General features: G+C 68.7%; 63 protein-coding genes and 1 tRNA gene (1 of these 64 running past the window's edge). 41 read left to right on the forward strand and 23 right to left on the reverse strand.

The features are described from left to right. Positions 1–727: the 3' portion of a 1,4-dihydroxy-2-naphthoyl-CoA synthase gene (locus tag ACIBL3_RS05045; RefSeq protein ID WP_396351865.1), read on the forward strand. 176 nt of this gene lie to the left of the window's left edge; 727 of the gene's 903 nt are visible here — the last part of the coding sequence; its start codon lies beyond the left edge, outside the window; the stop codon is at positions 725–727. A gap of 79 nt (positions 728–806) precedes the next feature. Further along, positions 807–1,784 carry a hypothetical protein gene (locus tag ACIBL3_RS05050; protein WP_396351866.1) on the forward strand — a complete coding sequence of 326 codons (978 nt, stop codon included), beginning with the start codon at positions 807–809 and terminating at the stop codon, positions 1,782–1,784. A 48-nt stretch (positions 1,785–1,832) separates the two neighbouring features. On the opposite strand, the gene upp is transcribed toward ACIBL3_RS05050, so the two are convergent. After that, positions 1,833–2,474, reverse strand: coding sequence for a uracil phosphoribosyltransferase (upp, locus tag ACIBL3_RS05055; protein ID WP_396351867.1), 642 nt, complete (start codon positions 2,472–2,474; stop codon positions 1,833–1,835). Positions 2,475–2,578: 104 nt separating this feature from the next. Between upp and ACIBL3_RS05060 the strand changes: the two genes are divergently transcribed. The 5 genes from ACIBL3_RS05060 to ACIBL3_RS05080 all read left to right on the forward strand — a co-directional run bounded on the left by ACIBL3_RS05060 (position 2,579) and on the right by ACIBL3_RS05080 (position 5,525). Further along, positions 2,579–2,749 (forward strand): hypothetical protein, encoded by a 171-nt coding sequence (locus tag ACIBL3_RS05060; protein ID WP_396351868.1) that lies wholly within the window; start codon positions 2,579–2,581, stop codon positions 2,747–2,749. A 108-nt stretch (positions 2,750–2,857) separates the two neighbouring features. Next, positions 2,858–3,355: a tRNA adenosine deaminase-associated protein gene (locus tag ACIBL3_RS05065; protein ID WP_396351869.1), complete on the forward strand. Its 498-nt coding sequence runs from the start codon at positions 2,858–2,860 to the stop codon at positions 3,353–3,355. A 31-nt stretch (positions 3,356–3,386) separates the two neighbouring features. After that, a complete protein-coding gene (locus ACIBL3_RS05070; RefSeq protein ID WP_396352305.1) occupies positions 3,387–3,815 on the forward strand; it encodes a nucleoside deaminase in 429 nt (142 codons plus the stop codon). A 13-nt stretch (positions 3,816–3,828) separates the two neighbouring features. After that, positions 3,829–3,919 (forward strand) — tRNA-Ser (locus tag ACIBL3_RS05075). Between the two features lie 94 nt (positions 3,920–4,013). Then, positions 4,014–5,525, forward strand: a complete 1,512-nt coding sequence (locus ACIBL3_RS05080) for a potassium/proton antiporter (protein WP_396351870.1) — start codon at positions 4,014–4,016, stop codon at positions 5,523–5,525. A 2-nt stretch (positions 5,526–5,527) separates the two neighbouring features. On the opposite strand, the gene ACIBL3_RS05085 is transcribed toward ACIBL3_RS05080, so the two are convergent. Then, positions 5,528–6,091: a LytR C-terminal domain-containing protein gene (locus ACIBL3_RS05085; RefSeq protein WP_396351871.1), complete on the reverse strand. Its 564-nt coding sequence runs from the start codon at positions 6,089–6,091 to the stop codon at positions 5,528–5,530. A 29-nt stretch (positions 6,092–6,120) separates the two neighbouring features. Next, positions 6,121–6,414: a type II toxin-antitoxin system VapB family antitoxin gene (locus ACIBL3_RS05090; RefSeq protein WP_132149481.1), complete on the reverse strand. Its 294-nt coding sequence runs from the start codon at positions 6,412–6,414 to the stop codon at positions 6,121–6,123. A gap of 158 nt (positions 6,415–6,572) precedes the next feature. On the opposite strand from ACIBL3_RS05090, the gene ACIBL3_RS05095 reads away from it, so the two are divergent. From ACIBL3_RS05095 to ACIBL3_RS05120, 6 genes are all read left to right on the forward strand, one after another. Continuing rightward, positions 6,573–7,277 carry a peptidoglycan-binding protein gene (locus tag ACIBL3_RS05095; protein WP_396351872.1) on the forward strand — a complete coding sequence of 235 codons (705 nt, stop codon included), beginning with the start codon at positions 6,573–6,575 and terminating at the stop codon, positions 7,275–7,277. 101 nt (positions 7,278–7,378) lie between these two features. Next, the gene (locus tag ACIBL3_RS05100; protein WP_396351873.1) at positions 7,379–8,920 is read left to right on the forward strand and encodes a helicase HerA-like domain-containing protein; all 1,542 of its coding nucleotides are present in this window, start codon (positions 7,379–7,381) and stop codon (positions 8,918–8,920) included. Between the two features lie 150 nt (positions 8,921–9,070). Continuing rightward, positions 9,071–10,372 (forward strand): diguanylate cyclase, encoded by a 1,302-nt coding sequence (locus ACIBL3_RS05105; protein WP_396351874.1) that lies wholly within the window; start codon positions 9,071–9,073, stop codon positions 10,370–10,372. 63 nt (positions 10,373–10,435) lie between these two features. Next, positions 10,436–10,969 carry a SigE family RNA polymerase sigma factor gene (locus ACIBL3_RS05110; protein WP_396351875.1) on the forward strand — a complete coding sequence of 178 codons (534 nt, stop codon included), beginning with the start codon at positions 10,436–10,438 and terminating at the stop codon, positions 10,967–10,969. Continuing rightward, positions 10,966–11,865: a hypothetical protein gene (locus ACIBL3_RS05115; protein ID WP_396351876.1), complete on the forward strand. Its 900-nt coding sequence runs from the start codon at positions 10,966–10,968 to the stop codon at positions 11,863–11,865. Before ACIBL3_RS05110 ends, ACIBL3_RS05115 begins: the two co-directional genes overlap by 4 nt. 64 nt (positions 11,866–11,929) lie before the next feature. Beyond that, positions 11,930–12,799 carry a hypothetical protein gene (locus tag ACIBL3_RS05120; RefSeq protein ID WP_396351877.1) on the forward strand — a complete coding sequence of 290 codons (870 nt, stop codon included), beginning with the start codon at positions 11,930–11,932 and terminating at the stop codon, positions 12,797–12,799. 102 nt (positions 12,800–12,901) lie between these two features. Here the strand turns inward: ACIBL3_RS05120 and ACIBL3_RS05125 are convergent, their stop codons facing one another. Further along, positions 12,902–14,116, reverse strand: a complete 1,215-nt coding sequence (locus tag ACIBL3_RS05125) for a hypothetical protein (RefSeq protein WP_396351878.1) — start codon at positions 14,114–14,116, stop codon at positions 12,902–12,904. Between the two features lie 177 nt (positions 14,117–14,293). Between ACIBL3_RS05125 and ACIBL3_RS05130 the strand changes: the two genes are divergently transcribed. Both ACIBL3_RS05130 and ACIBL3_RS05135 read left to right on the forward strand, forming a co-directional pair. Next, positions 14,294–14,809, forward strand: a complete 516-nt coding sequence (locus ACIBL3_RS05130; protein ID WP_396351879.1) for a SigE family RNA polymerase sigma factor — start codon at positions 14,294–14,296, stop codon at positions 14,807–14,809. Then, the gene (locus ACIBL3_RS05135; RefSeq protein ID WP_396351880.1) at positions 14,809–15,801 is read left to right on the forward strand and encodes a hypothetical protein; all 993 of its coding nucleotides are present in this window, start codon (positions 14,809–14,811) and stop codon (positions 15,799–15,801) included. The genes ACIBL3_RS05130 and ACIBL3_RS05135 overlap by 1 nt, the downstream gene beginning before the upstream one ends. A 42-nt stretch (positions 15,802–15,843) precedes the next feature. On the opposite strand, the gene ACIBL3_RS05140 is transcribed toward ACIBL3_RS05135, so the two are convergent. Both ACIBL3_RS05140 and ACIBL3_RS05145 read right to left on the reverse strand, forming a co-directional pair. Further along, a complete protein-coding gene (locus ACIBL3_RS05140) occupies positions 15,844–16,350 on the reverse strand; it encodes a DinB family protein (RefSeq protein ID WP_396351881.1) in 507 nt (168 codons plus the stop codon). Beyond that, complete coding sequence (locus ACIBL3_RS05145) at positions 16,347–17,141, reverse strand: helix-turn-helix domain-containing protein (protein WP_396351882.1); 795 nt, start codon at positions 17,139–17,141, stop codon at positions 16,347–16,349. The genes ACIBL3_RS05140 and ACIBL3_RS05145 overlap by 4 nt, the downstream gene beginning before the upstream one ends. Before the next feature lie 117 nt (positions 17,142–17,258). Here ACIBL3_RS05145 and ACIBL3_RS05150 point away from each other — a divergent pair, with 117 nt between their 5' ends. Beyond that, complete coding sequence (locus tag ACIBL3_RS05150) at positions 17,259–17,615, forward strand: nuclear transport factor 2 family protein (RefSeq protein ID WP_396351883.1); 357 nt, start codon at positions 17,259–17,261, stop codon at positions 17,613–17,615. A 3-nt stretch (positions 17,616–17,618) separates the two neighbouring features. Here ACIBL3_RS05150 and ACIBL3_RS05155 read toward each other — a convergent pair whose 3' ends face one another. Next, positions 17,619–18,350: an aminoglycoside phosphotransferase family protein gene (locus ACIBL3_RS05155; RefSeq protein ID WP_396351884.1), complete on the reverse strand. Its 732-nt coding sequence runs from the start codon at positions 18,348–18,350 to the stop codon at positions 17,619–17,621. Positions 18,351–18,551: 201 nt separating this feature from the next. On the opposite strand from ACIBL3_RS05155, the gene ACIBL3_RS05160 reads away from it, so the two are divergent. The 3 genes from ACIBL3_RS05160 to ACIBL3_RS05170 all read left to right on the forward strand — a co-directional run bounded on the left by ACIBL3_RS05160 (position 18,552) and on the right by ACIBL3_RS05170 (position 20,549). Next, positions 18,552–19,340, forward strand: a complete 789-nt coding sequence (locus ACIBL3_RS05160; RefSeq protein WP_396351885.1) for a methyltransferase domain-containing protein — start codon at positions 18,552–18,554, stop codon at positions 19,338–19,340. A gap of 338 nt (positions 19,341–19,678) precedes the next feature. Continuing rightward, positions 19,679–19,804 carry a hypothetical protein gene (locus ACIBL3_RS05165; protein ID WP_396351886.1) on the forward strand — a complete coding sequence of 42 codons (126 nt, stop codon included), beginning with the start codon at positions 19,679–19,681 and terminating at the stop codon, positions 19,802–19,804. Beyond that, positions 19,797–20,549 carry a hypothetical protein gene (locus tag ACIBL3_RS05170; RefSeq protein ID WP_396351887.1) on the forward strand — a complete coding sequence of 251 codons (753 nt, stop codon included), beginning with the start codon at positions 19,797–19,799 and terminating at the stop codon, positions 20,547–20,549. Before ACIBL3_RS05165 ends, ACIBL3_RS05170 begins: the two co-directional genes overlap by 8 nt. A 152-nt stretch (positions 20,550–20,701) precedes the next feature. Here the strand turns inward: ACIBL3_RS05170 and ACIBL3_RS05175 are convergent, their stop codons facing one another. From ACIBL3_RS05175 to ACIBL3_RS05185, 3 genes are all read right to left on the reverse strand, one after another. Next, complete coding sequence (locus ACIBL3_RS05175) at positions 20,702–21,016, reverse strand: hypothetical protein (RefSeq protein ID WP_396351888.1); 315 nt, start codon at positions 21,014–21,016, stop codon at positions 20,702–20,704. After that, positions 21,013–21,207, reverse strand: coding sequence for a hypothetical protein (locus ACIBL3_RS05180; protein WP_396351889.1), 195 nt, complete (start codon positions 21,205–21,207; stop codon positions 21,013–21,015). Before ACIBL3_RS05180 ends, ACIBL3_RS05175 begins: the two co-directional genes overlap by 4 nt. 279 nt (positions 21,208–21,486) lie before the next feature. After that, the gene (locus ACIBL3_RS05185; RefSeq protein ID WP_396351890.1) at positions 21,487–22,863 is read right to left on the reverse strand and encodes an MFS transporter; all 1,377 of its coding nucleotides are present in this window, start codon (positions 22,861–22,863) and stop codon (positions 21,487–21,489) included. 67 nt (positions 22,864–22,930) lie between these two features. Here ACIBL3_RS05185 and ACIBL3_RS05190 point away from each other — a divergent pair, with 67 nt between their 5' ends. Next, the gene (locus tag ACIBL3_RS05190; RefSeq protein ID WP_396351891.1) at positions 22,931–23,347 is read left to right on the forward strand and encodes a winged helix-turn-helix transcriptional regulator; all 417 of its coding nucleotides are present in this window, start codon (positions 22,931–22,933) and stop codon (positions 23,345–23,347) included. On the opposite strand, the gene ACIBL3_RS05195 is transcribed toward ACIBL3_RS05190, so the two are convergent. Next, a complete protein-coding gene (locus tag ACIBL3_RS05195) occupies positions 23,316–24,512 on the reverse strand; it encodes an MFS transporter (RefSeq protein WP_396351892.1) in 1,197 nt (398 codons plus the stop codon). The two genes, ACIBL3_RS05190 and ACIBL3_RS05195, sit on opposite strands and share 32 nt — an antisense overlap. A gap of 67 nt (positions 24,513–24,579) precedes the next feature. Between ACIBL3_RS05195 and ACIBL3_RS05200 the strand changes: the two genes are divergently transcribed. Both ACIBL3_RS05200 and ACIBL3_RS05205 read left to right on the forward strand, forming a co-directional pair. Beyond that, complete coding sequence (locus ACIBL3_RS05200; RefSeq protein WP_396351893.1) at positions 24,580–24,999, forward strand: helix-turn-helix domain-containing protein; 420 nt, start codon at positions 24,580–24,582, stop codon at positions 24,997–24,999. Between the two features lie 40 nt (positions 25,000–25,039). After that, positions 25,040–25,816, forward strand: coding sequence for a GNAT family N-acetyltransferase (locus ACIBL3_RS05205; protein ID WP_396351894.1), 777 nt, complete (start codon positions 25,040–25,042; stop codon positions 25,814–25,816). 62 nt (positions 25,817–25,878) lie between these two features. On the opposite strand, the gene ACIBL3_RS05210 is transcribed toward ACIBL3_RS05205, so the two are convergent. Next, the gene (locus tag ACIBL3_RS05210; RefSeq protein WP_396351895.1) at positions 25,879–26,454 is read right to left on the reverse strand and encodes a TetR/AcrR family transcriptional regulator; all 576 of its coding nucleotides are present in this window, start codon (positions 26,452–26,454) and stop codon (positions 25,879–25,881) included. A 37-nt stretch (positions 26,455–26,491) separates the two neighbouring features. On the opposite strand from ACIBL3_RS05210, the gene ACIBL3_RS05215 reads away from it, so the two are divergent. Then, positions 26,492–26,872, forward strand: coding sequence for a nuclear transport factor 2 family protein (locus tag ACIBL3_RS05215; protein ID WP_396351896.1), 381 nt, complete (start codon positions 26,492–26,494; stop codon positions 26,870–26,872). Further along, the gene (locus ACIBL3_RS05220) at positions 26,869–27,078 is read left to right on the forward strand and encodes a heavy-metal-associated domain-containing protein (RefSeq protein ID WP_396351897.1); all 210 of its coding nucleotides are present in this window, start codon (positions 26,869–26,871) and stop codon (positions 27,076–27,078) included. The genes ACIBL3_RS05215 and ACIBL3_RS05220 overlap by 4 nt, the downstream gene beginning before the upstream one ends. Here ACIBL3_RS05220 and ACIBL3_RS05225 read toward each other — a convergent pair. Both ACIBL3_RS05225 and ACIBL3_RS05230 read right to left on the reverse strand, forming a co-directional pair. Further along, on the reverse strand, positions 27,057–27,599 hold the full coding sequence (locus ACIBL3_RS05225) for a dihydrofolate reductase family protein (protein ID WP_396351898.1): 543 nt from the start codon (positions 27,597–27,599) through the stop codon (positions 27,057–27,059). The two genes, ACIBL3_RS05220 and ACIBL3_RS05225, sit on opposite strands and share 22 nt — an antisense overlap. 40 nt (positions 27,600–27,639) lie before the next feature. Beyond that, the gene (locus ACIBL3_RS05230) at positions 27,640–30,129 is read right to left on the reverse strand and encodes a Tex family protein (protein ID WP_396351899.1); all 2,490 of its coding nucleotides are present in this window, start codon (positions 30,127–30,129) and stop codon (positions 27,640–27,642) included. A gap of 180 nt (positions 30,130–30,309) precedes the next feature. Here ACIBL3_RS05230 and ACIBL3_RS05235 point away from each other — a divergent pair, with 180 nt between their 5' ends. Next, the gene (locus tag ACIBL3_RS05235; RefSeq protein ID WP_396351900.1) at positions 30,310–30,873 is read left to right on the forward strand and encodes a hypothetical protein; all 564 of its coding nucleotides are present in this window, start codon (positions 30,310–30,312) and stop codon (positions 30,871–30,873) included. Between the two features lie 46 nt (positions 30,874–30,919). On the opposite strand, the gene ACIBL3_RS05240 is transcribed toward ACIBL3_RS05235, so the two are convergent. Both ACIBL3_RS05240 and ACIBL3_RS05245 read right to left on the reverse strand, forming a co-directional pair. Next, the gene (locus ACIBL3_RS05240; RefSeq protein WP_396351901.1) at positions 30,920–32,404 is read right to left on the reverse strand and encodes a DHA2 family efflux MFS transporter permease subunit; all 1,485 of its coding nucleotides are present in this window, start codon (positions 32,402–32,404) and stop codon (positions 30,920–30,922) included. Between the two features lie 58 nt (positions 32,405–32,462). Beyond that, positions 32,463–33,077 (reverse strand): DUF624 domain-containing protein, encoded by a 615-nt coding sequence (locus ACIBL3_RS05245; RefSeq protein ID WP_396351902.1) that lies wholly within the window; start codon positions 33,075–33,077, stop codon positions 32,463–32,465. A gap of 76 nt (positions 33,078–33,153) precedes the next feature. Between ACIBL3_RS05245 and ACIBL3_RS05250 the strand changes: the two genes are divergently transcribed. Further along, on the forward strand, positions 33,154–34,239 hold the full coding sequence (locus tag ACIBL3_RS05250; RefSeq protein WP_396351903.1) for a substrate-binding domain-containing protein: 1,086 nt from the start codon (positions 33,154–33,156) through the stop codon (positions 34,237–34,239). Positions 34,240–34,386: 147 nt separating this feature from the next. Here the strand turns inward: ACIBL3_RS05250 and ACIBL3_RS05255 are convergent, their stop codons facing one another. After that, positions 34,387–35,583: an RNA-guided endonuclease InsQ/TnpB family protein gene (locus ACIBL3_RS05255; RefSeq protein ID WP_396351904.1), complete on the reverse strand. Its 1,197-nt coding sequence runs from the start codon at positions 35,581–35,583 to the stop codon at positions 34,387–34,389. A gap of 134 nt (positions 35,584–35,717) precedes the next feature. On the opposite strand from ACIBL3_RS05255, the gene ACIBL3_RS05260 reads away from it, so the two are divergent. The 5 genes from ACIBL3_RS05260 (at position 35,718) to ACIBL3_RS05280 (ending at position 40,501) form a co-directional block, all read left to right on the forward strand. Further along, on the forward strand, positions 35,718–36,962 hold the full coding sequence (locus ACIBL3_RS05260) for an extracellular solute-binding protein (protein ID WP_396351905.1): 1,245 nt from the start codon (positions 35,718–35,720) through the stop codon (positions 36,960–36,962). Next, on the forward strand, positions 36,959–37,897 hold the full coding sequence (locus ACIBL3_RS05265; protein WP_396351906.1) for a carbohydrate ABC transporter permease: 939 nt from the start codon (positions 36,959–36,961) through the stop codon (positions 37,895–37,897). The genes ACIBL3_RS05260 and ACIBL3_RS05265 overlap by 4 nt, the downstream gene beginning before the upstream one ends. Before the next feature lies 1 nt (position 37,898). Then, on the forward strand, positions 37,899–38,807 hold the full coding sequence (locus ACIBL3_RS05270; RefSeq protein ID WP_396351907.1) for a carbohydrate ABC transporter permease: 909 nt from the start codon (positions 37,899–37,901) through the stop codon (positions 38,805–38,807). 297 nt (positions 38,808–39,104) lie between these two features. Beyond that, positions 39,105–39,914, forward strand: coding sequence for an endonuclease/exonuclease/phosphatase family protein (locus ACIBL3_RS05275; RefSeq protein WP_396351908.1), 810 nt, complete (start codon positions 39,105–39,107; stop codon positions 39,912–39,914). 20 nt (positions 39,915–39,934) lie between these two features. After that, the gene (locus ACIBL3_RS05280) at positions 39,935–40,501 is read left to right on the forward strand and encodes a hypothetical protein (RefSeq protein ID WP_396351909.1); all 567 of its coding nucleotides are present in this window, start codon (positions 39,935–39,937) and stop codon (positions 40,499–40,501) included. On the opposite strand, the gene ACIBL3_RS05285 is transcribed toward ACIBL3_RS05280, so the two are convergent. After that, positions 40,494–41,039, reverse strand: coding sequence for a TetR/AcrR family transcriptional regulator (locus ACIBL3_RS05285; protein WP_396351910.1), 546 nt, complete (start codon positions 41,037–41,039; stop codon positions 40,494–40,496). The two genes, ACIBL3_RS05280 and ACIBL3_RS05285, sit on opposite strands and share 8 nt — an antisense overlap. Positions 41,040–41,093: 54 nt before the next feature. Here ACIBL3_RS05285 and ACIBL3_RS05290 point away from each other — a divergent pair, with 54 nt between their 5' ends. The 5 genes from ACIBL3_RS05290 to ACIBL3_RS05310 all read left to right on the forward strand — a co-directional run bounded on the left by ACIBL3_RS05290 (position 41,094) and on the right by ACIBL3_RS05310 (position 44,768). Then, on the forward strand, positions 41,094–41,759 hold the full coding sequence (locus ACIBL3_RS05290) for a lysophospholipid acyltransferase family protein (RefSeq protein WP_396351911.1): 666 nt from the start codon (positions 41,094–41,096) through the stop codon (positions 41,757–41,759). A 129-nt stretch (positions 41,760–41,888) separates the two neighbouring features. Beyond that, positions 41,889–42,722, forward strand: coding sequence for a nitroreductase/quinone reductase family protein (locus tag ACIBL3_RS05295; RefSeq protein ID WP_396351912.1), 834 nt, complete (start codon positions 41,889–41,891; stop codon positions 42,720–42,722). Between the two features lie 24 nt (positions 42,723–42,746). Beyond that, positions 42,747–43,556 carry a hypothetical protein gene (locus ACIBL3_RS05300; RefSeq protein WP_396351913.1) on the forward strand — a complete coding sequence of 270 codons (810 nt, stop codon included), beginning with the start codon at positions 42,747–42,749 and terminating at the stop codon, positions 43,554–43,556. Beyond that, positions 43,499–44,224, forward strand: coding sequence for a LuxR C-terminal-related transcriptional regulator (locus tag ACIBL3_RS05305; RefSeq protein WP_396351914.1), 726 nt, complete (start codon positions 43,499–43,501; stop codon positions 44,222–44,224). Before ACIBL3_RS05300 ends, ACIBL3_RS05305 begins: the two co-directional genes overlap by 58 nt. Continuing rightward, complete coding sequence (locus ACIBL3_RS05310; protein ID WP_396351915.1) at positions 44,205–44,768, forward strand: class I SAM-dependent methyltransferase; 564 nt, start codon at positions 44,205–44,207, stop codon at positions 44,766–44,768. The genes ACIBL3_RS05305 and ACIBL3_RS05310 overlap by 20 nt, the downstream gene beginning before the upstream one ends. Here ACIBL3_RS05310 and ACIBL3_RS05315 read toward each other — a convergent pair. Genes ACIBL3_RS05315 through ACIBL3_RS05325 form a run of 3 tightly spaced genes read right to left on the reverse strand, consistent with a single transcriptional unit; the run spans position 44,741 to position 48,574 of the window. Continuing rightward, positions 44,741–45,493 carry a class I SAM-dependent methyltransferase gene (locus tag ACIBL3_RS05315; RefSeq protein ID WP_396351916.1) on the reverse strand — a complete coding sequence of 251 codons (753 nt, stop codon included), beginning with the start codon at positions 45,491–45,493 and terminating at the stop codon, positions 44,741–44,743. The two genes, ACIBL3_RS05310 and ACIBL3_RS05315, sit on opposite strands and share 28 nt — an antisense overlap. Before the next feature lie 43 nt (positions 45,494–45,536). Continuing rightward, on the reverse strand, positions 45,537–47,870 hold the full coding sequence (locus ACIBL3_RS05320; RefSeq protein WP_396351917.1) for an FtsX-like permease family protein: 2,334 nt from the start codon (positions 47,868–47,870) through the stop codon (positions 45,537–45,539). Then, positions 47,867–48,574, reverse strand: a complete 708-nt coding sequence (locus ACIBL3_RS05325) for an ABC transporter ATP-binding protein (protein ID WP_396351918.1) — start codon at positions 48,572–48,574, stop codon at positions 47,867–47,869. The genes ACIBL3_RS05320 and ACIBL3_RS05325 overlap by 4 nt, the downstream gene beginning before the upstream one ends. A gap of 137 nt (positions 48,575–48,711) precedes the next feature. Between ACIBL3_RS05325 and ACIBL3_RS05330 the strand changes: the two genes are divergently transcribed. From ACIBL3_RS05330 to ACIBL3_RS05345, 4 genes are read left to right on the forward strand one after another with little or no spacing between them, the layout of a single operon-like run. Beyond that, positions 48,712–49,509 carry a sensor histidine kinase gene (locus ACIBL3_RS05330; protein WP_396351919.1) on the forward strand — a complete coding sequence of 266 codons (798 nt, stop codon included), beginning with the start codon at positions 48,712–48,714 and terminating at the stop codon, positions 49,507–49,509. Further along, positions 49,506–50,180 carry a response regulator gene (locus tag ACIBL3_RS05335; RefSeq protein WP_396351920.1) on the forward strand — a complete coding sequence of 225 codons (675 nt, stop codon included), beginning with the start codon at positions 49,506–49,508 and terminating at the stop codon, positions 50,178–50,180. Before ACIBL3_RS05330 ends, ACIBL3_RS05335 begins: the two co-directional genes overlap by 4 nt. A gap of 12 nt (positions 50,181–50,192) precedes the next feature. Further along, positions 50,193–51,077: a class I SAM-dependent methyltransferase gene (locus ACIBL3_RS05340; RefSeq protein ID WP_396351921.1), complete on the forward strand. Its 885-nt coding sequence runs from the start codon at positions 50,193–50,195 to the stop codon at positions 51,075–51,077. Positions 51,078–51,082: 5 nt separating this feature from the next. Beyond that, positions 51,083–51,559, forward strand: a complete 477-nt coding sequence (locus ACIBL3_RS05345; protein WP_396351922.1) for a hypothetical protein — start codon at positions 51,083–51,085, stop codon at positions 51,557–51,559. On the opposite strand, the gene ACIBL3_RS05350 is transcribed toward ACIBL3_RS05345, so the two are convergent. Continuing rightward, positions 51,537–52,034: a hypothetical protein gene (locus ACIBL3_RS05350; protein ID WP_396351923.1), complete on the reverse strand. Its 498-nt coding sequence runs from the start codon at positions 52,032–52,034 to the stop codon at positions 51,537–51,539. The genes ACIBL3_RS05345 and ACIBL3_RS05350 overlap by 23 nt on opposite strands. Before the next feature lie 246 nt (positions 52,035–52,280). On the opposite strand from ACIBL3_RS05350, the gene ACIBL3_RS05355 reads away from it, so the two are divergent. After that, on the forward strand, positions 52,281–52,682 hold the full coding sequence (locus ACIBL3_RS05355; RefSeq protein ID WP_396351924.1) for a VOC family protein: 402 nt from the start codon (positions 52,281–52,283) through the stop codon (positions 52,680–52,682). 214 nt (positions 52,683–52,896) lie between these two features. Here the strand turns inward: ACIBL3_RS05355 and ACIBL3_RS05360 are convergent, their stop codons facing one another. After that, on the reverse strand, positions 52,897–53,283 hold the full coding sequence (locus tag ACIBL3_RS05360; RefSeq protein ID WP_396351925.1) for a hypothetical protein: 387 nt from the start codon (positions 53,281–53,283) through the stop codon (positions 52,897–52,899). Between the last annotated feature and the right edge of the window lie 259 nt (positions 53,284–53,542).

Genomic DNA, 53,542 nt, shown 5'->3' on the forward strand with positions numbered 1-53,542 from the left:
CGACCACGCGCGGATGTCGACCGACGTCGGCTGCGTGCTGCTGACCGGCAACGGGCCGTCGCCGCGGGACGGCGGCTGGGCGTTCTGCTCCGGCGGCGATCAGCGGATCCGCGGCAAGGACGGTTACAAGTACGCCGAGGGGACCACCGCCGAGAGCATCGACCCGGCGAAGGCCGGCCGACTGCACATCCTCGAGGTGCAGCGGCTGATCCGCTTCATGTCGAAGGTCGTGATCTGCGTCGTACCGGGCTGGGCAGCCGGTGGCGGGCACAGCCTGCACGTGGTCGCGGACCTGACCCTGGCGTCGGCGGAGCACGCGCGGTTCAAGCAGACCGACGCGGACGTGGCGTCGTTCGACGGCGGGTTCGGGTCGGCGTACCTGGCCCGGCAGGTCGGGCAGAAGTTCGCCCGGGAGATCTTCTTCCTCGGTGACGAGTACAGCGCCGAGGACGCCTACCGGATGGGCATGGTGAACAAAGTGGTGCCGCACGCCGAACTGGAGGCGACGGCGCTGGAGTGGGGCAAGAAGATCTGCGCCAAGTCGCCAACAGCGCAGCGGATGCTCAAGTACGCCTTCAACCTGATCGACGACGGCTTGGTCGGCCAGCAGTTGTTCGCTGGCGAGGCGACCCGCCTGGCCTACGGCACCGACGAGGCCGCCGAGGGGCGCGACTCCTTCCTCGAGAAGCGCCCGGCCGACTGGTCGCCGTACCCGTACGCGTTCTAACGCTGATCGCTGAGCAGTTATCAGAAAATTCTGTGCGAAGTGGTGACAGTTCGCGGTAAGGCGCTTACGGTCGAGCGCTATGGACAACCTCTCCCGTCGTGGGTTGCTCAGTGGCGCCGGTGCGGTTCTCGCTGCCGGTGCGCTGGGCACATCCACTGCCTCCGCCCGCCCGGTCCGTAGCCTCTCCCTGCCGCCGACGAAGCGCTTCGCGCTGGATGGTCCGGGCGGCGAACTCTTCCGCAGCAAGCCGCTGGCCGACGTCACCGTCATGCAGTCGCTCGCGTTCGACGGTCTGAACCAGCGGCTCTACACCGGCCAGTTGCGGTCGGGTACGCCGGGAACGAGTGGCGACCTCACGCTGACCCAGTTGAGCCTGACCGGCGACGTACTCGGGCGGATGTACCTGCTCGGGTTCGGCCACGCCGTGTCGATCGGAGCCGAGTCCGTCGGGCGTACGACGTACCTGTGGACCGAGACCGACGTGGACACGGCCAACGGGCGCGGGCGACAGATCGCACGCTTCCGCTGGCAGAACGGGCTCACGCTGACCAAGGACTCACCCGGTCTGCGGAAGTGGAAGCCCGTTGAAGCCGGCGCCGTGTTCACGCCCTCGGTGGATCAGCGCTACGGGCGGCTCGGCGTGCGCTACTCGTTGCCGGACGGCATGCACATCAACGTGTACTCGCTGGCCGCGGCTCGCGCCGGCAACTTCTCGAACCCGCTCGTGTCCTTCAAGCAGCCGCCGATGACGGCCGGCATCGACTTCCAGGGCTGGGCGCTGCACGGCTCGTACGCCTACCTCTGGGAGGGCGAGGCGTACGCCGGAACGCCCGATCCGGCCCTGGCGACCTCGAAACTCTGGTGCTACGACATGAACTCCGGCCAGGTCGTCGAATCGGTTCGCGTCCTGGACGCCCCGGAGCTCACGCACCGCGAGGCCGAGGGGATCGGTGTCTACACCGACGCTTTCGGACACTCCCGGCTGTGCTTCGGCTTCGCCTCCGGCGTCGCCGGCGACCGCCGCGCCAACATCTTCTACCGAACCCAACTCGTCTGAGACCGGGTCAGATCCGTTGCTTCCTGCAACGGATCTGACAACTTCCTCTTACTGCGCAACGCCGTAGAGGCGGTCGCCGGCGTCGCCGAGCCCAGGGACGATGTAGCCCTTGTCGTTGAGGTGCGAGTCCATGCCGGCGATGACGAGGTTGCACGGTACGGCGAGCTCGGCCAGCTCACGCTCGATCCGCTCGACGCCCTCGGGCGCGGCGAGCAGGCAGATCGCGGTGATGTGGTCGGCGCCGCGGTCCACCAGGAACTGGATCGCCGCGGCGAGCGTGCCACCGGTCGCCAGCATCGGGTCGAGCACATAGCACTGGCGTCCGGACAGGTCCTCCGGCAGCCGCTCGGCGTACGTCGACGCGGTCAGCGTCTCCTCGTTGCGGATCATCCCGAGGAACCCGACCTCCGCGGTCGGCAGCAGCCGGCTCATCCCCTCCAGCATGCCCAGGCCGGCGCGCAGGATCGGGACCACGAGCGGCTTCGGCGAGGTCAGCTTGACGCCCTCCGCCTCGGCGACCGGGGTCTGGACCGAGACCGGCCCGGTGCGGACGTCCCGGGTCGCCTCGTAGGCGAGCAGCGTGACGAGCTCCTCGGTCAGCCGCCGGAAGGTGGGCGAGTCCGTGCGCTCGTCCCGCAACGCGGTGAGCTTGTGGGCGACGAGCGGGTGGTCCACGACGAGGATCTGCATGGCCGGAACGCTACCGTCGGCGATTCGCGGCGGGAAAGCTCGCTCGCTGTCAGACTGAAAAGTGCACCGGATCCGCCCTGCTCGCCCCAACAGGGAGTACGCCGATGACCGAGAGCGCCGGTAAGTCGCCCGAACAGCTCGACCGCCTGCGCCGGCGTGCGGCCTTCCTGCGTGAGCTGGACGAGGCGAAGGCGCTGAGGGACCGGATCGCACCGCGGCGAGCCCGGGTCAGGCAGCTTCGGGAAGCTATGCGCAGAGCGACGTACCATCACTGATCGTCAGGTCTACTGATGACCGGGGCGGTGGGGTGGGAGTGAGTATCTGATACCGCGTCGAAACCCGAAAACCTCCCGTGCGGGGCGCTTCTCTGCGACGATGAACCGGTGTCTGATGCCACGGCAGGGCCGATGACCACCGACCTCGACTTCGCGGTAGCCGCCTACACCGAGGACGGGGTCTGGACCGTCACACCGCTGGTGCTACGCGGTGAAGCCGACCTGTCCACGCTGGTGTCTGCGCTCCGGCGCTACCCGGGCGAGGCCGGCGTGCTGGGGATGATCTCGGTCGACGAGGACTTCTTCGTCCTGCTCCGGGTGATCGGTGGCCGGGCCCGGCTGCTGATCTCCGACGTCACCGCGGCGACCGAGTGGCCGCTGGCCCGGCAGGTGGTCGACGAGCTCGACATCCCGCTGGCCGATGACGACGACGAGCAGGTCCCGGCCGGTGACCTCGCGATCATCGCCGACCTCGGGATGAGCGCGATGGACCTGGGCGCGTTGTGCGACGACGTCGACCTCTACCCGGAGGAGATGCTCGAGGAGATCGCCGAGACACTTGGGTTCGGCAACCAGTTCCACGAGGCGATCGAAGCCATTGGTTAGCCCGGCGGTGCAGCGCGAGTGGGCGCGGCTGATGACGCTCGCGCTGGCGGAAGGCGAGAAGGCGCTGCCCGACGTACCGATCGGGGCGATCGTGGTCGACGCCGACGGCGAGGTGATCGGCCGCGGTCACAACGAGCGCGAGACCACCGGCGACCCGACCGCGCATGCCGAGGTGGTGGCCATCCGGGAGGCCGCCCGGCACATCGGCGAGTGGCGGCTGACCGGCTGCACTCTGGTGGTGACGCTGGAGCCCTGCACGATGTGCGCGGGTGCGATCGTGCTGTCCCGGCTGGACCGGCTGATCTTCGCGGCGTACGACGAGAAGGCGGGCGCGGTGGGGTCGCTGTGGGACGTCGTCCGGGACCGCCGGCTGAACCACCGGCCGGAGGTGATCGGCGGGGTGATGGCCGACGAGGCGGGTGCGCGGCTGCGCGATTTCTTTATCGGGCACAGACCTTGATAAGGTCACCGGCGGTGGCGTGTCCGAGCGGCCGAAGGAGCGCGCCTCGAAAGCGCGTGACGGGCAACCCCCGTCCGAGGGTTCAAATCCCTCCGCCACCGCCAACCACCCTTTAGGGTGGAGCAAGGCCGAAGACCCTGATGCTGTGTGATGCGTCAGGGTTTTCGTCTCTCGGGACCTGAGCGGGAAGGCCCCAACGTGGACGTTTCGGAGCTGGACCGGATTTTGCTCGCCGGGGCGGCGGTGTTGCTGGTCGCGATCGTCGCGATCCGGCTGACCGGGCGGTTCGGGCTTCCGTCGCTGCTCATCTACCTGCTGATGGGGCTGCTGCTCGGCGAGTCGGGGCCGGGCGGGATCCACTTCGAGGACGCCCAGCTCGCGCACGCTCTCGGGTTCGCCGCGCTGGTGGTGATCCTGACCGAGGGCGGTCTGACCACCCGGTGGAACGAAGTACGGCCGGTGATGCCGCTGGGCGTCGTACTGGCGACGCTTGGGGTCGCGGTCAGCGTGGGGGTCGTCGCCTGTGTCGCGCACTACGTCCTCGGGCTGGACTGGCAGACCGCCGTACTGATCGGAGCGGTCACGTCACCGACCGACGCGGCAGCGGTCTTCTCGGTACTGCGCAGAGTCCCGATCAAACCGCGGTTGCGGGGTGCCCTGGAAGCCGAGTCCGGGCTGAACGATGCTCCGACCGTGCTCCTGGTCACCCTGGTCAGCACCGGCGAGGTCGGCGAGAAGGGGCTCGTGTACTTCTCCGGCCTGGTGATCTACGAGCTCGTGGTCGGCGCCCTATTCGGGTTCGTGATCGGCTGGCTCGGCGTCGCCTCGATCCGCCGGGTCGCGCTGGGCTCGGCCGGTCTGTACCCGCTGGCCGTCCTGTCGGTGGCGATCATCTCGTACGCCGGTGGCTCCGTACTGCTGCACGTGTCGGGGTTCGCCTCCGTCTACGTGACCTCGCTGATCCTCGGGCGGGCCGAGTTGCCGCACCGGATGGCGACCCGGTCGTTCGTGGACGGGATCGCCTGGCTGGCCCAGATCGGGCTGTTCGTGATGCTCGGGCTGCTGGCGTCGCCCGACCGGATCGGGTGGGACGACGTCGTGGTCGCGCTGGTGATCGGGGTCACGGTGACGGTGGTCGCGCGGTTCGCCTCGGTCGCCCTGTCGGCGGTGCCGTTCCGGCTGCCGTGGAACGATCAGGCGTTCATCGCCTGGGCGGGGCTGCGCGGGGCCGTCCCGATCGTCCTGGCGACCATTCCACTGGCCGAGGGGGTGCCGCACGCCGACCGGGTGTTCGACGTGGTCTTCGTGCTGGTGCTGCTGTTCACGCTGCTCCAGGGCCCGTCCCTGCCGTGGGTGGCCAAGCGGCTCAAGGTGCTCGACGAGAACGCGTCGTACGAGGTGGACATCGACGTGGCGCCGCTGGAGTCGCTCGGCGCCGACATGCTCCAGGTGCACGTGCCGAGCGAGTCCCGCCTCGCCGGTGTCGAGATCGGCGAACTGCGGCTGCCGGGCGGGGTCTCGGTCTCCCTGGTCATCCGCGGCGACCGCGCCTTCGTCCCCGACCTGCGGACGGTGCTCCGGGCCGGGGACTCACTCCTCGTCGTCGCGCCCAGCCCGCTCCGGGACCAGGCCGTACGGCGGCTCCGCGCAGTCTCCCGCGCCGGCCGTCTGGCCGGCTGGTTCGGCGAACGCGGCCGCGAACCCCGCTGAGGTCAGTTGGGGTTCTGGCCCGACGGGATCGGCTGCGGGGTGTGGATGACCGGGAGGCAGACGGTGGAGTCCGGGGCGACGGTGACCGAGGGTAGGCCCTTGGGTTTGAGGGCGGTGTAACCGGCGCCGACGACCAGGTCGACGGTGTGGTCGGTGCGGCCGTCGCCGATGATCAGGGCCGTCTGCCGGAGCTGGCCGGCCAGTAGGAGCAGCTCGGGGGAGTCGTCGGCCGCGCCGCGGATGGCGACGACGTCGATCTTGTCGCCCTTCGGCTCGTTCGCGATCTTGGCCACGTGGAACCCGCGCTTCCGCAGCACCTCGGCGACCGAGGCCGCCGTACCCGCCTTGGCGCCGCCGTTGTAGACGTTCACCACGACCTGTTTCGGCACCAGCCGGTTGTTCGGCAGCTTCTGCTCGACGCAGGTCGGCTCGGCGCTGCTGTTGATCAGCGAGTTCCAGCCCCACCAGGCGCCGCCGACCAGCACCGCGAGCAGGATCACCATCGTGATCGGCGTCCGCCAGTGGATCCGTGAGTGCGGCCGCGGTTGCGGATGGATCGCGGTCATTGGCTCAACCCCCCGTGAGCAGCCATGGTTCAGTCCACGACCAGGACCCTGGCGTGTAGTACCGAACGCTGCTGCAGCGCGGCCCGGAGGGCACGGTGCAGCCCGTCCTCGAGGAACATCTCACCTTTCCACTCGACCACGTGGGCGAACAGGTCGCCGTAGAAGGTGGAGTCCTCGTCGAGCAGCGCGTTCAGGTCGAGGGTGCCTTTCGTCGTGACGAGCTCGTCCAGCCGCACCTGCCGTGGCGGCAGCGACGACCAGTCTTTCGGCTTGAGCCCGTGGTCCGGGTACGGCCGTTCCTCCCCGACGCGCTTGAAGATCACCCCTCGAAGTCTAGCGGGGGTACAGGTCTTGCGAGAGGTCGTGAATGTCACCGGAACAGTCCGGACTGGCGACTCAACCTTTTGGGCACGATCAGCGTCACAAGGGGCAGGGACAGGTGGGGCGTGTCCGCGCGACCCACGGATTGGGGAGTAAACGCATGCGAATTCTTTCCAAACTCGGAGTCGCGGCCGCCACGATCGCGCTCGTCGCCGCCGGTACGGCGCTGCCGGCCGACGCGCTGACCGTGACCCAGACGAAAGCCGCACAGACCCGGCTGAACCGGCTCGGCTGTACCGCCGGACCGGTCGACGGCATTGTCGGCATGATGACCAAGGCCGCCACGGTCCGCTTCCAGTCCGCGAACAGGCTCACGCAGACGGGCTACTTGAGTGGGACGACGTACTCCCGGCTGATGGCGAGCACGGCCAAGCGGTGTGACGTCCGGCCGGTGCCGGCCCTGTCCGGGAGCGGTCGCCGGCTCGTCATCAGCCAGTCGCAGAACTGGGTCTGGCTGATCGATGCCAGCGGCAAGGTCGTCCGGCAGGGCGGCATGATCGACAACCCGCTGTACCTGAGGGCCGGGACGTACACCACCGGCCCGAAGTGCGGCCGGGCGGGCCGGATCCGGCAGAATACCGACGGCGGGTCGCTGTACCTGAACTACTTCGTCCGGTTCGCCCCGTGCGGCATCGGGTTCCACCAGATCCCGACGTACAAGTCGACTGGCCGGCAGATCCACGCCGACTACCTGCTGGGCACGAACTACAAGGCCTCCCACGGCTGCATCCGGGTATCGGCCTCGATGGCGGCGACGATCTGGTCGTTCACGGCCACGTCCGTCCGCGTCGTGGTGATGCGCTGACGTCCTGCTGTGCCCTCAGGTGTGGATAACTCTCGCGACCACGTCTGAGGGCACTAGCATGCGCAGCGGGTACTTCGTCAACCGGGGAAAGGCACGCTGACATGGCCGAGACAGCCGACGTCGTGGAGACCGTCAAGCAGGGCTACGCGTTCGAAGGGGCCGCGATCGAGCTGGGCGCGCTGCTGGCCGGGGACGAACCCAAGCCGGAGGCGGCGGTCCGGATCCCGCTGTCGATGGTGAACCGGCATGGGCTGGTCGCGGGCGCGACGGGTACCGGGAAGACGAAGACTCTGCAGTTGATGGCCGAGCAGTTGTCCGCCGCGGGGGTCTCAGTCTTTGCCGCCGACATCAAGGGCGACCTTTCGGGCATCTCGCAGCCCGGCCAGGAGAGCGAGAAGCTGCTGGCCCGGACCAAGACGATCGGTCAGGAGTGGACGGCGACCGGGTTCCCGACCGAGTTCTACGCGCTCGGCGGCCAGGGCACCGGCATCCCGATCCGCGCGACCATCACGTCGTTCGGTCCGGTGCTGCTGTCCAAGGTGCTCGGGCTCAACGATGTCCAGGAGTCCTCGCTCGGCCTGATCTTCCACTACGCCGACAAGCAGGGCCTGACCCTGCTCGACCTGAAGGACCTGCGCGCGGTCATCACGCACCTGACCAGCGACGAGGGCAAGGCGGACCTGAAGGAGCTCGGCGGGCTGTCCGCGGCGACCGCCGGGGTGATCCTGCGGGCGCTGATCGGATTCGCCGACCAGGGCGCCGAGGCGTTCTTCGGCGAGCCCGAGTTCGACACCGCCGACCTGATGCGGGAACGCGACGGGAAGGGCGTCATCTCGCTGCTCGAGCTGCCGAACCTGCAGGACCGTCCGGCGCTGTTCTCCACCTTCCTGATGTGGCTGCTGGCCGACCTGTTCGACGACCTGCCCGAGGTCGGCGACGTGGACAAGCCGAAGCTGGTGTTCTTCTTCGACGAGGCGCACCTGCTGTTCAACGACGCGTCGAAGGCGTTCCTGGAGTCGATCGCGCAGACCGTCCGGCTGATCCGGTCGAAGGGTGTCGGCGTCTTCTTCGTCACCCAGACGCCGAAGGACGTGCCGGACGAGGTGCTCGCGCAGCTCGGTTCCCGGGTGCAGCACCAGTTGCGGGCGCACACGCCGAACGACGCGAAGGCGCTGAAGGCGACGGTGTCGACGTTCCCGAGCTCGTTGTACGACCTGGCGGAAGTGCTGACCCAGCTCGGGATCGGCGAGGCGATCGTGACGGTGATGAACGAGAAGGGCGCGCCGACGCCGGTCGCCTGGACCCGGTTGCGGGCGCCGCAGTCGCTGATGGCGCCGGCGACCGCCGAGCAGCTGACCGCCTCGGTGCAGGCGTCGGCGAACAACGCCAAGTACACCGAGGTGATCGACCGCGAGTCGGCGTACGAGAAGCTCGCGGCCAAGGTCCAGGCCGGCGCCGAGGCGGCGGAGGCCGAGAAGCAGGCGCAGGAGCAGGCCAAGCCGGAGCCGAGGCCGCGGGCCCAGAAGGAGGAGAAGTCGATGGTGGAGCAGGTCATCGGCTCGTCCGCCTTCAAGCAGTTCGCCCGCTCGGCCGGCCGCGAAATCGTCCGCGGTCTGTTCGGGGCGGCGCGCCGGCGGCGCTGAGGATTTACCTGTTCTGCAAGGGATTCCAGTCGTTTGATTCGTGATCAAACGACTGAATTCTCAACGAGTGTCCATCGTTTCCACATCGTCATCCACAGCGCGCCGCCGCCGATTGGGACCTGACGCCGACTCGTCGTACGGTGTCACGTGATGGTTGCGCAGAGTAGGCGAGCGATGCGGCAATGGGCGCTGTGGACCCTGACGGTCCCGGCGTTCGCTGTTGTCGTACTCGTCGACCTCGCCGCCGTCGGGTATGCCGTGCAGGCCTTCACCGGTCTGCCGAGTTGGCGCGGTCTCGACGTGGTCTTCGCGCTGACCGTCTCGGCGCTGATCTCGGTCGAGGGCGCGCGCCGGGTGGAGAACCGGCGCCGCCGGGGCGGCGCGCTGCACAAGGACCTGGCGCCGGCCTGGATGATCGCGGCCGCCATCGTGCTCCACCCCGCGCTGGCGATCCTGGTCGCCGTGCTGCTCCGGATCTGGTGGCGGATCCGGGCCGGCAAGTGCATCCCGTACCGCTGGGCCTTCTCGACCGCGGTGCACGTGCTCGCGGTCGGTGCCGCGCACGCCGCGTTCACCGCGGCTCATGACCTGATCGGCGGCGACGGGCTGGGCCTGGTCTTGTCGATGGTCGCGGCCGGGATGACGTACGTCGTCACCGACACCGTGCTGTGCGGTCTGGCGATCTCGCTGATCCTCCCTGGCAGCAGTTGGCGGGAGGCGTTCGGCGGCAAGGACGACCTGTGCACCGACGCGACGGCCGCAACCTTCGGGTGCCTGCTGGCGGCGGCCTGCCTGGTGAGCCCGTGGTTTGCGTTCGTGGCGATTCCGATCACGTTGACCGCGCAGCGGGCGCTGCTGCTCACGCAACTCGAGTCCGAGGTGCAGACCGACCCGAAGACGAGCCTGACCCGCGTCGACTGGTGGCGCCGGCGGACCGAGGAGCTGCTGCGCACCGCGCGAAACCAGAGCGAACCGATGGCGGTCCTGCTGATCGACATCGACCACTTCAAGCAGGTCAACGACCGGCACGGTCACCTGGTCGGCGACGAGGCGCTGCGCGCGGTCGCGACCATCCTGCGCAGCGCGATCCGGGCCAAGGACGTGATCGGCCGGTTCGGCGGCGAGGAGTTCGTGATCGCGCTGCCGGACACCGGGCTCGACGACGCGACCGTGACCGCGGACCGGCTCCGCAACGCGGTCGCCGCGAGCCCGCTGGCCGCGATGTGCGCCGGCGTCCTCGACGACCCGGACCTCGACCCGGACACCTTCCACCTCACCGTCTCGATCGGCGTCGCCGTCTACCCGGCCGACGGCATCACCGTCGACGGCCTGCTGCTGCGCGCCGACCGGGCGATGTACGCCGCCAAGGCCGCAGGCCGCAACCGCGTCCGCCTGGCCGCGGACGTCGTACCCCCGCCCCGTCCCGTGCCGGCTCCGGCCGCCGCTAGCTGATCCGGCAGAACCTTTCGGCCTGGTACGGCGTCCTGAGTGTGAGGGCTGCAGGACGGAGAGGGTATGGCGAGTCCGGGGAGTCGTGACGACGACTTCACCGCCTTTGTGCTGGCCAGGTCCGCGCGGTTGGTGCACTTCGCGCGGATGCTCTGCGGCGACGCCGAACTCGCGCAGGATCTGGTCCAGACGGCGTTGGAGAAGGCCTACCTGCGCTGGGAGCGGATCGAGATGGCCGACCCGTTCTGCTACGTCCGGCAGGCGGTCGTCAACCAGCACCTGTCCTGGGTACGGCGTCGTCCCTGGCGCGAGCAGCCGAGTGGCGACGCGGTGGAGCTCGACCAATACCTGGGTGCGTCGGTCGCCGATCCGGCCGGTGCAGTGGCTCGCCGGGTCGCGATCGGTGCTGCCCTGGCGACTCTGACCCGGCGCGAGCGGGCGGTCGTCGTACTGCGGTATGTCGAGGACCTGACGGAGAAGGAGACGGCGGCCGTCCTCGGGGTCGCGGTCGGCACGGTGAAGAGCGCGAACTCGCGGGCGCTGGAGAAGTTGCGCACGGCTCCGGAACTGAGCGGCCGGTACGTAGGAGAACGAGCATGAACGACGAGCGGAGAGTCACCCCCGAGGACGACCTGCGGGCCGCCCTCGCACCGGACGACACGATCACGCCGCTCGACCCGGCTCGGGTGATCGCGGGCGCACGCCGCCGCCGGAAGGTCCGCGGCCTGGCCACGGCCGGCGTCGCGTCGGTCGCGGTGCTCGCGGTCGCCGCCGGCGGCCTCTTGGCCAGCGACTGGACGCTCGGCACCGCACCCGAGCCCGCGGATCCACCCCTGGTCGTGTCGACCGAGCCGACGCCGACCCCTCGCCCGACACCTTTGCCGCCGACACCGTCGAACCTGACGCCCGGCGCGACCATCACGTCCGGATCAGGTGTGACGACACCGGGGCCGACCGCGTCCGACCCGCCGACCAGTCCGCCGACGCCGCCGACGGTGCCGAGTTGCCTGGTGGCCTCGAACGGCGAGCCGGCGCCCGGGCCGGCCGCCAAGCAGCGCGGCACACTGGGCAACAGCCTGATCGTCGTTGCTGACAGCAACTACTGGATGGCGTGCGACACCACGTTCCGGACGACCCCGTCGGCCCGGCGGCCGGCCAAGCTGCAGAGGCCGGCCGTGCAGGACAACGACGCGTTCGCGGTCGCGAACAACGTCATCGAGACCGCGGCCGGCCAGCGGGACTACTTCTGGGCGGCGGGGATGTTGCCCGCCGGCGTCGCGACCGTGCGGTACAGCTTCGTCGACGGAGCGGTCGTGGATGCCAAGGTCAGCAACGGTTTCTGGATGATGCGGCACGTCTCCACGCTGCCGCCCGGCGCCCACGATCTGGGCGATCGGGTCCGGGTGCAGTTGCTGTCGCCGACCGGCGCCGTACTGAACGACGTCCGGCTGAACTGGGGGACGCAGACCTGCGCCCAGATCAGCCACGGCTGCTGAGGCAGAACCTTTCCGGTCGCTTCGGGCGTCCTTCAGCCCGAACCGACCGGACGAGAGGGCAACGATGATCGAACAGAACCGGAAACGGCGGATGGTCAGGCTGCTGGTGAGCGGACTCGCCGTCGCCGCGGTGGCCGGCGTCGCAATCGCCGGTACGGCGGTGGCGCGCAACCGGGACTCGTCAACAGACACCGCGGCCGCGGGCGGACCGGACACCCCGGCCGTCACGCCGAGCCCAGCCGGCTTGGAGACGCCGTCCCCGACCCCGAGCAACCTCGCATCCCCAGAGCCCACGAATGCCGTGCCGACGCCGAGCCAGATCCCCAGCTCTGTTGGTGTCGCCAAGCCCGCTCCGACGAAGCGGGTCGAGCAAGCGCCGCCGGCCGATCCGGTCGCCGCCTGCAAGAGCTGGCTGAAGCAGGTCGCCACCGATCGTGGCGAACCCGTCCCCGGCGCCAACGCCAAGGTCGTCGCCCAGGTCAACGGCGCCCCCGGCACCGTCCTGATCCTTGCCGACAGCAAGTACTGGGCCGGCTGCGACACCGCCTTCGCCCGGAACGGCAGCGGCGAGGGCTCGATCCGGCAGCCCACGAAGATCGCCAAGCCCGCGCCCGGTGACGCCGAGGCGTTCACGGTCGCGAACAACCTGATCTCGATCAAGGGCAAGCAGTACGAGTACTACTGGGCCGCCGGCCAGCTGCCGTCGAACGTCGCGAAGATCTCCTACACGTTCCCCGACGGCAAGACCACCCAGGCCGTGATCAATGGCACCTACTGGGTGATGCAGCACCAGACTGCGACACCCTGGAAGGAAGGATCAGTCGAAGGCCCCCAGATCCAGGTCATCCTCTGGGCCCCCAACGGCCAGCCCCTCCGCAACTTCCTCCTCACCTGGGGCGAGGACACCTGCGCCCAGATCAGCCACGGCTGCTGAAGGTGGACCTCTGCCACTCACCAAGCATCGGTCGCACGCTCGCTGACCAGGTCAGCGAGCGTGCGACCGTGCTGTTGGGCGACGTTGGTGAGTGGTGGGCGTTCAGCAAGCGCCGAACGTTCCAGCCGACACCCATGCCTTGGCGACGTACATCCCCGGGTGCACCCGGAGCCAGACGTTGCTGGTGCCCTGCGAGCCGGTGACGCTCTGACCGGTCGTCTGGCACTCGACGGTCACCTGGGCGGACTTGCCCGCCATCCCGACGATCGCGCCGGACGAGCTGGCCGCGTTGCGCACGTTGAGGTAGCCGGACGAGATCGACACCGTGCCACGGCCGCCGTCCCCGGTCCACAGGTAGGTCACGTCGACCCACGCGTTGTTCGACAGCGCGAGCGCGTCCCAGAACGTCCCGTCCGCGAGATCGATGCCGGCCGGGTTCGCGACGGTCCGGCCGAACTGGTCCTTCCCGCCGTTGTAGCCGTCCTGGTACGCGGCCTGTGCTTCGGGCTTGCCCTGCGGCAGGTCCTTCCACATCTCGCGGGTGGCGCTCGGGTTCCAGTAGTCGTCCTTGGTGTTCCACGGGCCGACGTCCCACACCGGCTCGAAGGCACACCGCGACGCCGTACAGACCTTGACCGAGTAGGTGCCGGAGCCGTTCGCGGACAGTCCGCGGCGCGACGGCAGGGCGACGAAGTGGTCGCGGTTCACGATCACGTGGCCGTTGGCCGTCGTACCACCGACCAGGCCTTCGCGGGTGGCGAAGACGCGGGACTTCAGCGGCGCGGCCTGGATCGTCATCCGGCTCGGGTCGACCTTGTCGGTCGGCTGGACCGTCACGTCGCCGACCCACGGGCTGCCGCCGGACGGTGGTGCGCTGACGATGATCCGCAGTTGGACCTGGTCACTGGTGCCGGGCAACGCGGTCGGCGTACCCGCCTTCGCCGGGGTCCACTCGGTCCACTTGTCCTTGACCCAGGCCCGTACGTCGACCTCCGCCGACGAACCGTCCGGCGTGCCGGACGTGTAGCCGACGACGACGGCCGACGTGGCCGCGTCGAAGCGGACCGGAGTGAGCTCGGCCAGACCGTTGCGCTGCTTGATCTCGCTGGAGCCGATGGCGGCCGGGGCGTCGCCGAGGATGATCCGGCTGCCCTCGACCTTCACGTTGCTGGATCCGGCCACGGGCTGGGCCGTGACGGCGACCGGGTCGGCGGTGCCGGCGGCGGTGCTGGCGGCGGTGCTTTGCAAGGTGGCGGTGAAGATCGCGAGCGTCGCGGCCAGACCGGCCGTGAGCTGCACACATCGGGTGATACGCATGGGCGGTTACCTCCGGGGCGGTGAAGGTGTTGCTGCGCTTCTCGACCCAATGTGACAAATCAACCTGGCCTCTGTACAGCCCGTCAATAAATTTCTTCGAAGGAGTTGGTGTACGGACAGAACCTGATCGATCACCCAGCGGGTTTGGACCGGTGTGACAAAGGCAGAGGAGATTCGATGACCCGGACCGCGGACGCCGACTTCGAGCGCTTCGTGTTGGCACAGTCGACCCCCTTGCTCCGCTTCGCGGAGATGTTGTGCGGCGATCGGCACACCGCCGAGGACCTGGTGCAGCAGGCGTTGATGCGGTCCTATCCGAAATGGCACCGGCTGGACGGTGACCCGTTGCGCTACGTACGCCGGGTCCTGGTCAACCGGTTCCTCTCCCAGTCCCGGCGGCGCTGGAACAACGAGGTTCCCAGCGACCCGGTGGTCAACGACTGGGACCAGCGAGCGGTGGCGGACTTCGCCGGCGACGTCCAGACCAGGGAGGCCGTGCTCTCGGCGCTCGCGGGTCTGACGGTGCGGGAGAGAGCCGTGGTCGCGCTGCGCTACTCGCAGGATCTCTCCGAGGCCGAGACTGCCGAGCTGCTGGGCATGGCAGCCGGGACCGTGAAGAGCACGGCATCCCGCGCCCTGGCCAAGTTGCGGCTGGCACCCGACCTGATCGAAACAGGAGTTGGAGGACACTGATGAGTGACGAGCAGCGGGTACGCAGCGCTCTCGAGTACGACCTGGAGCCCTGGCAGCCGAACGCGGCCGACCTGATGCGCCGCGGCAAGCGGCTGGCCTGGCTCCGCCGAGGACTGGCCGCGGCGGGCGTCACCGCCTTGGCCGGAACCGTTGCCACGGTGTCCGCCGCGGTCGGCGGTCCCACCGCCGCGAAGAACCTGCTGGCCGGTGACGGCAAGCCGTCCGTCCCGGCTGTGGTTCCGGCCGAGACCCCGACGCCGTCGGTCGACCCGACCTGCCTACCGGCGAAGCCGGCCTTGCCGAAGGTCACCATCTCGGTGCACAAGACGATCGACCCGAACCAGCAGCCCTCGGTCCCGGCGAAGCCGACCCTGCCGTCGGTGAAGCCGTCCCTGCCTGGTACGCCGAGCATCCCGGGCGGCATGCCGACGCCGCCGAACGCCACGCCGTCCCTGCCGTCGAAGCCCACGGACAAGCCGAGCATCCCGGCCATCCCGACCAAGACGCCGGCGCTGCCCGGCACACCGTCGATCCCGACCGGCAAGCCCAGCCTGCCGTCCAAGCCGACCCTGCCGCCTGTGCCGTCGGTGCCGACGACCAAGCCGTCGCTGCCGTCGGTGGCGGTCCCGAGTGAGAAGCCTTCGCTTCCGTCAGCCAAGCCGTCGGTGCCGGGCAAGCCGGTCGCGACGCCGACCCTGCCGGACTGCGTGCAAGGCGTTCCGCCGGAGAAGCCGTCCGTGCCGGCGCCGAAGCCGACGCTGCCGGGCAAGCCCTCGCTGCCGACCCCGAGCACCAAGCCGACCGCGCCGAAGCCGGCTCTGCCGACCGTGACGGTCTCCGGCGGCGTGAAGATCACCGTCGACCCGGGCACGCAGCCGAAGTACCCGACGACCAAGCCGTCCTTCCCCACCACGAAGCCGAGCATCCCCACGGAAACCCCGAGCTTCCCGTCCACGTTCCCCACCGGCCACCCCTCCTCACCCAGCCGGTAGGGCACCCCGGGTGGTCACCGGCGAGTAGGCGAATGCGAGTCCCTACTCGCCGGTGGCCCCATCCGCGAGTTCGCGGACGATGTCGAGATGCCCGGCGTGCCGCGCGTACTCCTGCAACACGTGGAAGAGGATCCAGTTCACCGTCGGCCGTTCCTCGCCGAATCGGCCGCCGGTCGCAGCACGGGTGGCGGGATCCACTCCGGTCATCAGGCGCCGGGTGGACTCGCCACCCGCGTGCAACCGGGCGAGCAGCCCGGCCAACGTCTCGTCGGGCCCGACCGACCACCGGCCTTCCGGGTCGGTACCGGAGTCACCCCACGGCTCGTCGACCTGCTCGGCGGCGAACCCCCAGCGCAGCCAGCGGCGCTCCATGAACACCAGGTGCTTCAGAAGCTCCAGCGGCGTCCAGCCCGAGGGCAGCCGGCTGGACCTCAGCTCGGCTTCGGTCATCCCGGTCAGCTTGGCCTCGATCACCCCGCGGTAGTAGTCGAGGAACCCGAGGTGCAGCTCGATCGTGTCACCGAGCTCTTCCGGCGGCGGCAGCGTCATGCCAGCCCTCGCAGGAAGTCGCCGGTCGGCTCGTCGGCCGGGTAGAACGACTCGATCATCAGCTCCGACACGGTGACGTCGAGTGGCGTGCCGAACGTCGCGATCGTGGTGAGCAGCGACAACTCGTGCCCCTCGTGCCGAAGATTCATCGGTACGACGACCTCGGCCGGCCCGGGGTGGACCGGCTGGTCACCGGCGGCGTATCCGCGCAACTCGTCGTACAGGTCCTGGAGCTCGGGATCCGCCGTACTGGAGACCTGGCGCTGCAGGCTGGCGAGAGCGGCGGCGCGGACCTCGGCCGCGTTGGTCAGCCGACGGGCCATGCCGTCCGGGTGCAGGGTGAGCCGGAGCGCGTTGATCGGAGCCTTGAGCAACTTCTCGTCGACGTCGGTGGTGAAGATCGCGATCCCGGCGTTGTGCTCGACGATGTTCCACCAGCGGTCGACCACGAGCGCCGGGTACGGCTCGTGCGCCTTCAGCAGGCGGCGCAGCGTCGTACGGATCGCGAGCATCGACGGTGAGTGCAGGGACGCCTCGCTGAAGATCGGCGCGAAGCCACCGGCCAGCAGCAGCTGGTTGCGGTCCCGCAGCGGTACGTCGAGTTGCTCGGCCAGCCGGAGCACCATCTCGCGGCTCGGCTTCGACCGCCCGGTCTCGACGAAGCTCACGTGCCGGGTGGACACCTCGACCCGGTTCGCCAGCTCGAGCTGACTCAGCCGGCGGCGCTCCCGCCAACCGCGCAGCAGCTCGCCCACTGGGCGCTGGAACGTCTCCTCGATCGTCACTGCCATGCTCCGACCGTAACCGGTGGGGTGGTCGCCGCCATTACCTCCGGCGTCATCGACCGGGTACGGCGTTCGGCGGCAGGGTTCTGGTCATCAGGAGATACCGACTCAGGAGGACACACCATGAGCACTCTGGCCGACCAGTACTTCGCCATGTGGAACGAGGCCGACGCCGACCGCCGGGCCGCGTTGATCGAGGCGAACTGGGCCGCCGACGGGACGTTCGTCGACCCGAGCTTCGAGGCCACCGGCCACGACGAGCTGAACAAGCTGGTCGGCGGCGTCCAGCAGATGTTCCCGGGTCTGGCCTTCGTCCGGATCGGCGAGATCGACGAGCACCACAACTACCTGCGCTGGACCTGGCACCTGAAGGCCGAGGGTCAGGAGCCGGTCGCCGGCGGCACCGACATCGTGCTGCTGACCCCCGACGGCCGGATCCAGCGCGTGATCGGCTTCCACGACTTCGCCCCCGCGCACTGAACGTCAGAATGTCGAGATCAGGCGGGCGCAGCGGACGGGGTCCTCGGTGAGGCCGGCCGAGAGGCCCCAGAGCCAGTAGTCCACCGCGCGGAAGACGACCCAGTCGCGGGCACGGTCCCGGTCTAGGGCGGCTTCGCGGACGGCGATGTCGAAATGCGCGGCGATGTCGGTCATCTCGTCGAGGCGGGTCCACAGCACCCGGGCGAGGTCGTACGTGATGTCGCCGCGCATCAGGACCGGATCGACCGTCAGCCACTCCTCGCGCGTCCCGGCGAGCACCTGGTCGGAGTGCAGGTCACCGTTGACCGCAACGTTCGACGTGGTCGTGGCGAGCTGAGGCGCGACGGAGAGCGCCTCGCGCAGGATGCCGACGTCGAACGGCCGGCCATGCCGCTCCCACTGGGCTTCCAACTCCGCCGCCCGCCTGGTCACCACCTCCGTGGTGTGCGGCGCGTCGTCCGGCGCCGGCACCGCCAGCCGGCGCATCAACTGCCCGAGTACGGCGACCGCCTCGTCCACCGGCCTGGTCGTCAACGGCGTCGACAACCGCTCCAGCAACATCGCGCCGGCCTCGACGTCAGCGTCGTACAGCAGGACCATGCCCCGCCCGTCCCACCACCGCAGTGCCCCGGCCAACTCCTCGACCTCACGCCCCGGCGGCGACATCCGCAGCACCCGGTCCGCCCCCACCGGCACCACGATCGCGTTCGACCCGTACGCAACCTCCCCACTCACCGCCACCCCCCAAGCCGCAGACTGCCTCTCCACCGCCCCCGGCAACCCAGCCAGCCACTCCTTCCCTTCCCTCCACCACCGCGGCATACCGACAAACCCTTCAGGCACCTCGATCATCTGCCCCAAGCTAGCCCGGGGCAGATCGGTATGCCCCTCAATTAGCCCTGTCCGCCCGGCGGTCGGCGGACCATGATGTGGGGCATGGGCGGAGATGGGTTGGAGTTCGATCCGGGGATTTCGCGACAGGTGGAGGTGGTGTACACCGCGCCGGATGTGGTGGAGCAGCGGCGGGTGGTTCGGGCGGCGCTGGCGTTGCGGCCGGGGGATCGGGTGCTGGACGTGGGGGTCGGGCCCGGGTTGCTCGCGGCGGAGATGGCTCCGGAGGTCGGGCCGGACGGGCGGATCTGTGGGATCGATGTCAGCGACAGCATGCTGGACCTCGCGCGGACCCGGGCCGAGGTGCCCGGCGGACCGCGGATCGAGCTCGAGCCGGGGTCCGCGACGAACATTCCGTACCCGCCGGAAAGCTTCGACGTGGTCGTCTCCACCCAGGTCTTCGAGTACGTCGACGACCTAGCCGGTGCATTGGAAGAGGTACGGCGAGTGCTCCGGCCGGCGGGTCGCGTCGTACTGCTGGACACCGACTGGGACTCGGTGGTGTGGCGGTCGAGTGACGACGCCCGGATGCAGCGGGTGCTGACCGCGTTCGAGGAGCACCTGGCCGATCCACATCTGCCGCGCACGCTGGGCGACGTACTGCAGAAGAGCGGTTTCACGCTCACTCACCTGCAGGTGGTGCCGATGCTGAACGCCGGGTACGACGCGCGCACGCTGAGCGCCGGCCTGATCGACATCATCGCCGAGTTCGTGTCCGGCCGGGCCGGGGTCACCGCGGACGAGGCGCGCGCGTGGGCCGACGACCTGCGGGCGCTCGGGAGCAGCTACTTCTTCAGCCTGAACCGGTACCTGTTCGTCGCGTCCGCACTCTGAACACGTCCGCACTCTGAACAAAAGGTCCGAACTCGGCGGGCGCACCCTGGGATACGCCCGCCGGGGCCGGTCGTTCTCCCGCCCCTCAGTGGGAGAACTCGCGGCTCGGTGAACACCACCCATGCCCGAATGGCACTGACCGAACCGCGGGACGACCTACAGGTACCCCAACCGGGGCGGATCATACCTGTCGGCACGCGGATCTGCGCGGGATCTTCACATTCATCGAACCTTCGGTGCCCAGAAGGACGTTTACCGCGACCCCGGGCCCGCCTACGCTGTACGGCGATTCCGGGGCCGGGGGAGGCCACGGGACGTGACCGGGGGAAGGATGAGGCATGTCGAACCTGTTCGACGACGAGTTGACCGACGACGACCTGGACGAACTGGAGGCGCTCGGCGCCGCGGAGGACGCGGACCTGATCCTCGCGGCGTTCCCGGCCGAGGAGCCGGCCGATGCCTGAGGCAAGGATCGTCTGGCGAGGCACGCAGCTGAACAAGCGGACCGTGGCGATGGTCGAGGCCGCGGAGAAGCTGTACAAGTCGAAGTTCGCGATCCTGCAGGGGTCGTACAACGCCGGTGGCGTGGCCGCGTCGGCCGGCACCCACGACGGCGGCGGCGCGGTCGACATCGACGTCGCCTCGAAGAGCGCGGCGCAGCGCCAGGCAGTGGTCAAGGCGCTCCGGCAGGTCGGGTTCGCGGCCTGGCTGCGGACGCCGGCGCAGGGCAACTGGCCGTATCACGTGCACGCGATCGCGGTCGGTGACAAGGATCTGTCCCGGGGTGCGGCGCACCAGGTCGCGGAGTACCGCCGCAAGCGCAACGGGCTGGCCAACCGGGGCAAGGACGACGGCCCGGCCGGGTACTACGGGATGACCTGGGAGCTCTACCTCAAGGCACACCCGCCGGCCCAGCCGGTGCCCGACTCGACCATCTCGCTCGGCGCGATGGCGCACGCGCGGACGCACGACGTGATGACCGGCGAGTGGGGCGCGGACCGGGCCCGGGTGATCGCCTGGGCGGCGCACCCGAAGGTCGGCGCGATCACGCAGGCGGAGACGGTGCCGCCGAAGGGCGTGCCGTGGCATCTGCACTTCCAGCGGGTGATCCGCAAGGTGCAGCTGCACTTCAAGCTCGAGGTCACCGGCGTCTTCAACTCCGCGGTCGCGGCGGTGATGACGCGCTACGGCTACAAGATCGTCGCCTGACCCGACCAACGGCAAGGCCCCACCGGTAGCAGCCGGTGGGGCCTTGGTTGGTCCACTACCGCCCGAGCATCCTCGGTGCAGCTGTGGAGGTGGAGAGCGGAACCGACGCCGATGCAGGGGTCAAGACGTCAGCTCCGCTTGCCTGTGTGGAGTTATCTCGAGTCGACCGACCAGACCTGCGCCTGGTGGAACTCGAGGTGTTGCCGCATGGCCGCCGGGGTGCCGACCGAGCCGAGGTGGTTCATCGTCGGTACGACGACGGCGCGGACCTCGGTCCGCTTCACCTCCTCGAGCAGTGCGTGGAAGGCTGCGGACTCGGCCGCGTCGCGCTCGGTGTACACGGTGCCGAGGGTGAACCCCTCGGCGCTGGCGAAGGCGGCGAGTGAATCCGTCGCCGCGGCCAGCTCCTCCGCGCAACTGAGCGCGTCGGCCCGGACGTACCCGAGCACCGTCGGCCGGGTGGTCATCGTCCCGGCTCCGCGGTGTGGTCCACCAGCACCGGCTCGCTCGTCACTCGGAGGGAGGCGAACCGCCGCCGCATGGCTTCCTCGTACTGCGCTGCCTGGTCCGCTGTGGCGGTGTGGTCCGCGATCGGGTGAGCGCCGAACCAGACTCGCACGCGGCGGTGCGAGGCGGGGGTCTCGAGCGTCTCGGTCATCAGCGTTCCTTTGGCAGTCTCGGTCGGCGCCCCGGACGGCTTTGTCCGGCGCTGAGAAAAGAACACAACACCCGCAGGTCCCTCCGGAACAGTTCCGAAGGGACCTTTACAGAGCCCTAACGCAGAGTAGGGGAACCCTACGAACCTGCTGGTCAGAGCGGGTGCAGCGGACTGGACTGGACCACTGAAATTGTTCTGTCAAGAATGTTTGCAGGAATTTGCAAATAACGATTCGGCAGCGCTGCTCTTTCGACCAGGACCGAAATATATGACGTCCTGCTAACCGTTTGCGCTCACCTGTTTACGCACCGGTATCGAAACTATGATTCCGAGCACGGCTGCCGCCAATGGAACCACCAGCCCGTTGCGGAATCCCTCGACCGTGAGCTCGTCTGCAGCGGTCAGTACGGCGGCCACGACAGCCAGCCCGAACGCCGCCCCGAACTGGAACGACGTCGTGAGTACGCCGCTCGCCAGCCCCTGCTCGTCCTCCGGCACCCCCTCGGTCGCCGCGATCGTCAACGGCCCGTAGGCGAACGCGAAGGCGAGCCCGAGCAGCAGGAACGCCGGCAGCATGACCGCAAAGTTCGATCCCAGTGGCAGGAACGCCGCGTAGGCGACTGCCGCGAGGATGAAGCCGCCGAACACCACCCGCCCATTGCCGAAGCGATCTACCAACCAGGGCGTGAGCGTCGGCGCGAGCACCGAGTCGATGCCGATCACCATCAACGCCAGCCCGGTCTCCAGCTCGGACCAGCGCAGCAGCTCCTGCAGGTACAGCACAGCCACGAACTGGAACCCGACGAACGAGCCCACGAGCAAGATCGCGCCGAGGTTGGCCCGGATCAGTGCCGAGTTCCGCAGCAGTCCGAGCCGGATCAGCGGAGAGGCGCAGCGCTTCTCGATCGCCACGAAGGCGGCCAGCAGAGCCAGGCCGCCGATACCGGTCGCCAGGGTCTGCGCCGACGACACGTCCGGCGCCCGTACGACGGTTGCCACCACCAGCAACATGGCGCCGGTCAGGGTGAGGGCCCCGGGGATGTCGAAGCTCTGGCGGGGCTGGGTGTTCGGGGCGTCCCGCGGGAGCAGCGCGATTGCCCCGGCCAGGATCGCCGCCGAGACGATCACCGGTGCGAAGAAGACCCAGCGCCAGTCGATCGCGGTGAGCAGGCCGCCGGTAACCATACCCAACGAGAATCCACCGGCGGCGGTACCGGCGTACACGAGCAGGGCTTTGGTGCGTTGCGGTCCCTCGGGGTATGTCGTGGTGATGATGGACAGGCCGGCCGGGGTCATGAAGGCGGCGGCGACGCCGGTGACGAAGCGGGCCAGGATCAGCACCCAGCCCTCGGTGGCGAATCCGCCGAGTCCGCTGAACAGCAGGAACACCCCCAGCCAGCCGACGAACATCCGGCGGCGTCCGAGCAGATCCGCGGCGCGGCCGCCGAGCAGCACGAATCCGCCGTAGCCGAGCGCGTAGGCGCTGACGATCCACTGCAGTTCACCGGTGGCCAGGCCGAGCTCGGCCCGGATGGACGGCAGCGCGACGCCCATCATCGAGACATCGATGCCTTCCAGGAAGATCGCGCCGCAGAGCACGAACAGAACGGCCCAGGCGCGGCCGGTGAGCCGCTCCTGGGTGACGGTTGACGACACGAAAGTCTCCTTCGAGATCATGGTTACCTCTTGTAACTGACCCCATCTTCAGGAACCATCGGGAGTTGTGGAAGAAGGCACTTCAAAGGAACCGAGTTACTCCTGCTGCAATGAGGAGGCGTTCCAGTGGGACACCCGCGAGGACTGTGAGGTCCGGCAGATCCTGGACCGGATCGGCGACAAGTGGTCCCTGCTGGTGATCGCGCTGCTGGACAACGAGTCGATGCGGTTCACCGAGCTGAAGAAGACGATCGACGGGATCAGCCAGCGAATGCTCACCGTGACCCTGCGCCAACTCGAGCGCGACGGTCTGGTCAGCCGGACCGTCTACCCCGTCGTGCCGCCGCGGGTCGACTACGAGCTCACCCCGCTCGGCGTCACCCTGCACGCCACCATCCAGTCCCTGGTCACCTGGACCGAGACCCACCAGTCCGAGATCGCGGCCGCCCGGGCTAGGTACGACGCGTCAGCGGCGCCCGTGTGAAGTTCGCCGGATGACCCGGTACGGCGACCAGCGTCAGAGCTCCCGCAAGTACGGCGAATGCCGCGAGCGCGTTGAGCGTGAGGGGTAGTCCGAGGACCAAGGTCAACGCGGGGGCGGCGAGCGCGCCGATGAGAAGGGCGAGGGAGTCGGCGGCGAAGAAGAGCGCCCCGACGCGACCGAGCATGCCTGTCGGCGCGGTCCGCTGGATGGCCGTTTCCGCCGTGATCAGCAGGATGCTGCCGGGGAGGCCGATCAGTGCCGCGGCGGCGATCGCCCAGGGGACGCTCGGGGAGTTGAAGAGGGCGAAGTAGCCTGCTGCGTTCGCGAGCTGGGTGACGACCAGCAGGTCGCGAATCTTCAGCCAGGTAAGGGCTTTCGTGCTCAGGGCGGCGCCGATCAGGTACCCCGCGCCGAGGCCGGAGATCAAATAGCCGAGCGCGTATCCGGGCGCGTGCAGGCGGTCGACGGTGAACGGGACGAGCAGTGCGGTGAGGCCGGCGTTCGCGGTCAGGAAGACTGTTTGGCCGAGCAGAACTCCACGCAGCGCCCGGTGTCCGGCGACGTACTTGAAACCGGCGAGTGGGCTGTCGAAGCGCTCCGTGGTCGCGTGCCGGCGGGTGTGGACAGTCGCGATGATTGCCGCAGACAACAAGTAGCTGACGATGTCGACGGCCAGGACGAACTCGATCCCGGGCCCGGCCAGCAGGAGAGCGCCGAGCGGTGGGGCGGCGAGCCGGATTGCGCTGCCGGTGAAGGCGTTCAGGGAGTTGGCGGCGGCGAGTTCGTTGCCGGTGCCAACGACTGCGGGGAGCAGTGCCCGGGAGGCGGGACGGAAGACGGTGGTCGCCGTACTCTCGATCAGGATGGCCAGGTAGATCGGCCAGATCCGGCCGGTGTCGGCGAACAGGATGAGCGCGACCGCGGCGGCGCTGACCAGGTCGGCGATCCACATCGCCCGGACCAGGTCGCACCGGTCGAGCAGGACGCCGGCCCACGGCCCGACGAGCAGGGCCGGAAGTGCCTCCAGGGCGAGCGCGAGCCCGGTCGCCACCGGGGATCCGGTCAGGTCGTAGACGTGGAACGGGATCGCGACGATCAGCAGCCAGGTCCCGATCCCGGAGATGCCGTTGCCGATCCACAGCCGGCGGAAGTCGCGGTTCCTCACGATCCGGCAAACTATCCTGACGAGATAGGTCTTGGCAAGAGTGTTCTGTGAGAATAGGCTGGCGGATGTGGAACTGGGTGAAGAACTGCGCGAGCGCCGCAAGGCAGCCGGTCGCACGATCGCGTCGGTCGCGGTCGACGCCGGCTTGTCCGTCCCGTACATCGCCAACCTCGAGAACGGCCGCGGCAACCCGACAGTCTCCGCCCTCGACCGCCTCGCGACCGCTCTCGGCGCCCAGTTGGACGTGCGAATCTCTCCCGGACCGGTGGCGCCGCCCGCCTCGGTTGGCGCGGATCTCCTGGCGGCTTCGCCTCGAGCCGATGGCGTGATTGCGGCGGTCGCAGCCGCGCAGTCCGGGCCCCGTGCGGCGGTCCGAGCCGGGCTGGTCGAGACCCTCGACTCGCTGGCCGCCGTACTCGGTCGTTCGCCGTCGACCGCCGATCTCGACCGTCTCCTCGACCTGCTGCTGCTCGCGGACCGGGGATAACCGGTCGAGTGGTGTGGTGCGCGAGTCGTAAGGTCCGGGTATGGAGATCGGTGCGCGGATTGCCGCGGCTCAGTTGGCCGGATTGTCGAGGTCGAAACGTCAGGTGGTGGCCGGGCCTCTGGTGGGGCTGCTGCACGACAGTGATGCCTGGTACCTGTCCTCGATGCTGGCGGCCGAGCCCGGCAAGCCGTTCGACCCGGACGAGGTCCCGTGGGCGGTCGCGACCATCCGCCAGGCGTTCGCCGCCGAAGGCCGCTGGCTGAGTGCCGAGCTCGTGGACGAGGCCAACCCCGGCCTGGCCGAGGCCCTCGAGGCGCAGGGGATGACGATCGTCTCCCGTCCGCCGCTGCTCGCGGTCGAGCCCGCGGACCTGCAACTTCCTGAGCTGGCGGACGGCGTCACCGTCGAGGTGACCACGACCGACGAGGCTCAGGCCGAGGCGAACACGGTGTCCGCCGACGCGTACGACATGCCCGGCGCCGACTTCGGCCGGCATGGTGACCCGGTCGACGGCGGGACTCTGCTCGTCCGAGTCGACGGTGTGGCCGCCGCGAGTGCCTCCTGGACCGCGATCGCGGACGCCGTCACCGAGGTCGCCGGCGTCGGCACCATCCACACCCACCGCCGCCGTGGTCTCGGCGCGATCGCCACGGCGTACGCGACCCACTACGCCTTCACCCTCGCCGGCGCCACTCTCGCGTGGCTCACCCCCGGCGACGACGGCGCCGACCGCATCTACCGCCGCCTCGGCTACACCCCCACGGCCACCGCCGTCCACCTAGGCGACCCAGGCGGCCATCTCACCGACCTCCGCTGACCCGCTGCGCTTTGAGGCCCTTGGACTTCTGGCCGAGCCCCCGCACGGCAGCTGGAACGGTCCTAAGGTGCGAGCAGGCGGATGACGCTGGTGCGGAGTGCCGCTGCGGCCTTCCTCGTCGGCAGGCGGTTGGCACCCGCTGCCTCGCCTGCTGCGTGCCCGAGGGCGATGAGGGCCGAGACCAGCCACGCGACGGGCAGTTCGCGACTGATCTCACCGGCGCGCTGACCGCGACGGATCAGCCGTTCGAGCCGCTCGGCCACTGGTCCGTGGCGCTCGTCCTGCTCTGCCGACAGCGGTAGGTGCAGGAGCAATGGGTGCTGCTCGAATCCACGCCAGCCCACGTCGAGCAACGCGAGTACCCCGTCCAACGCCGGTCCGTGGTCGAGTTCGAGCGCGTCGATCGCCGCGATGGTCTCGCGGGTGAGCTCGTCGACAACCGCGTTCAGCAGTAGGTCGCGAGACGGGAAGTGCGCGTACACCGTCTGGCGTGTGACTCCTGCCGCCGCTGCGACGCTCTCCATGCTGGCGTCGATCCGCTCGTCCAGCAGCGCGATCGCGGCTGCCAGCACCGCGCCCCGGCTCCGGTCCGCGTCCGCTCTGCGCCGTCTCCGCCGTACCGGCTCTTCCTTTGACACCTTGTCAAGGTTAGCGGAGCGAGTTAGCTTTGACAGTATGTCAGATTTAAGTGCGCGGGAGTACGTCGCCGACTTCTTCGACTCGTTCACCCGGGAGATTGTCGCGGGCGGCGACGCCGGGACAGTCGTGGATCGCTACTACACACCGGAGATCGAGCAGGTCGCCGACGGCGTGACGTTGGACCGGCAGCGGCTGATCGATCACCTGCGACCGGTGCGGAAGAACCTGGTGGCCTGGAAGTACGACGTGCACGAGGCGATGCGATCGGGCGATCGGTTGGCCGCACGGTTCACGGTGCATGCGGAGCTGCGGCGGGGACGGACGATCTCGACCGAGGTGTACCTGTTCGGCGAGGTGGCCCCGGACGGGAGGATCCGACGTACGACGCAAGTGACGCGGGATGTGAGCGAGCGATGAGCACTCAGGAGTTCCGTGTGCTCGGGATGAGTTGCGGGCACTGCGCTCGCTTCGTGACCGAGGAGCTCGAGACGCTGCCCGGGGTCGAGTCAGTGAGCGTCGACCTGCCCACGGAACTGGTCACGGTGGTGAGCGAGCGCGAACTGGAGGCGGCTGCCGTGCGGGCGGCGGTTGAGGCGGCTGGCTACGAGGTTGTCGGTCGGTAGATCAGCAGGATGATGCCGGAGTCGAAGGACTGCGTGTCTGTCAGTTGTAGGGACTGCGGAGAGTCTTCCGGGAAGAGGTGGCGGCCGGTGGCGACGACGGTCGGGTAGACGAAAAGTCTGTACTCGTCGACGAGGTCTGCTGCGATCAGTGCGTGCGTGAGGCTGATGCTGCCGGTGCAGACGATGTCTCGGCCTGGCTCGGTCTTGATCCGTCGTACGTCGTCCAGGTTGCGCAGGACCGTGGTCGGCTGCCAGCCGGGATCCTGCAGCGTGGTTGAGACGACGTACTTGTGCACCTGGTTCAGGTACGCCGTGACGCCGGTCTTGTCGTCGGTCTGCCGGGGCCAGAACTCCCGCATCGACTCGAACGTCAGCCGCCCGGTGAGGAACCCGTCCGCCCGCGCGGCCTGCTCGTTCAGTACGTCGAGCAGGTCCTGACCACCGCCGCCCGGGTCGAACCAGTCGCCCGCCTCGATGACGCCGTCCACGGTGATGTTCTGGGTGACGATCAAATCCCGCATCAGCACTCCTCCCTGCAGAGCCGACCGCCACCCGTGGACATCAGCGGACCGTGAAGCCCGCCTTCCGGAATGCATCGGCGAGCGAGGTCTCGTCCATCGGGGTCTCGGGCTGCGCACCGCCACGACCACCCTGACCGCCCGGGCCACGCCCACCACGGCCCTGACCACCGGACCCGCGACCGCCGCCCTGACCGCCGGACCCGCGACCGCCGCCCTGTCCACCGCCCTGTCCGCCGGGCCCGCGACCACCTTGACCGCCGGACCCACGACCGCCCTGTCCGCGACCACCTTGGTTGCCCTGGTTCCCGCCGCGCGCGCCGCGGTCGCCCGGGCGTCCGCCCGCGCCGGCGCCGGGCTCGTCGTCGAGGCGCAGGGTCAGCGAGATCCGGTTCCGCGGGATGTCGACCTCGAGCACCTTCACCTTGACGATGTCACCGGGCTTGACGACCTCGCGCGGGTCCTTGACGAAGTTCTTCGACAGCGCCGACACGTGCGCCAGCCCGTCCTGGTGGACGCCGATGTCGATGAACGCGCCGAACGCGGCCACGTTGGTGACCTGGCCCTCCAGCCGCATCCCCGGCTTGAGGTCGGCGATCTTGTCCACGCCCTCGGCGAACACCGCGGTCTTGAACGCGGGCCGCGGGTCCCGGCCCGGCTTCTCCAGCTCGGCCAGGATGTCGGTCACCGTCGGCAGCCCGAACATGTCGTCGACGAAGTCCGCCGCCTTGAGCCGCTTAAGCTCCGCCGACCCGATCAGCGCCTTCACGTCCGAGCCGGTCGCGTCCAGGATCCGGCGGACCACCGGGTACGCCTCCGGGTGCACGCTGGACGCGTCCAGCGGGTCGTCGCCGTCGGGGATCCGCAGGAAGCCGGCCGCCTGCTCGAACGCCTTCGGGCCGAGCCGCGCCACTTCCTTCAGCGCGGTGCGCGACTTGAACGGCCCGTTGACGTCGCGGTGCTGGACGATGTTGTCGGCCAGCCCCTGTGTGATGCCGGAGACCCGGGTCAGCAGCGGCGCGGACGCGGTGTTGAGGTCGACGCCGACCGCGTTCACACAGTCTTCGACGACCGCGTCGAGCGAGCGGGACAAGGCGTTCTCGGCGAGGTCGTGCTGGTACTGGCCGACGCCGATCGACTTCGGGTCGATCTTCACCAGCTCGGCCAGCGGGTCCTGCAGCCGGCGGGCGATCGAGACCGCGCCGCGCAGCGACACGTCCATCCCGGGCAGCTCCTGGGAGGCGAACGCGGACGCCGAGTACACCGACGCGCCGGCCTCGGAGACGACCGCCTTGGTCAGCTTGAGCTCGGGGTGCTTGGCGATCAGCTCCGCCGCCAGCTTGTCGGTCTCGCGTGACGCCGTCCCGTTGCCGATGGCAATCAGCTCGACGTTGTGCGCGGCGGCCAGCGCGGCCAGCGTGGCGATCGACTTGTCCCACTGGTTCTGCGGGACGTGCGGGTAGATGACGCCGGTGTTGACCACCTTGCCGGTCGCGTCCACCACCGCGACCTTCACGCCGGTGCGGAAGCCCGGGTCCAGGCCCATCGTCGCCCGGGTGCCGGCCGGGGCGGCCAGCAGCAGGTCGCGCAGGTTGGCCGCGAACACCCGGATCGCCTCGTCCTCGGCGACCTGCCGCAGCCGCATCCGCAGGTCGATGCCCAAGTGCACCAGGATCTTCGTCCGCCAGGCCCAGCGGACCGTCTCGACCAGCCACTTGTCCGCCGCGCGGCCCTGGTTCTCGATGCCGTTGGCGCGGGCAACGGTCGTCTCGTACTCGGTCGGCCCGTCAGCCTCGACACCGGCCGGGAGCGGCTCGACGGTCAGCGTGAGCACGTCCTCCTTCTCGCCGCGGAACATGGCCAGGATCCGGTGCGACGGCATCTTGGTGAACGGCTCGTCGAAGTCGAAGTAGTCGGAGAACTTCGCGCCCTCGGTCTCCTTGCCCTCCCGGACCGTCGAGGCGAGCCGGCCCTGCACCCACAGCCGCTCGCGCAGCTCACCGATCAGGTCGGCGTTCTCCGCGAACCGCTCGACCAGGATGGCCCGCGCGCCGTCCAGCGCGGCCTGCGGGTCGGCCACTCCGGCCTCGGTGTTGACGAAGACCGCGGCGGCCGCGAACGGCTCGACGTCCGGGTCGGCGAGCAACCCGTCGGCGAGCGGCTCGAGCCCGGCCTCGCGGGCGATCATCGCCTTGGTACGGCGTTTGGGCTTGAACGGAAGGTAGATGTCCTCGAGCCGCGACTTGGTGTCGGCGGCAATGATCTGCTCCTTCAGCGCGTCGTCCAGCTTGCCCTGGCTCTCGATCGACTCGAGCACCGTCTGCCGGCGCTCCTCCAACTCGCGGAGGTACCGCAGGCGTTCCTCGAGCGTGCGCAGCTGCGCGTCGTCGAGCATCCCGGTGACCTCTTTGCGGTACCGCGCGATGAACGGAACCGTCGACCCCTCGTCGAGCAGCGCCACCGCTGCCCGGACCTGGTTCTCGCCGACCTCCAGCTCACTGGCGATCCGCTGCTCGACCGACTGCACCACCACTGTCCGATTCCCCTCTACCGACTACCTGCCCGGGCGACCCGCACCCGCGTGGCCCATATCCTTCCCCATCCCACCCCCCACTTCGAAACCCGATACCCCACCCTGTGGACATCTTCCGTGCAATGATCACGCCACGGCCTGGGAGGAACACATGGCGCAGTTCGATACGGCGGTACGCCGATGAGCCGGGAGAACGAATCCCGGGGTCGGTGGCCGACGTGGATCGCGCTGCCCGCAGTCGTCCTGATCGTGCTCGGAGTCCTGGTGCTCGTGGACGTCTCGTCCCGGCAGCGGCTGAGCCGCGAGCTGCTCGACTACGGGATCGAGACGGTGGCCGACTCGGTCCAGGTCGAGGTCACCGGAGGCGCGGGCCGTCCGGCGATCGGCGAGGTGCGGGTCGACTTCACGGCCGGCGGAGTGGACCGGATCCGGACCAACCTCGACCACATCCAAGGTGATCGCCAGGGCATGCCGGAAGGTGTGCAGACACCGGCTCCCGGCACTCGCTACGCCCCGCCGCTGCATCTCGTCTACCGCCAGTCCGAGCCCACGAAGGCGCTGGCTCGCGTCGACGCGGAGAAGTGGGTCGCGGACAAGAACACCTCTCGCCTGGGCCTCGGCCTGGTCGGCAGCGGGTTGGCACTCGTCCTGCTGGCCATGCTGTTGCTGACCATCGGCGCCCGCCGCCGCGGCCTGGCCTGGTGGCAGTGGTACGCGGAGACCCACGCCAAACACCGCAAATAGACGACCTCCCCACACATGCGATGTGCGGGGAGGTCGCCGTACCTCGTCAGGCTGCTTCCAGAGCAACTTCCTCGGGAGCAACCTCAACCGGCTGCTTGGCCGGGCGCATCAGGGTGCAGGCGATGACCACCGCGGTGGCCACGATGACGGCTGCGATCGCGAACGACAGGTGGTAGCCGGAGGTCAGTGCGTCCAGCGGAGCCCTGCCCGCCGCGTCCAGCCCGGCGGTGCGGGTGGCGGACAGAGTGGCCAGGACCGCCAGGCCCAGGGCAGCGCCGACCTGCGCGGTGGTGCCGATCAGCCCGGAGGCCAGGCCCGCGTCCTCGGGCTTCACGTCCGCCATCGACAGACCCATCAGGGCTGGGAAGCAGACACCGGCGCCCAGACCCAGCAGCACCAGCACGGGCAGCACGTGGACGAAGTAGTTGCCACCGACCGGCGCCTGGGTGAACAGGGCCAGCCCGGCCACGATCAGCACCAGTCCGGCGATCAGCGGGCGGCGCGGACCGAACCGCATCACCAGCTTGTCCGAGTACCTGACCGACAGCAGGCCCATCACCACGGTCGTCGGCAGGAACGCCAGTCCGATCTCCAGAGCGTCGTACCCGAGCACCCGCTGCAGGTAGAGCGAGCCGAGGAAGAAGATGCCGAACATCCCGGAGCCGGTCAGCGCCTGCACCAGGTTCGCACCGGTCAGGTTGCGGGAGCGGAAGATCCGCAGCGGCACCAGCGGGTTGGCGGCGGTGGCCTCACGGACGATGAACGCGGCCAGCAGGACAACGGTGACCAGGCCGAGCACCAGCGTGCGCGGTGCGGTCCAGCCCTCCTCGGCGGCCGGCTTGACGATGGTGAAGACGCCGACCATCAGAGCGGCGGTGATCAGTACGGCGCCCGGCACGTCGGTCCCGCGACCGAGACCCAGCCCCTTGTCCTTGCCGATCAGACGGACGGCCAGTACGGCGGTCAGCGCGCCGATCGGCAGGTTGACGAAGAAGATCCAGTGCCAGTTGATCGCCTGCGTCAGCACACCGCCCGCGAGCAGGCCGATCGAGCCGCCGGCCGACGCGACGAAGGCGTAGACGCCGATCGCCTTGGCCTGCTCCCGCGGCTCGGGGAACAGCGTCACGATCATGCCCAGGATCACCGCGGACGTCAGCGCGCCGCCGACACCCTGGATGAAACGGGCGATCACCAGCACCTCCTGGGACTGCGCGAGCCCGCACAGCACCGAGGCGGCGGTGAAGACGATCAGTCCGCCGACGAAGACGTTCCGGCGGCCGAGCAGGTCGCCGAGCCGGCCGGCCAGCAGCAGCAGGCCGCCGAAGGCGATCAGGTAGGCGTTCACCACCCAGGCGAGGGAGGAACTGGTGAAGCCGAGGTCGTCCTGGATGGCCGGCAGGGCCACGTTCACCACGGTGACGTCGAGCACGATCATCAACATGCCCGCACACAGCGTGTAGAGCGCCAGCCAGCGCGAGCGGCCGCCCTGCGCGGCCTGCGTCGTCGACAGGGTTTCGGTCGTCGCGTGCATTCCGGTTTCTCTCCTTGGTCCGAAGGGGCCTTACACCTCTACGTCGAACCAGGACCGGTCAGATTGACACGTCCGCCGAAGTTTTTCTGGCCGGCCTCGACATCCAGTACGCGATCAGCGCCGGGACCAGGCCGGATCCGACCACGAACAGGGTCACGACCTGCGACACCAGGGCGAACCAGGTGAACAGCGCGACCACACCGCCGGCGACCGGCAGCGACCGGCGGAGCAGGAACAGGTTCGCGGACCGGAACAGGCTCTTCGTGGTCGTCTCGTCACCGGCTTCGGGGAGTACGGCGAGCGCACTCAGGTAGAGGCCGACGATCATCCCGGTCAGTGGGATCAGCACTGCCAGCGCGAAGATCCGCACCACGCCGTCGCTGTACGCCCAGAACGCCAGGCCGAAGGCGAGCGCGATCCCGCCGAAGTACAGCCCCAGTCCGGTCAGCCAGAACCGCCGGAAGGCCCAGCGGAACTGCTGGAAGAAGTGCCGCAGCAGCGCCGGACGGTCCTGGCTGATCGCGTCCGGGAGCACCCGCTGCATCGCGAACGCGGCCGGGAACAGCGTGACGATGCCGACGCTCAGGACCAGGAAGACCAGTTGCAGCAGGAGCAGGTCGCCGATCATCGTCAGCTTCGCCAGCACGGCGTTGGTCCGGCCCGCGTTTTCCACTGGCTGCCTCCTCGTTCCGCGTGAGCGTGTGTTGATCGTATGATCACGATCAATCACGCGACCATCAGGGGACTGCATGCTTCAACCGGAGCGCCACGAGCTGATCCTGCGGAGCCTGCGGCGGCACGGCCGGCTCCGGGTGGCCGAACTGGCCGCCGAGCTGGGCGTTTCCGCGATCACAGTACGCCGGGACCTCGCCGAGCTGGACTCCGCCGGCCTGCTCCGCCGAGTGCACGGTGGCGCGATCGGGGCCAGCCCGGAGGGTCGGGCCGGCCAGGGCAGTCAGCTCACGATCGGCATCGTGGTCCCGAGCGCGGCGTCGTACTACTCCGACGTGATCCGCGGTGCCGAGGCGATGGCCGACCGGTACGGCGCCCGCCTCGTGCTCGGCGTGTCCGGGTACGACGCCGACAAGGAGCGCGAGCGGATCGACCGGGTGCTCGGGGTCGGGGTGGCCGGGCTGCTGATCAGCACCGCGCTCGGTGACGGCGACGCCGACCGGCTCGGGTCCCGGCTGGACGAGATCGACGTACCGGTGGTGCTGATGGAGCGGGCCTTCGGGTTCCCGCAGGTGGCGCGCGAGTACGACCACGTCCGCACCGACCACGCGTACGGCGCGATGCTCGCGCTGCGGCACTTCGTGAAACTCGGGCATCGGCGGGTCGCGATCAACCTGCAGGCGACGGTGACGGCGCACTGGCTGCGGCGCGGGATCGAGGCAGCCGCGTCCGCGCTGGACGTCGAGCTGTTCCTGTCCCCGGTGGACCTGCCGGCGCACGGGGAGGATCCGGCCGCGGTGGCGCAGCTCGACGCGTTCCTGGCCGAGTGCGAGTCGTTCGGCAGCCGGGCGGTGCTGGTGCACTCCGACGAGCACGGCGCACGGCTCGTCGAGCGGGCGATGGAGCGGGGGCTCCGGGTGCCCGAGGACCTCGCCGTCATCGCGTACAACGACGTGACGGCTGCGCTGGCCGTCGTACCGCTCACTGCTGTCTGCCCGCCGAAGTTCGCGCTCGGCGAGATGGCCTGCGAGCTCCTGTTGCGCAAGCTGCAGGCCGGTCCGGGCCCGGTGCAGCACCTCAGCCTGCTGCCCGACCTGAACATCCGGACGTCCTGTGGGGCGGCGCTCAGCCTGGAACCGGGCATCGCTTTGTTCCGGAACTGATCGATAGTGATCATTCGAGCGTTCAGGTATTGACGAGGAAAGCCCTTTCCCATACTTTCGCTGCACTTGGGCAAAACCCAGGCTTCGGCGGCAGCGAAGGAGCTCCCCTTTGACGTCCTCCCCGTCATGGATGGGGATTCCAACCAACTACGCGGAGGTAGCGTGTTGAGGTTCACGCTTCGGCGAGACCCGTGGTGGCGTCTCTCGGCGTGCCCTGACGGCCCGTCCGGCCGCGATGTTGATGGCGGCGTTCACGTCAGCGTTCGCCCGATGCCCGCAGGCTGCGCACCGGAATACCGATTGGCTCTCTCGGTTCTCCGGTGCACGGTGCCCGCAGGCGCTGCAGGTCTGCGAGGTGAACGCAGGGTTGACCCTCTCGACCCGTGCCGCGGCCTTGTGTTCCAGCCGCTGGACGAGGAGTCCCCAGCCGTTGGCCAGAATGCCGCGGTTGAGTCCGGCTTTGGCGCGGCGCCCGTTCGGCATGGATGCCCCTGGCCGGCTCAGGTCGGGTTTCGGCTTCGGACGGCGAGTCATCTGGGCGATAGGCAGGTCTTCCACCCGGATGATGTCGAAGCGTCGGGCGAGGTCGGTGCTGGTCTTCTCGACCCAGTCCCTGCGGCGATCCCGGGCCAGGGCGTGCAGCTTGGCGATCGCCGCCATCACCCGCCGGCGCCGGTTCGAGCCGCGGCGACACCGGGACAGGCGTTGCTGCAGGTGCTTGAGTCGTCTCTGCTCGCGTTCGGACAGCCTGGGGCAGGTCAGGAGGTCGCCCGTGGACAGGGCGGCCGAGACGGTGATTCCGCGGTCTATGCCGACGACCTCACCAGTGCCGGGTGCAGGGATCGGCTCCGGTCTGACGGCGAACGCGAGGTGCCAGTGGCCCGCCCGGTCGCGGGTGACCCGGTAAGACTTCGCGTCGGGGATCGTGCGGGACAGCCGGAATCGTACCCAGCCGACCTTGGGGACGTTGACCTTGGCCCATTTCCGGTTCAGCTTCAGCATCCGGGACGCCTGGGAGCCGACGATGCGGAACCCGTCGTTCAGTCCAGCTTTGCGCCAGGTCGGCTTCCGGTGGGTTCCGGCGTAGAAGTTCTTGACGGCTTGGTCGAAGTCTCGCAGCGCCTGCTGCTGGACAGTTTGCGACCCTGCGCGCAGCCAGCCGAACACGGCTCGTGCTTCGGTCAATTGACGGCATTGCACAGTGAAGTTCGGTGCGTGGCGCGTGTCGCGGGTCCACGACGACCACTGCTCGAGCGCCAGGTTCCAGACGTACCGGGCATGGCCGCACTGCTCCAGCAACGAAACCTGCTGCGCAGATGTCGGATACATGCGGAACCGGGACATGGAACAGATCCAATCAGTCGGGACCGACAGTCCCTGATCCTCGAAGGGAGGCAGTCGCGGTTCCTCCCCACCCTGAACGACGGGGCCTTGCCGCGACAACTGAGGTGAGACGTATCGCGGGACTTACCTTGCTGGTGACCGCCGTCGCGGTCGTCGTCAGCAGTTGTGGCAACGGGGTGATCGACAAGAGCACGGACGGCGTCCCGCCGGCCGAGGCCACCGGGACGTTACGGGTGCTGATCCCGTCCTTCCCGCCCAGTACCCAGGGCCGGGAGGAGTTCCAGAAGGTCGTCGACGACTTCCAGAAGACCTATCCGAAGATGAAGGTCGAACCGGACTTCGCGACGTACACGAACCTGAACGAGAAGCTGTCCACCTCGATCGCTGCCGGTATCCCGTACGACGTGGTGGTCACCGGTGTCGGCTGGGTGCAGCCGTTCGCCTCGAAGCGGATCTTCGCCGACCTGGGCAAGTACGGCGTCACGCCGGACGTGATCAAGGAGAAGAGCGTCGCCGCGCTGATCCCGGCGGCGACGTACGACAACAAGCTGTACGCCTACCCGCTGCTCGCCGACGCCCGCGCGGTCGCGCTGCGCAAGAGCGCGTTCAAGGAGGCCGGCCTCGACCCGGACAAGCCGCCGACCTCGCTGGCCGAGATCAAGGTGGCGGCCGAGAAGCTGACCAAGCGGGACGCGAACGGGGCGATCACCCGCAGCGGGTTCGACCTCGCCTCGCCGACCGGGTTCCGGCAGTCCTTCACCACCTTCCTGGCCTCGACCGGCACCCCGCTCTACGTCGGCGGCGAGCCGAACTTCGACAACCAGCAGGGCCTGGACACGCTGCTGTGGATCAAGTCGATGATCAACAACGTCCAGCCGTACGGCGAGCGCAGCGCGTCGCAGACGGCGCTGGTGTTCAGCGGCAAGGCCGCGATGGGCATCGTCACCGGCGCGGTCGACTGCTCGGAGAAGGGCATCGGCAAGAAGAACTGCGACGACCTGAAGTTCTTCCGCTTCAACAGCGGCAAGGAGATCGAGTACGTCGGTGGCGACCTGGCGTCGATCGGGTCCCGCAGCCGGCACAAGGACGCGGCCTGGACCTTCATCCAGTCGCTGACCAAGCCCACCACGCTGGACGCGCTGGCCAAGCTGAACCGCAAGATCCCGGCCTACAAGGACGCGAGCAACTCGCCGCAGGCGAAGTCGAACCCGTTGAGCCAGTTCGTCGCCGACGGCCTCGTCTACGCGGTCAACGAGAACGAGGTGCCGTCCAACTGGCTCGAGATGCGTGGCAACTTCGACATCCAGCTCACCCAGGCGGTCCTCGGTCAGAAGGATCCCGCCAAGGTGCTGGCCAACCTGGCAGGGCAGAGCAGATGAGTACAACTCTCGAACGTCCCGCGGTCAGTACTCCGCGGAAGGTCGCACCCGCCAAGGACAGCCGGACGCTGATCCGTGGCCAGGCCCGGGCCGGCTGGCTGCTGCTGTCTCCGGCGCTGCTGCACTCCGGGGTCTTCATCGTGATCCCGGTGATCGCCGTCCTGGTGCTCAGCCTCACCGACTACAGCTTCGGTGACTCGTGGGCCTGGGTCGGGTTCGGCAACTACGCCGACCTGTTCCGCGACGTCGACTTCCAGGCGTCACTGTGGAACACCGTGCTGTACGCGCTCGTGGTGATTCCGGTTTCGATGGCGATCGCGCTCGCTGTGGCGGTCGGGCTGAACCAGAAGATCAAGGCACTCGGCTTCTTCCGGACCGCGTTCTACATCCCGACGGTGACCGCGACGGTCGCGATCGCCACCGTCTGGCTGTGGATCTACAACCCGGGCTCCGGCCTGGCGAACGGGTTCCTCAGCCTGTTCGGCTTCGCGCCGACCCAGTGGTTGTCCGACCCGGCGACCGCGCTGCCCTCGCTGATGGTGATCGGTGTCTGGCAGGGCCTGGGCACGAAGATCATCATCTACCTGGCCGCGCTGCAGGGCGTCTCGCGCGACCTGCTGGAGTCGGCCGAGATCGACGGCGCCAGCCGCTGGCAGAAGTTCGCCAACGTGACCTGGCCGGCGCTCGGCCCGGTGCAGTTCTTCGTCCTGATCACGTCGATCGTCGGCACCTTCCAGGTGTTCGACCTGGTCTACGTGATGACCCAGGGCGGCCCCGGCACCGAGACCCGGGTGCTGGTGCTGGACATCTACCAGAACGCGTTCACGGACCTGAAACTCGGCTACGCGTCCGCCGAGACGGTGATCATGATGATCGTGATCGCCGCCTTCATCGGCGTCGGGCGCCTGCTCCAGAGGGCGGATGCCAATGACTAGCGTGACAGTTTCCGGATCCGCGGCCGGACCCGCGGCCGCGCCGAAGCCGTCGACGATCCGGGTCGGCCGGATCCTGTTGTACGTCGTCCTGACCGTCGGCTCGATCCTGATGATCACGCCGTTCGTCTGGATGGTGCTGACCGCGCTGAAGAGCAACCAGGAGATCATGGACTTCTCCTGGCTGCCGAACGAGCTGCGCTGGCGGAACTTCACCGAGGCGATGGAGACCGCGCCGTTCCTGCGCTACTTCCGCAACAGCCTGTTCATCGCGGTCGGCGAGACGCTGTTCACGCTGGCGGTCTGCACGACGGCCGGGTACGCGCTGGCGAAACTTCCGCTGCGTGGCTCGAAGGCGCTGCTGAACTACTTCATCGTGCTGCTGCTGGTGCCGTTCCAGATCATCCTGGTCCCGCTGTTCCTGATCGTGAAGTCGATCCCGCTGTTCGGCGGCAACAACATCCTCGGCCAGGGCGGGATCGGCTGGCTGAACTCCTGGTGGGGCCTGATCATCCCGCTCGGCGCGGCGCCGCTGTTCACCTTCCTGGCCCGGCAGTTCTTCGTGTCGCTGCCGGACGAGTTGGCCCAGGCGGCCCGGGTCGACGGGCTCGGCGAGTTCGGCATCTTCTGGCGGATCATGACGCCGCTGATCAAGCCGGCCCTGATCACCATCTGCGTGTTCCAGATCGAGGCCGCCTGGAACGGGTTCCTGTGGCCGTTGATGATCACCACGTCGGACTCGATGCGGCCGCTGCAACTCGGGTTGGCGATCTTCGCGCAGAACCCGGACGACATCCAGTGGCCCTACCTGATGGCCGGTACGGCGCTGGCCGCGCTGCCGATGATCGTGTTGTTCGTGTTCGCCCAGAAGCGGTTCATCGAAGGAATGGCGAACGTCGGGATCAAGGGGTAGTTGCCGGGGGCAGAAACCTCGGCCAGGTGCTCACCCCGCCCCGGGTGAGCACCTGCGAGGCCCCCCACAACATGCGGTGGTCCCGAAGAAACACCGGAGCTTCCCACTCGGTCCCCCCGCCGGGTCGCTCACCCATTTATCGGCACAGTGTGGCCGTCGTTACATCATTCGTCCGGATTTCTGGCCGACTTTCCGGAGGATTTCTTCGGGAACTTGCGAAATGGGGCTTTCGTACTACGTTTCGCGTCCGCCGGGCGACCGTGGGTAGGCGAGTCGCCGCCGGGGAACTGTGTTGGTATGCGGATCCGCGTGCTCACCCTGAACGTCCAGCACGACGCCGGCGACCCCCGCCGTACCGGGCTGATCAATGCCGAGCTCCGGCGGCTGGAGCCGGACCTGGTCGCGCTGCAGGAGGTCTCCGATCACCAACTCGGCCAACTGGTCGAGGGCACGGGGCTGGCGCACACGACGCACCAGTCGGAGGTGCTGGTGTCCCGTTGGAGTCATGGTTCGGTGCTCGCGACCCGGTGGCCGCATCGCGTCGTCGACGTGGCCGAGCACCGCGGGTCGGCGGGGTCGGATGTCCATTGGTGGACTCTGGCCGCGGCTGTCGACCTACCCGAGCTGGGTGAGCTGCTGTTCATTCATCCGTCAACCCCGTGGCGGCTCGACCACGCCGCGGCGCGGGAGCAGCAGTTGATCGCGGCGGTCGAGGTGGACGAGCTGCATCGGTTCCAGCTGCCGTCGATCATCGCCGGCGATCTGAACGCGACGCCAAAGTCGGCCGGGGTTCGGTACTTGGTTGGATTGCAGGCACTCGGTGGTCGCAGTACGCACTACAACGACGCCTGGGCGGTCGCCGGCGAAGGCCTCGGCTTCACCTGGACCGTCGCGAACCCGCTGGCAGCCGAGGAGATCGAGCAGCTGATCGGCCAGCCGCGGCACCGGCGCCGGATCGACTACATCTTCGTCGGCTCCGCGCACTCACACCCGGAAGCGCGGGCTCGGGTCATGCATGCCGAGTTGGTAGGCGATGCCCCGATCGACGACGTCTGGCTCAGCGACCACTTCGGCGTACTCGCCGACCTGGAATACGAGCTCACCTGATCGCCGGAATACTCGTCGGCATGCCGATCGTCTTCGTCGACCTGGAAACCACGAGCGTCCGCGAGCCCTGGTTGCCCGGCGGGCGGCAGATCTGGCAACTGGCCGTGATCCGCCGCGAGGACGACGGGCGCGAGACGGCGTACAACCGGTTCGTTCGCCTCGACGAGCTCGACCTGTCGACCTCGACCGAGCAGGCGCTGGAGATCAGCCGCTTCCATCGCCACCCGTCTTTGAACGACTCCGACGAGAACGTCTGCACCGGGCGCGAGGCTGCCGAGCTGATGGTCGAGCTCACTGCTGACCAGCCGCTTTGGGTCGGCGCGGCTCCGTGGATGGACGCGACCGACGTACTCCACCTGATGCACCTCAACGACCTGGTCCCCGCCGACGCCGCCGACGTCCCCTGGGACTTCCGCCTCGTCTGCATCATCAGCCAGCTCATCGCCCGCACCAACGCCGAGCCAACCGCCGACGTCGGCGCTATGTCCGCCACCATCGGAGTCGACCAGTCCGCCTACGCCATCCACGACGCCCTCGCCGACACCTACTACGTCCGCGACGTATACGACACCTTGCGCGCTAGCTGAGGTGGATGTGTACGACGTGACGCACCAGCGGGGTCAGGTCGTCGGTTCCTAGGAGGTCCAGGGCTCGGGTGGCGCGGAGGGTGGCCAGGCCGTGGAGGTTGGTCCAGAGGGCGATCGCCCGGGCTCGGGCGTCGGGGGTGTTGGGGCGGGCATGGGTGACCAGGTCGGCGAAGTGCTCGAAGAGCGGAAGCGACCGGGAGCGGAGGTTGCCACCGGCGCCTTCGAGCAGGTCGTGGCGGAAGAGGAGCTCGAACATGGCGGGGCGTTCGGCGGCGAAATCCAGGTAGTGCTCAGCTGCCTCGATCAGTTGCTCCTCCGGGGTGCCATCCGATGGCTGGAGGCGATCGGCGAGGTCGTCCAGGCCGGTTGACGCGATGGCGGCGAGCAGCGCGTTGTGGGTGGGAAAGTAGCGCCGCGGTGCGCCGTGGGAGACGCCCGTACGGCGGGTGATCGCGCGCAACGTGAGTTCGCCGAGGCCCTCCTCCTCGAGCAGTTCGACGCCGGCCTGGACGAGACGGTCACGCAACGGGATGGTCACGTAGACATTGTCTACTATGCTCAGGAGTAGACACTGTCTACGCCTGGAGGTCCCATGTGGTACTGGCTGTTCAAGTACGTCCTGGCCGGCCCGTTGCTGCGGTTCGTCGGCCGGCCGACGGTCGAAGGCCTCGAGCACATCCCGCGGTCCGGCCCGGTGATCGTGGCCGGCAACCACCTCGCGCTCGCGGACTCGCTGTACCTGTGCCTGCTGGTCCGGCGCCGGATCACGTTCGTCGCGAAGCAGGAGTACTTCGCCGGCGCCGGACTCAAAGGCCGGCTGACCCGCTGGTTCTTCACCGCCGCCGGTCAGGTGCCGATCGACCGGTCCGGCGGGCGCGCCGCACAGAACGCGCTGGCCGCCGCGACCGCGATCCTCGAGTCCGGCGGGATCTGGGGCATCTACCCCGAGGGCTCGCGCTCCCGCGACGGGCGGCTGTACCGCGGCAAGACCGGCGTCATGCGTGTCGCGCTGGCCACCGGCGCTCCCGTCGTACCGGTCGTTGTCACCGGCACCGACCTGGTCAACCCGCCGGACACCCGGCGCTGGCACTTCGGCCACGTGCACCTGAAGATCTGCCCGCCGCTCGACCTCTCGCCGTACGCCGGCCGCCCGGTGAGTCAGCCGGTCGTCCGCCAGGCCACCGACCAGCTGATGCGGGTGCTGCAGAGCCACTCGCGGCAGGAGTACGTCGACACCTACGCCCGCCGCGCCTCGTGAAGGACCCTTTGGCCGGTTAGGATTCTCGGCGTGACTGCCGGGTCGGCCATTCTTGGCCATTCACGAGTCGGGTTCCCGGCTGCGTTCTGAGCGCCGGTGCGGCCGCTCGCGGGCCGCCTTCGTTTCTCCTTGCTGACAAGGTCATTTCCGCATGCCCGAAACCATCGAGAGAAGCGAATCCTGAACGAAATCATCGAGAACTTCCGCGCGAACGCCGGTCAGGCCGACGGCAGGTACCTGCTGCTGACCACCACCGGCGCTCGCTCGGGCAAGCACCACACCGCGATCCTCGGGTACTACCCGGACGGGGACCGCGTCCTCGTCGTCGGCTCGGCCGGCGGCGGTCCGAAGCACCCGGACTGGTACCACAACCTGGTCGCCAACCCCGAGGTCACCGTCGAGACCGGCCTGTTCACCTACCCGGCGACGGCCGTCGTCCTGCGCGACGCCGAACGCGACGAGGTGTTCGCCCGCCTGGTCGAGGCCGAGCCTGGGTGGGGTGAGTACCAACAGCGAACGACCCGGACAATCCCGGTCGTCGCGCTGGTCCAGCCGCCCGGCCCACCCAGCAGCGGTGGGTCGGTTGCCGATTTCCTGAAGAACATCCACACCGTGTTCCGTCGTGAGCTGGCCCTGATCCGCAAAGAGGTCGCCACCTCCGGTACGGCCGGACTCGGCGCCCAGCTCCGGATCAACTGCCTCACGCTCTGCCAAGGCCTGCACAACCACCACACGGGCGAGTCCCTCGGTCTGTTCCCCGCCTTGGCCGAACAGCACCCCGAGTTGGCCGACGTCATCGCCGGACTGCAGTCCGAGCACGACCAGATCGCCGTACTCCTGGAGGAGCTGGAGAAGCAGCTGTCCGATCCATCGCCCGACCTTCTCTCGCAAGTGGATCGGCTGATCGATGCTCTGAACGCCCATCTGGATCATGAGGAGGCCACGCTGCTGGCTTACCTGTAGTGCGCCGATTCGTTCCATGGCAGCGTGGAACGTGTGTACGACGAGGCCGTCGAAGCCGGCCAGGCTGCCCTGTCGCGGGGTGCCTGGCCGGATGCTCGGCTGCGGTTCGAGGAGGCCATCGAGGCTGCGGCGACTGCTGAGGCGTACGAGGGGCTGAGCTGGGCCAACTGGTGGCTGGAGGACGTGTCTGCCTGTCTGGAGGCGCGGGAGCAGGCGTACCGGCTGTACCGGACGGCCGACGATGTACGGGGCGCGGCTCGGATGGCGTTGTGGCTCGGTGACGACCACAACGAGTTCCGCGGTGCCGGTGCGGTGGCTGAGGGATGGTTCAACCGGGCCGCACGGTTGCTGGGCGACCTGGATTGTCCGGAGCGCGGCTGGCTCACTGTGTTCGATGCAAACGCTGCGCTCGGCCGGCACGACACCGGTCGGGCGCGGCAGCTCGCCGCACAGGCGGAAGAGATCGGCCAGCGGCATCGGGCTGTGGATCTGGAGATGTTCAGCCTCGCCACCGAAGGCGTTGCGCTGGTGGCGGAGGGGGCCGTCGAGCAAGGGATGCGGTGCCTCGACGAGGCGACGGCGGCTGCGCTTGGCGGCGAGTACGAGAACCTGGCGCCGGCTGCGTGGACCTGCTGCCGGTTGATGCAGGTGTGTGAAGAGATCCGCGACTACGAGCGCGGCGCGCAGTGGTGCCGGCAGGTGCAGGAGTTCAGTGGGCGGATGGAGGCGCGGTTCGTCCACGGGGTCTGCCGGGCGCATTACGCCGCGATCCTCGGTTGGTACGGGCGCGAGAGCGAGGCGGAGCTCGAGCTGGCGGGTGCACGCAGGACCTGACAGCGAACCGGCCGTACTGGCGGGCTGAGGCGGTCGTACGGCTCGGCGAACTGCGCAGGCGACAAGGGCGGCTGGTGGATGCCGAGGCGCTCTTCAATGACGTCCCGTGGCATCCGTTGGCAAAGCGTGGGCTGGCCGAGCTAAGTCTGGACCGCGGTGACCCGGCAGCGGCGCGGGCTTTGCTGGACCGGGTGCTGCGGCGGCTGCCCGCGGAGGGATCAGTCGATCGCGCGTGGCCGCTCGAGTTGCTCGTGCGGGCGGAGACTGCGCTGGGTGAGGTCGATTCTGCGGGCATGCATCTGGAGGAGTTCCGGTCCATCGCGCTGACTGTCGGGACACGGCCGCTGCGGGCAGCGGCGCGCTTCCTGGAGGGCCTGTACGCGGCTGCGCTCGGCGAACATGAGGCGGCGAACGTCTGCTTCGAGGACGCATGCGAGTTGTACTTGGCGCCGTACGACGCTGACCGGGCTCGGGCGGAGCTGGCTCGGGTGCCGCGCGGTGGGACGCTCACCTCTCGACAGGTGGCGGTACTGCGTTTAGTCGCGGCCGGACTGGGCGACCGGGAGATCGCGGCCAGGCTGGTGATCAGTGAGCACACTGTGCATCGGCATGTGGCCAACATCTATGCGCGGTTGGGCTGCTCGACCCGTGCTCGCGTCGGCTCCTGACCGGGCGTCCGGTCTGGACATCTCGTGGGTCGAGGGTGATGCGGAGGAGCTGCCGTATCCGGACGAGCACTTCGATGTGGTGCTGTCCACCTTCGGCTGCATGTTCGCGCCGCGGCATGAAGTGGTTGCCGACGAGATCGGTCGTGTACTGCGGCCGGGCGGGCGGATGGGGTTGTGCACGTGGACCGCATCCGGCGCGATCGGTGACTTCTTCCGCGTGGTCGGCGGGTACTTCCCGCCGGATCCGGCGTACGTCGATCCGCCGCTGGGCTGGGGCGACGAGGACCACGTGCACGAGCTGTTCGAGGGCACCGGGATCTCACTGCGGTTCGCCCGCGAGGTGTGGCCGATCCGCCATGCTTCGCCGGCGGCGGCCGCTGAGTTCTACGCGACGAAGTTCGGGCCGGTCGTGATGGCGCGCACTGTGCTGGGTGATCGGTGGCCGGAGCTTCGGGATGACCTTGTGCGGCTCTTCGCGTCTTACGACTCGGTGCTGCCCGCCGAGTACCTGGTGATTCAGGGGCGGCGGGCGAGCAGGGCGTAGGCGTTCGGGAGGCGGCCGGACCAGGCGGCCGCGGCGTGTCCGTCCGCGGGTCGCCAGAAGGGTTCGGCGTACTCCTCGAGGGTTTCGAGGCGGAGGCCGGCGGCGGTGATCGCGGTGACGATGTGGCCGAGGTTCCACTGCCATTCGCGTGCGCCGTTGGCCGGGAACGTGTCGTTGATGTGCGACTCGGCGAAGTAGCTGCGGTCCGGGCGGATCCGCGGCTCGTCCTCGTCCCACGTCCACAGCGGCACGGCCGGGTGCGCCTCGTAGACGAACAGGTGACCGCCCGGTCGCAGCACCCGCACGACATCCCGAGCCCACGCGTCGATGTCCCGCATCCAGATCAGCGCACCCTTGCCGGTGTAGACGAGATCCGCACTCCCGTTCTTGACCGGTACGCCGGGCACCTCGGCGACGACGTACCGGCACCTCACGCCCAACTCCACCGCGCGCCGCTGAGCCGCCCCCGCAGCCACCGAGCTGTAGTCCACCCCCACAACCCGCCGCGCCCCCGCGTTGACGAGCGCCACATCATCCAGCCCATGCCCGCTCTGAAAATGCACCACCGTCGGCCGGCGATCGAGCAACGGCCGCAGAATCTCAGCCTCCCGCTCGAACAACCGCGGCTCCCGCCGCGCTTCCTCGAGCAGCTCGTCGTACTCCCGGACGTGCTTCTGAGAAGCCGTCTCCCAAGCCACCCGATTCCCCCGCACGGCCTCGTCCATGCCGCAGAGTCTCCCGCACGACGAGGCCGCGGGTCAGCTGGATTTACTCGTTGTGGAGGACCTTGGCGATGGTGGTGTGGGCGGCGGCGCGGGCTGGGAGGTAGGCGCCCAGGGCGGCTAGGAGGATGCCGGAGAGGACGAAGAGGGCCAGGAGGGAGAGGGGGTAGACGTCGAGCATGAAGGTGGGGATGGAGACCTGGGCGCCGTTGGCCATCGCGGGGACGACCAGGCGGTGGGCGAGGATGCCGAGGGGGATGCCTAGGACTCCGCCGATCGCGCCGAGGGCGGCCATCGAGGTGACGACCATGGTGGTGACCTGGCTTGGGGTCATGCCGATGGACTTGAGCATGCCGAGGTCGCGGCGGCGTTCGCGGGTGTTGAGTACGACGGTGTTGAACACGCCGAGCGCGGCCACCGTCCCGAGCATCAGAGTGAGCAGTACGACGGTCGCCAGCACGATCGCGACGAACGCGCCCGGATCCTGACCGGGCACCTCCTCCAGCCCTGGATCGCCGGCCAGGACAGCCTTGACGTAAGCATCGATGTCAGTGCCCGGCTCGAGTTGGATCTCGTACGTCGTCGCCCGCTGGTCCGGTGCGATCAGCGCCAGCGTCTCCCAGTTGGAGAGCAGTTCTTCGCTCGAGTTGTAGAGCGCCTTGGCAACGATCTTCACCTGCACGCTCTTGCCTTTCGACTGCAGCGTGATCGTGTCGCCGATCGAGAGCCCGTGCTGCCGCAGGAATCGTTCGGACACGGCCACCTGACCCGGTCCGTCGAACCAGTGCCCCTCCAGCACTCGGTAACCCATCTGCTCTGAATCACCCCGGTAGAAGGTGACGCGGAGCTCCTGCTTCGTCCCGGCGAGCCGCATCAGTTTGAGCTCGCTCGGCGCCACATAGGCGGCTCCGGGGGTCGAACGCATCAGCGTCTCGTCCGCCGGATCACTCAGTTTGGCGGCCGGTCGGTTGGGCTCCGCGCCTTCTGGAGCGAGCTGCGGACCGCTCTCCGCCACGCCAGCGAACATCGTCACGTCGACAGCGCCCGCACGACTCGCAGCAGTCTGGTACGACGTCAACGACTTCCCCAGGCCGACAGCCAACGTCACGCTCGTCACCCCGAGTACGACAGCTGCCAGGGTCAGCGCGGTACGCGCAGGACGAGCGAACGGCAGGCCAAGCCCCAGGCTGACGGACCTCGGCAGCCGAGTACCACTCAGCCAGCGCTGCGCCCGCAGCCCCCGGCCGGCCCGGGGCGCACTGCCCGCACTGATCGCCTCAGCGGCCGACAGACCACGAGCTCGCAGCGAAGGCACCAGAGCGGACAGTGCGACAAGCAGTGGTACGCCGATCAGTGCGGCCACGTCCACCCAGATCGGAACGCTCATCCCTTCGGCGCCGTAGTTCTCGAAAGCCCTTGTCAGCAAGGACTCCGCGAGCACATTGCCGAGCACAGTCCCGAGTGCACACCCCACAATCGCCGGAATGGAGATCATCGCGAGATAGACCGCCATCACCTGCGTCGGCGTGAATCCGAGCGCCTTCAGTACGCCGATGTGCTTGAAGCCGGCCACCACCGCACCGCTGACCACGTTGGCCACGATCAGTACGGCGACCGCCAGCCCGAGCCACCCGAACACCATCAAGAACGGAACGAACGTGTTCGGCTCACCGGTCGCGGTTGCCCGCAACGCGAGGTACGACTGGGACCCGAGCAGCGCGCCCGACGGCAGACCCGTTGTCACCGCGGACTGCCCCGCCGAGACCTGCGCGTCGGTCGCGGCCTGCGTGAACCGGTAGAGCATCTGACTGCCGGTCGGCTTCATCGCCGTCATCTGCTCAGGCGTCACCCACGCATCCGCCGACTCGCTCACGCTGTAGGCGAACCCGACCACGGTCACTGTGATCCCGCCGCTCGTCAGCTTCGTCCCCAAGGTCGCGGCGCCGCGTTGGTTGCTGGACTCGATCGGGTTCCGGTTGAGCACGATCTCACCGGGTTTGTCGGCCCAGCGGCCCTCCCACACGTTGAGGCGGTCGACAGCTCCACCAGCGTCCGCACGGCCCACCACGGCCAGCGGGCGTCCGTTCACGTCGAGGTCCACAGTTGCCATAGCGAACGGTCCGGCCGCAGCCTCGACCTGGGACCGCTTGGCGGCGTTGGTGAGCTGATTTTCCGAGACCTTGGTCCGGTCGTACGACGCCACCAGGTGTGCACCACTTTGCCGTGCGTACGCCTGGTCGAAGGGTCCGGTGGAGGCGGCCAGCAACCCCAAAGCGACGACGATCATGGTTGTCGACAATCCGACAACGACGCCGATCACGACCGTCTGGAGCCGGCGGCGCTGTACCGCGGACCGGGAGACCGGCCAGACGGCGCTCACAGCGTCGGCTCCAGACTGCGCTCGCGCGCGACCTGTCCGTCGACGACCTCGATCAGCCGGCTCGCACACCGGGTGGCGAGTTGCTGGTCGTGAGTGACGAGCAGCAAGGTCTGGCCGATCTGGTTGAGGTCGAGCAGGAGGTCCATCACCTGTTCGCCGGCCCGGGTGTCGAGTGCTCCGGTCGGTTCGTCGGCGAGGAGCACGGCTGGTCGGTTCATCAGTGCTCTGGCGACCGCGACCCGCTGCCGCTCGCCGCCGCTGAGTTGGGCCGGGTACGTATTGCGCCGGCCGATGATACCGAGCTCCTCGAAGAGCTCGAGAGCACGCTTGCGGGCGTGCGACGCGGAGGTGCCGGTGAGCTGCGCGGCCAAGGCGACGTTGTCGAGGGCCGAGAGGTCGTCGAGCAGGTTGAAGAACTGGAAGATCATGCCGATCCGCCGGCGCCGGTACAGCGCCAGGCCCTTCTCGTCCAGCGCGCCCAGGTCCTCGCCGTGGACCACGACAGATCCGGAGGTCGGCCGGTCCAGCCCGGCCACCATGCTGAGCAGCGTCGACTTGCCACTGCCGGACGGTCCCATCACCGCGACCGCCTCACCGGCGTGGATCTCCAGCGACACCCCGTCCAGTGCGACGGACTCGCCGTACTCCTTGCGAACCTCGGTGAGCCGCACGACCGCCTGTTCGTTGCCTTCTGCATCCGTCATGCGTTCACGCTAGGACTGCGGGCGGCCGCCGTACGTCAGTCTCCGGAGGTAACGTTCGCGCCGCGTCATCCTGGGGATGTACGGCGTGCGCCCGGCGGATGATGCGGAATCACCGGGCCCTTGGGACAGTGGACCTTGTGATCACGACCTGGCTGCTCGTCATCGCCTGCCTGGCGGCGGTGGCGCTCGCAGTCGCCCTCGTCCGGGCCCGGCGCGCGCACGCCCGGGCGCTCGAGGAACGCGGGTGGCTGCTGGAACGCGAACGGGAGAGCGCGGCTCAGAACGCGGTCGACGCCGAGCGGGCCCGGATCGCCCAGGACCTGCACGACATCGTCAGCCACAACGTGAGCGTGATGGTGATCCAGGCCGGCGCTGCCCGGCACGTGCTGGCCGATCCTGCTGAGGCCGAGGCGGCGCTACTCGCGGTGGAGGCGGCCGGCCGGGACACGATGACCGAGCTCCGGCACCTGCTCGGCCTGCTCGCGCCAGCGGCGGACGGCACGGCCTCGGCCGCCTCGGACGAGTTGTCGCCGCAGCCCAGTCTGAGCCGGCTGAGCCCACTGATCGACCGGATCGCGTTCGCCGGCCTGCCGGTGGAGGTGCGCATCTCGGGTGAGCCGCGGCCGCTGCCCGCCGGCGTCGACGTGACGGCGTACCGGATCATCCAGGAGGCGCTGACCAACGCGCTCAAGCACGGCGACGGTGTGAAGGCAGAGGTGACGGTGCGGTACGCCGACCACGCGCTGCGCGTCGAGGTGCTCAACACGGGACCCAGCGTGCTGTCCGGCGGTCGTGCGCCCAAGGCGGACGGGGAGGGCCGGGGTCTGCTGGGCCTGCGGCAGCGGGTGGCCGTGTACGGCGGGGACCTCGATGCGCGGCGCAGACTCGGCGGTGGGTTCCGGGTGCGCGCGAAGATTCCGCTGGAGCGGCCGTGACGCCGGAGCCTCGGGTCCTGATCGCAGACGATCAGGCGTTGGTGCGGATCGGGTTCCGGATGATCCTGTCCGCACGCGGCATCGAGGTGGTCGGTGAGGCCGCCGACGGACAAGAGGCCGTCGAGTCGGTACGGCGGCTGCGGCCCGACGTCGTACTCATGGACATCCGGATGCCGACAATGGACGGCCTGGAAGCCACTCGCCGGATCCTGGCCGAGTCGCCGGACTGCCGCGTGCTGATGCTGACGACGTTCGACCTGGATCGCTATGTGTACGCCGCTTTGGCCGCAGGGGCCAGCGGGTTCCTGCTGAAGGACGTGACGCCGGAGCACCTGGCGGCAGCGGTCCGTCTGGTCAACACCGGGGACGCGTTGCTCGCGCCGTCGATCACGCGGCGACTGGTGGAGCGGTTCGCGACGGGTGAGCAGGTCCCGGTGCAGCAGCCCGCCGTACACCGGGATCTCGCCGTACTCACTCCACGCGAGCTCGAGGTGCTCACGTTGATGGGGCACGGTTTGTCCAACGCAGAGCTGGCTACCGAACTGACGCTCAGCGAAGCGACGGTGAAGACCCATGTCGCGCGCATCTTCGCGAAGCTGTCGCTACGTGATCGCGCGCAGGCCGTCGTACTTGCCTACGAGACAGGACTGGTTTCTCCGGGGGATCGCTAGCAGGGTGTGTGCATGACATGCATCCTCTGCTCGGCGACTGGGCCGTTCCGACCACGTGGGGCGAAGGGGGGCTACGAGATCCAGGAGTGTGCGGCCTGCGGCCTCGTGCAACTCGTGCCGACGCCTACTCCCGAGACACTGCGTGCGCTGTACGAGGGCTCGTCGTACTTCGACGGGGACGGCGGGTCGGGGTACTCGGAGTACGAGAGTCAGGAGGGCGAGTACCTGGCGACGTTTCGTGAGGACGTCCGGCGGATCGCTGAGTTCGTGCCGTCGGGGCGGGTGCTCGAAGTCGGCTGTGGGTACGGCTATTTCCTGCAATGCGCCGAGGACGCGGGGTACGACGTGTACGGCATCGACCTCTCACCGACCGCGATCAAAGTGGCGTCCGAGCGTTTTCCGGGCCGCGTGTTCTGCGGGACGCTGGAGGAGGTGCCGGAGATCCACGAGCAGCAGTACGACGTCATCTTCGGCTCGCACCTGATCGAGCACGTCACCGAGCCGGGCGCGTTCCTCGAATCAGCCAGCCGACTGTTGAGGCCGGGCGGCGTGATCGTTCTCGTCACGCCGAACATCAAGAGTCTGCTGGCGCGGGTCTCCGGTCGGCGGTGGGTCTCGTTCAAGATCCCCGAGCACGTCAGCTACTACGACCCGACCACGATCGCCGAGCTGCTGCGTCGTACCGGCTTGAGTGTTCTTGCCGTCGATGCTGCCTACCAGTACTACGCGCTTCCCTTCGTCGCGGGCCGTCTCCGCGAGCTTCTGCATCCTGTGTCCCGCTTGATCCCCCGCGTCGAGAACCTTTCGTTGCTCCGCACTCGGCAGGTACGGGTGACCAGTGGTTCGATGCGAGTTCTGGCCACCACTGCAGCAGCCGGGGACGTGCCGCGCGTCTAGAGGGCATGAGACGTCGACTTTGGCTGTGGCTCGTGCCTGCGATCGCCGTGGTGGCCGTTGCGGGAGTCGTGATCGCGGTCGTTGTTGCTGATGGCCGCAATGGCCAAGCCGTTGCCGCGGCCCAGCCGACGTCTACGCCTTCGCTTTCGATCCCGATCGCGACCTCGGACTGGAAGCCGGGCGGCCCGAGGCTGCAGGCGTTGCGTACCGGGGTGGTACGGGCCGGCCCGGACGGTTGCCCGTACCTCACACCGGGAGACCCGAGGTCGACCGGCCGGACGCCACTCGTCTGGCCGGCCGGGTTTACAGCCCGGTACGGCGCCGACGGCAAGGTGGAGGTGCTCGCGCCCGACGGAACCGTGGCTGTGCGGGAAGGCGACCGGCTGTCGGTCGGTGGCGGTCTCCTTCCGCAGCGCGAGCCGAAGCCGTGCACCTCCGGCGCAAGCGACGCCTTTGTAATCATGGACGATCTCGTTCGGTAGAACGACAGGGCTTCTGCTGGTTCACGAACCGGGATCGCAGGGCGAGGTCGTCCATCGTCTCCAGTACGTGGAACCGGTCGACCTCCACCTTCGTCCGTGCCGGCTGGAACGTCGCCACCAGCTCACGAAGCTCGCCGTACGCCGCACCGGTCACGTCCGCGGTCAGCTGCAGGTACCCCGCGAGCAGCGGTCGCTCCACGGCTAGCGCACGTGCGGCCCGCTTATCCGCCGGCTCCACCGGCAGATAGATCCTCCCAGTGTTGAACTGCCCGATCCACGGCCCGCGCACAACGACATCAATCGGCCGGTCGAGCTCCCGCGGCTCGTCGCTCCCATGCACCAAGGTGGCATGCACCCGATCCGCCCTCAGATCGAGCCCCCGCCACCAGACCAGGTCGGACAGGCGTGAATCAGCCGGTGCCGCCAAGAACGCCTCCGGCCGCGGATCCGGCAACGGCACCACCAACGACCGCACCGCCGGCCAAAACTCTCCCGGCCCGACATCCGGCCCCAGCGGACCCCGCACCCGATCCCTCAACAACGGCAACTGCCGCACCCGATACCGCTCATCCAACCGCAACGACCCGTTCGCCCCCCACTCGAACTCCTGCGCGCCAACACCCCCAGCACATCCCCCATCCCAACCTCCCCACCGGCCGAACCTACCCCGACGAGAAACGGTCCGGTCGCCGCCCGTGCGCCGCGGGGGTACGGTCTGCGCATGACACGACCGCGAATGCGGATTGGGGCCGTCACGATCACGGCAGCACCGGCTCCGCACGCCGGGGAGCTGGCCAGGTTCTACGAACGCCTGCTGGGCTGGCGGATCGTTGACGAAGGGCCGAAGGGCGGTTGGGTCCAGCTTCACCCGCCCGAGGGCGAGACAGACAGGACGCTGCTTGGCATCAACATCGAGTCTGACCAGGAGCACGAGCGGCCGGTCTGGCCGAGCAAGCCCGGTGGGCAGAACGCGACGATGCACCTCGACATCGGCGTAGACGACCTCGATGAGGCGGTCTCGTGGGCCCTCGAGGCAGGCGCGAGTCTCGCTGAGGACCAGCCGCAGGAGCACGTGCGGGTCATGCTCGACCCGCACGGCAACCCCTTCTGCTTGTGCCGCTGACCTGGACGACGCTGAACCACAGAGGGCTGGTCGCCGCTGCGACCAGCCCTCTGTTCGTGTCCGTCCAGATCTGCCCACCCTCGTGTTCCAGCCGCTCTTCGGTCGAGTGCTGAAACACGAGGCGCGACGGGTTGAGCGGCGCGCGCAACAATCAACGAGGCGGCGCTGCAGTCTTCGTGCGCGAGCGTTGTTCTCCGTTCAAGGAGCGCGCTCGTTATGACGCCGGCGTGATGAAGACGACAACGGTCCCGAATGCGTGGAAGGTCCCCTCTGGCGACGTATCGGTGAAGTCGAAGGTGCAGCTGACGAGGTCCCCGTGGACGTTGGCCTTGGACCTCACGAGGTGCTGGGTCTCCGTCGGCCCTCCTGGCGGGGTGAACGTGAAGGTCGCGTCCAAGGACTGCACGACATAGACCGCGGTACCTCCCACGAGATGACCAGGCGTGAAGTCCCCATTGCCGTTGACTGCAACTTCGACCGTCTGTCCGTTGTCGCACCTCAGCGGAATGATGTCGCCTTTCGGGTCGGCTGCCGCAGTGGTGGCGATGGCTGTCATCGCGATGATCGCTGTGCCGAACACCGCGCAGATGCGCTTGAACATGTCTGACTCCCCCTCCGGACAGATGCCGCTGGTGATTTCGGAGCCCCCCTCCGACCAGACGGCCTCCTACCGTCGTACGCCGGTGGCCCGGGCGTGTCAACGCAGGCGGGCTGCTGTGGGCCACGCGCAGCCGGAGAGCTTCTCAGAGTCGGCTTGAGGGGCTGTAGAGACCCCGTTGAGACCCTGAACGACCAGAGGGCCGGTCGCACAAGCGACCGGCCCTCTGCCCATGTCCATCACCGTGCGCTGAAACCCGCGC

The organism is Kribbella sp. NPDC050124, from assembly GCF_044460355.1.
GTDB lineage: Bacteria > Actinomycetota > Actinomycetes > Propionibacteriales > Kribbellaceae > Kribbella.

Coding starts and splice junctions, on each gene's coding strand:
- ACIBL3_RS05050 (WP_396351866.1), top strand. CDS start 807: ATGGACAACCTCTCCCGTCGTGGGTTGCTCAGTGGCGCCGGTGCGGTT.
- upp (WP_396351867.1), bottom strand. CDS start 2,474: ATGCAGATCCTCGTCGTGGACCACCCGCTCGTCGCCCACAAGCTCACC.
- ACIBL3_RS05060 (WP_396351868.1), top strand. CDS start 2,579: ATGACCGAGAGCGCCGGTAAGTCGCCCGAACAGCTCGACCGCCTGCGC.
- ACIBL3_RS05070 (WP_396352305.1), top strand. CDS start 3,387: ATGACGCTCGCGCTGGCGGAAGGCGAGAAGGCGCTGCCCGACGTACCG.
- ACIBL3_RS05085 (WP_396351871.1), bottom strand. CDS start 6,091: ATGACCGCGATCCATCCGCAACCGCGGCCGCACTCACGGATCCACTGG.
- ACIBL3_RS05095 (WP_396351872.1), top strand. CDS start 6,573: ATGCGAATTCTTTCCAAACTCGGAGTCGCGGCCGCCACGATCGCGCTC.
- ACIBL3_RS05100 (WP_396351873.1), top strand. CDS start 7,379: ATGGCCGAGACAGCCGACGTCGTGGAGACCGTCAAGCAGGGCTACGCG.
- ACIBL3_RS05105 (WP_396351874.1), top strand. CDS start 9,071: ATGGTTGCGCAGAGTAGGCGAGCGATGCGGCAATGGGCGCTGTGGACC.
- ACIBL3_RS05110 (WP_396351875.1), top strand. CDS start 10,436: ATGGCGAGTCCGGGGAGTCGTGACGACGACTTCACCGCCTTTGTGCTG.
- ACIBL3_RS05115 (WP_396351876.1), top strand. CDS start 10,966: ATGAACGACGAGCGGAGAGTCACCCCCGAGGACGACCTGCGGGCCGCC.
- ACIBL3_RS05120 (WP_396351877.1), top strand. CDS start 11,930: ATGATCGAACAGAACCGGAAACGGCGGATGGTCAGGCTGCTGGTGAGC.
- ACIBL3_RS05125 (WP_396351878.1), bottom strand. CDS start 14,116: ATGCGTATCACCCGATGTGTGCAGCTCACGGCCGGTCTGGCCGCGACG.
- ACIBL3_RS05130 (WP_396351879.1), top strand. CDS start 14,294: ATGACCCGGACCGCGGACGCCGACTTCGAGCGCTTCGTGTTGGCACAG.
- ACIBL3_RS05135 (WP_396351880.1), top strand. CDS start 14,809: ATGAGTGACGAGCAGCGGGTACGCAGCGCTCTCGAGTACGACCTGGAG.
- ACIBL3_RS05140 (WP_396351881.1), bottom strand. CDS start 16,350: ATGACGCTGCCGCCGCCGGAAGAGCTCGGTGACACGATCGAGCTGCAC.
- ACIBL3_RS05145 (WP_396351882.1), bottom strand. CDS start 17,141: ATGGCAGTGACGATCGAGGAGACGTTCCAGCGCCCAGTGGGCGAGCTG.
- ACIBL3_RS05150 (WP_396351883.1), top strand. CDS start 17,259: ATGAGCACTCTGGCCGACCAGTACTTCGCCATGTGGAACGAGGCCGAC.
- ACIBL3_RS05160 (WP_396351885.1), top strand. CDS start 18,552: ATGGGCGGAGATGGGTTGGAGTTCGATCCGGGGATTTCGCGACAGGTG.
- ACIBL3_RS05165 (WP_396351886.1), top strand. CDS start 19,679: ATGTCGAACCTGTTCGACGACGAGTTGACCGACGACGACCTGGACGAA.
- ACIBL3_RS05170 (WP_396351887.1), top strand. CDS start 19,797: ATGCCTGAGGCAAGGATCGTCTGGCGAGGCACGCAGCTGAACAAGCGG.
- ACIBL3_RS05175 (WP_396351888.1), bottom strand. CDS start 21,016: ATGACCACCCGGCCGACGGTGCTCGGGTACGTCCGGGCCGACGCGCTC.
- ACIBL3_RS05180 (WP_396351889.1), bottom strand. CDS start 21,207: ATGACCGAGACGCTCGAGACCCCCGCCTCGCACCGCCGCGTGCGAGTC.
- ACIBL3_RS05205 (WP_396351894.1), top strand. CDS start 25,040: ATGGAGATCGGTGCGCGGATTGCCGCGGCTCAGTTGGCCGGATTGTCG.
- ACIBL3_RS05215 (WP_396351896.1), top strand. CDS start 26,492: ATGTCAGATTTAAGTGCGCGGGAGTACGTCGCCGACTTCTTCGACTCG.
- ACIBL3_RS05220 (WP_396351897.1), top strand. CDS start 26,869: ATGAGCACTCAGGAGTTCCGTGTGCTCGGGATGAGTTGCGGGCACTGC.
- ACIBL3_RS05225 (WP_396351898.1), bottom strand. CDS start 27,599: ATGCGGGATTTGATCGTCACCCAGAACATCACCGTGGACGGCGTCATC.
- ACIBL3_RS05235 (WP_396351900.1), top strand. CDS start 30,310: ATGAGCCGGGAGAACGAATCCCGGGGTCGGTGGCCGACGTGGATCGCG.
- ACIBL3_RS05240 (WP_396351901.1), bottom strand. CDS start 32,404: ATGCACGCGACGACCGAAACCCTGTCGACGACGCAGGCCGCGCAGGGC.
- ACIBL3_RS05250 (WP_396351903.1), top strand. CDS start 33,154: ATGCTTCAACCGGAGCGCCACGAGCTGATCCTGCGGAGCCTGCGGCGG.
- ACIBL3_RS05255 (WP_396351904.1), bottom strand. CDS start 35,583: ATGTCCCGGTTCCGCATGTATCCGACATCTGCGCAGCAGGTTTCGTTG.
- ACIBL3_RS05265 (WP_396351906.1), top strand. CDS start 36,959: ATGAGTACAACTCTCGAACGTCCCGCGGTCAGTACTCCGCGGAAGGTC.
- ACIBL3_RS05275 (WP_396351908.1), top strand. CDS start 39,105: ATGCGGATCCGCGTGCTCACCCTGAACGTCCAGCACGACGCCGGCGAC.
- ACIBL3_RS05280 (WP_396351909.1), top strand. CDS start 39,935: ATGCCGATCGTCTTCGTCGACCTGGAAACCACGAGCGTCCGCGAGCCC.
- ACIBL3_RS05290 (WP_396351911.1), top strand. CDS start 41,094: ATGTGGTACTGGCTGTTCAAGTACGTCCTGGCCGGCCCGTTGCTGCGG.
- ACIBL3_RS05315 (WP_396351916.1), bottom strand. CDS start 45,493: ATGGACGAGGCCGTGCGGGGGAATCGGGTGGCTTGGGAGACGGCTTCT.
- ACIBL3_RS05325 (WP_396351918.1), bottom strand. CDS start 48,574: ATGACGGATGCAGAAGGCAACGAACAGGCGGTCGTGCGGCTCACCGAG.
- ACIBL3_RS05340 (WP_396351921.1), top strand. CDS start 50,193: ATGACATGCATCCTCTGCTCGGCGACTGGGCCGTTCCGACCACGTGGG.
- ACIBL3_RS05345 (WP_396351922.1), top strand. CDS start 51,083: ATGAGACGTCGACTTTGGCTGTGGCTCGTGCCTGCGATCGCCGTGGTG.
- ACIBL3_RS05355 (WP_396351924.1), top strand. CDS start 52,281: ATGACACGACCGCGAATGCGGATTGGGGCCGTCACGATCACGGCAGCA.
- ACIBL3_RS05360 (WP_396351925.1), bottom strand. CDS start 53,283: ATGTTCAAGCGCATCTGCGCGGTGTTCGGCACAGCGATCATCGCGATG.